The sequence below is a fragment of the Pseudooceanicola aestuarii genome, assembly GCF_010614805.1.
Taxonomy (GTDB): Bacteria; Pseudomonadota; Alphaproteobacteria; order Rhodobacterales; family Rhodobacteraceae; genus Pseudooceanicola; species Pseudooceanicola aestuarii.
Genome location: NZ_JAAFZC010000003.1, coordinates 55,787 through 113,457 on the forward strand (window position 1 = coordinate 55,787; position 57,671 = coordinate 113,457).

Annotated in this window: 50 protein-coding genes (2 of these 50 running past the window's edge); 16 read left to right on the plus strand and 34 right to left on the minus strand. The window is 67.0% G+C overall.

What is annotated here, in order from left to right; all coding sequences use genetic code 11:
• Positions 1-1,384, minus strand: partial view of a carotenoid oxygenase family protein gene (locus G5A46_RS16650; protein ID WP_163851330.1) — the 5' portion only. It extends 152 nt beyond the left edge of the window; the window shows 1,384 of its 1,536 coding nt (coding positions 1-1,384); the start codon lies at positions 1,382-1,384; the stop codon falls past the left edge of the window.
• 239 nt (positions 1,385-1,623) lie between these two features.
• On the opposite strand from G5A46_RS16650, the gene G5A46_RS16655 reads away from it, so the two are divergent.
• The 6 genes from G5A46_RS16655 to G5A46_RS16680 all read left to right on the plus strand — a co-directional run bounded on the left by G5A46_RS16655 (position 1,624) and on the right by G5A46_RS16680 (position 8,002).
• Positions 1,624-2,334: an alpha/beta fold hydrolase gene (locus G5A46_RS16655; RefSeq protein ID WP_163851332.1), complete on the plus strand. Its 711-nt coding sequence runs from the start codon at positions 1,624-1,626 to the stop codon at positions 2,332-2,334.
• Complete coding sequence (locus G5A46_RS16660) at positions 2,331-3,317, plus strand: NAD(P)H-dependent flavin oxidoreductase (RefSeq protein WP_239521056.1); 987 nt, start codon at positions 2,331-2,333, stop codon at positions 3,315-3,317. Before G5A46_RS16655 ends, G5A46_RS16660 begins: the two co-directional genes overlap by 4 nt.
• Entirely contained in the window at positions 3,314-5,014 is a 1,701-nt protein-coding gene (locus G5A46_RS16665) for a class I adenylate-forming enzyme family protein (protein WP_163851334.1), read from the plus strand. The genes G5A46_RS16660 and G5A46_RS16665 overlap by 4 nt, the downstream gene beginning before the upstream one ends.
• A 109-nt stretch (positions 5,015-5,123) precedes the next feature.
• Positions 5,124-6,122 (plus strand): TRAP transporter substrate-binding protein, encoded by a 999-nt coding sequence (locus G5A46_RS16670; protein ID WP_163851336.1) that lies wholly within the window; start codon positions 5,124-5,126, stop codon positions 6,120-6,122.
• Between the two features lie 62 nt (positions 6,123-6,184).
• A complete protein-coding gene (locus tag G5A46_RS16675) occupies positions 6,185-6,685 on the plus strand; it encodes a TRAP transporter small permease subunit (RefSeq protein WP_163851338.1) in 501 nt (166 codons plus the stop codon).
• Positions 6,686-6,688: 3 nt separating this feature from the next.
• The gene (locus G5A46_RS16680) at positions 6,689-8,002 is read left to right on the plus strand and encodes a TRAP transporter large permease (RefSeq protein WP_163851340.1); all 1,314 of its coding nucleotides are present in this window, start codon (positions 6,689-6,691) and stop codon (positions 8,000-8,002) included.
• Between the two features lie 177 nt (positions 8,003-8,179).
• On the opposite strand, the gene G5A46_RS16685 is transcribed toward G5A46_RS16680, so the two are convergent.
• Genes G5A46_RS16685 through G5A46_RS16705 form a run of 5 tightly spaced genes read right to left on the minus strand, consistent with a single transcriptional unit; the run spans position 8,180 to position 13,525 of the window.
• The gene (locus G5A46_RS16685; protein WP_163851342.1) at positions 8,180-10,003 is read right to left on the minus strand and encodes an AMP-dependent synthetase/ligase; all 1,824 of its coding nucleotides are present in this window, start codon (positions 10,001-10,003) and stop codon (positions 8,180-8,182) included.
• A complete protein-coding gene (locus tag G5A46_RS16690; RefSeq protein ID WP_163851344.1) occupies positions 9,994-10,767 on the minus strand; it encodes an ABC transporter ATP-binding protein in 774 nt (257 codons plus the stop codon). Before G5A46_RS16690 ends, G5A46_RS16685 begins: the two co-directional genes overlap by 10 nt.
• On the minus strand, positions 10,764-11,564 hold the full coding sequence (locus G5A46_RS16695) for an ABC transporter ATP-binding protein (RefSeq protein WP_163851346.1): 801 nt from the start codon (positions 11,562-11,564) through the stop codon (positions 10,764-10,766). Before G5A46_RS16695 ends, G5A46_RS16690 begins: the two co-directional genes overlap by 4 nt.
• A gap of 12 nt (positions 11,565-11,576) precedes the next feature.
• Complete coding sequence (locus G5A46_RS16700; protein WP_163851347.1) at positions 11,577-12,653, minus strand: branched-chain amino acid ABC transporter permease; 1,077 nt, start codon at positions 12,651-12,653, stop codon at positions 11,577-11,579.
• A complete protein-coding gene (locus tag G5A46_RS16705) occupies positions 12,650-13,525 on the minus strand; it encodes a branched-chain amino acid ABC transporter permease (protein WP_163851349.1) in 876 nt (291 codons plus the stop codon). Before G5A46_RS16705 ends, G5A46_RS16700 begins: the two co-directional genes overlap by 4 nt.
• Positions 13,526-13,845: 320 nt before the next feature.
• Between G5A46_RS16705 and G5A46_RS16710 the strand changes: the two genes are divergently transcribed.
• The 4 genes from G5A46_RS16710 (at position 13,846) to G5A46_RS16725 (ending at position 18,358) form a co-directional block, all read left to right on the plus strand.
• Complete coding sequence (locus tag G5A46_RS16710; RefSeq protein WP_163851351.1) at positions 13,846-14,622, plus strand: enoyl-CoA hydratase/isomerase family protein; 777 nt, start codon at positions 13,846-13,848, stop codon at positions 14,620-14,622.
• A 44-nt stretch (positions 14,623-14,666) separates the two neighbouring features.
• Complete coding sequence (locus G5A46_RS16715; protein WP_163851353.1) at positions 14,667-15,815, plus strand: acyl-CoA dehydrogenase family protein; 1,149 nt, start codon at positions 14,667-14,669, stop codon at positions 15,813-15,815.
• 72 nt (positions 15,816-15,887) lie between these two features.
• Positions 15,888-17,522: a class I adenylate-forming enzyme family protein gene (locus G5A46_RS16720; RefSeq protein WP_204318779.1), complete on the plus strand. Its 1,635-nt coding sequence runs from the start codon at positions 15,888-15,890 to the stop codon at positions 17,520-17,522.
• Positions 17,523-17,656: 134 nt separating this feature from the next.
• On the plus strand, positions 17,657-18,358 hold the full coding sequence (locus G5A46_RS16725; protein WP_204318780.1) for a GntR family transcriptional regulator: 702 nt from the start codon (positions 17,657-17,659) through the stop codon (positions 18,356-18,358).
• Positions 18,359-18,627: 269 nt separating this feature from the next.
• Here the strand turns inward: G5A46_RS16725 and G5A46_RS16730 are convergent, their stop codons facing one another.
• The 3 genes from G5A46_RS16730 to G5A46_RS16740 form a co-directional block, all read right to left on the minus strand.
• On the minus strand, positions 18,628-20,589 hold the full coding sequence (locus tag G5A46_RS16730; RefSeq protein ID WP_163851358.1) for an acetyl-CoA carboxylase biotin carboxylase subunit: 1,962 nt from the start codon (positions 20,587-20,589) through the stop codon (positions 18,628-18,630).
• An 18-nt stretch (positions 20,590-20,607) separates the two neighbouring features.
• Positions 20,608-22,224, minus strand: a complete 1,617-nt coding sequence (locus G5A46_RS16735; RefSeq protein ID WP_163851359.1) for an acyl-CoA carboxylase subunit beta — start codon at positions 22,222-22,224, stop codon at positions 20,608-20,610.
• Between the two features lie 156 nt (positions 22,225-22,380).
• Positions 22,381-23,199: a helix-turn-helix transcriptional regulator gene (locus G5A46_RS16740; protein WP_163851361.1), complete on the minus strand. Its 819-nt coding sequence runs from the start codon at positions 23,197-23,199 to the stop codon at positions 22,381-22,383.
• Between the two features lie 297 nt (positions 23,200-23,496).
• Here G5A46_RS16740 and G5A46_RS16745 point away from each other — a divergent pair, with 297 nt between their 5' ends.
• The gene (locus G5A46_RS16745; protein ID WP_163851363.1) at positions 23,497-24,150 is read left to right on the plus strand and encodes a glutathione S-transferase family protein; all 654 of its coding nucleotides are present in this window, start codon (positions 23,497-23,499) and stop codon (positions 24,148-24,150) included.
• A 32-nt stretch (positions 24,151-24,182) separates the two neighbouring features.
• Here the strand turns inward: G5A46_RS16745 and G5A46_RS16750 are convergent, their stop codons facing one another.
• Positions 24,183-25,520, minus strand: a complete 1,338-nt coding sequence (locus tag G5A46_RS16750; RefSeq protein ID WP_163851365.1) for a formimidoylglutamate deiminase — start codon at positions 25,518-25,520, stop codon at positions 24,183-24,185.
• A 137-nt stretch (positions 25,521-25,657) separates the two neighbouring features.
• On the opposite strand from G5A46_RS16750, the gene hutI reads away from it, so the two are divergent.
• The 4 genes from hutI to hutU are packed head-to-tail and all read left to right on the plus strand — an operon-like array spanning position 25,658 to position 30,903.
• Positions 25,658-26,848 (plus strand): imidazolonepropionase, encoded by a 1,191-nt coding sequence (gene hutI / locus G5A46_RS16755; protein ID WP_204318781.1) that lies wholly within the window; start codon positions 25,658-25,660, stop codon positions 26,846-26,848.
• Positions 26,841-28,394, plus strand: coding sequence for a histidine ammonia-lyase (gene hutH / locus G5A46_RS16760; RefSeq protein ID WP_163851369.1), 1,554 nt, complete (start codon positions 26,841-26,843; stop codon positions 28,392-28,394). The genes hutI and hutH overlap by 8 nt, the downstream gene beginning before the upstream one ends.
• Positions 28,394-29,212 (plus strand): N-formylglutamate deformylase, encoded by an 819-nt coding sequence (gene hutG / locus G5A46_RS16765; protein ID WP_163851371.1) that lies wholly within the window; start codon positions 28,394-28,396, stop codon positions 29,210-29,212. The genes hutH and hutG overlap by 1 nt, the downstream gene beginning before the upstream one ends.
• Positions 29,209-30,903, plus strand: coding sequence for a urocanate hydratase (hutU, locus tag G5A46_RS16770; RefSeq protein ID WP_163851373.1), 1,695 nt, complete (start codon positions 29,209-29,211; stop codon positions 30,901-30,903). Before hutG ends, hutU begins: the two co-directional genes overlap by 4 nt.
• Positions 30,904-30,941: 38 nt before the next feature.
• Here hutU and G5A46_RS16775 read toward each other — a convergent pair whose 3' ends face one another.
• From G5A46_RS16775 to G5A46_RS16860, 19 genes are all read right to left on the minus strand, one after another.
• Positions 30,942-31,706 carry a UTRA domain-containing protein gene (locus G5A46_RS16775; protein ID WP_163851375.1) on the minus strand — a complete coding sequence of 255 codons (765 nt, stop codon included), beginning with the start codon at positions 31,704-31,706 and terminating at the stop codon, positions 30,942-30,944.
• 163 nt (positions 31,707-31,869) lie between these two features.
• The gene (locus tag G5A46_RS16780) at positions 31,870-32,850 is read right to left on the minus strand and encodes a helix-turn-helix domain-containing protein (protein ID WP_163851377.1); all 981 of its coding nucleotides are present in this window, start codon (positions 32,848-32,850) and stop codon (positions 31,870-31,872) included.
• A 202-nt stretch (positions 32,851-33,052) separates the two neighbouring features.
• On the minus strand, positions 33,053-34,219 hold the full coding sequence (locus G5A46_RS16785) for an ABC transporter substrate-binding protein (protein WP_163851379.1): 1,167 nt from the start codon (positions 34,217-34,219) through the stop codon (positions 33,053-33,055).
• Positions 34,220-34,372: 153 nt separating this feature from the next.
• Positions 34,373-35,611 (minus strand): plasmid replication protein RepC, encoded by a 1,239-nt coding sequence (gene repC / locus G5A46_RS16790; RefSeq protein WP_163851647.1) that lies wholly within the window; start codon positions 35,609-35,611, stop codon positions 34,373-34,375.
• A gap of 181 nt (positions 35,612-35,792) precedes the next feature.
• Complete coding sequence (gene repB / locus G5A46_RS16795) at positions 35,793-36,776, minus strand: plasmid partitioning protein RepB (protein WP_163851381.1); 984 nt, start codon at positions 36,774-36,776, stop codon at positions 35,793-35,795.
• Positions 36,773-37,960 (minus strand): plasmid partitioning protein RepA, encoded by a 1,188-nt coding sequence (repA, locus tag G5A46_RS16800; RefSeq protein ID WP_163851383.1) that lies wholly within the window; start codon positions 37,958-37,960, stop codon positions 36,773-36,775. Before repA ends, repB begins: the two co-directional genes overlap by 4 nt.
• Positions 37,961-38,118: 158 nt before the next feature.
• A complete protein-coding gene (locus tag G5A46_RS16805; RefSeq protein ID WP_163851385.1) occupies positions 38,119-38,469 on the minus strand; it encodes a hypothetical protein in 351 nt (116 codons plus the stop codon).
• Positions 38,470-38,479: 10 nt separating this feature from the next.
• On the minus strand, positions 38,480-39,115 hold the full coding sequence (locus tag G5A46_RS16810; RefSeq protein WP_163851387.1) for a hypothetical protein: 636 nt from the start codon (positions 39,113-39,115) through the stop codon (positions 38,480-38,482).
• An 11-nt stretch (positions 39,116-39,126) separates the two neighbouring features.
• Positions 39,127-41,382, minus strand: a complete 2,256-nt coding sequence (locus G5A46_RS16815; protein ID WP_163851389.1) for a xanthine dehydrogenase family protein molybdopterin-binding subunit — start codon at positions 41,380-41,382, stop codon at positions 39,127-39,129.
• 2 nt (positions 41,383-41,384) lie between these two features.
• Complete coding sequence (locus G5A46_RS16820; RefSeq protein ID WP_163851391.1) at positions 41,385-41,849, minus strand: (2Fe-2S)-binding protein; 465 nt, start codon at positions 41,847-41,849, stop codon at positions 41,385-41,387.
• A 123-nt stretch (positions 41,850-41,972) separates the two neighbouring features.
• Positions 41,973-42,971, minus strand: a complete 999-nt coding sequence (locus G5A46_RS16825; RefSeq protein ID WP_204318782.1) for an ABC transporter ATP-binding protein — start codon at positions 42,969-42,971, stop codon at positions 41,973-41,975.
• The gene (locus G5A46_RS16830; protein WP_163851395.1) at positions 42,968-43,789 is read right to left on the minus strand and encodes a shikimate dehydrogenase family protein; all 822 of its coding nucleotides are present in this window, start codon (positions 43,787-43,789) and stop codon (positions 42,968-42,970) included. Before G5A46_RS16830 ends, G5A46_RS16825 begins: the two co-directional genes overlap by 4 nt.
• Complete coding sequence (locus G5A46_RS16835) at positions 43,789-44,805, minus strand: ABC transporter ATP-binding protein (RefSeq protein WP_163851397.1); 1,017 nt, start codon at positions 44,803-44,805, stop codon at positions 43,789-43,791. The genes G5A46_RS16830 and G5A46_RS16835 overlap by 1 nt, the downstream gene beginning before the upstream one ends.
• Positions 44,802-45,698, minus strand: a complete 897-nt coding sequence (locus tag G5A46_RS16840) for an ABC transporter permease (protein WP_163851399.1) — start codon at positions 45,696-45,698, stop codon at positions 44,802-44,804. The genes G5A46_RS16835 and G5A46_RS16840 overlap by 4 nt, the downstream gene beginning before the upstream one ends.
• Complete coding sequence (locus G5A46_RS19675; RefSeq protein WP_204318783.1) at positions 45,698-46,711, minus strand: ABC transporter permease; 1,014 nt, start codon at positions 46,709-46,711, stop codon at positions 45,698-45,700. Before G5A46_RS19675 ends, G5A46_RS16840 begins: the two co-directional genes overlap by 1 nt.
• A 6-nt stretch (positions 46,712-46,717) precedes the next feature.
• Positions 46,718-48,304, minus strand: coding sequence for an ABC transporter substrate-binding protein (locus G5A46_RS19680; RefSeq protein WP_204318784.1), 1,587 nt, complete (start codon positions 48,302-48,304; stop codon positions 46,718-46,720).
• Positions 48,305-48,338: 34 nt separating this feature from the next.
• The gene (locus G5A46_RS16850) at positions 48,339-49,607 is read right to left on the minus strand and encodes an aminotransferase class III-fold pyridoxal phosphate-dependent enzyme (protein ID WP_163851401.1); all 1,269 of its coding nucleotides are present in this window, start codon (positions 49,605-49,607) and stop codon (positions 48,339-48,341) included.
• 264 nt (positions 49,608-49,871) lie between these two features.
• Positions 49,872-50,903, minus strand: coding sequence for a transketolase family protein (locus G5A46_RS16855; protein ID WP_163851403.1), 1,032 nt, complete (start codon positions 50,901-50,903; stop codon positions 49,872-49,874).
• Positions 50,900-51,766, minus strand: a complete 867-nt coding sequence (locus G5A46_RS16860) for a transketolase (protein WP_163851405.1) — start codon at positions 51,764-51,766, stop codon at positions 50,900-50,902. Before G5A46_RS16860 ends, G5A46_RS16855 begins: the two co-directional genes overlap by 4 nt.
• Positions 51,767-52,027: 261 nt before the next feature.
• On the opposite strand from G5A46_RS16860, the gene G5A46_RS16865 reads away from it, so the two are divergent.
• Entirely contained in the window at positions 52,028-52,753 is a 726-nt protein-coding gene (locus tag G5A46_RS16865) for a GntR family transcriptional regulator (RefSeq protein ID WP_204318785.1), read from the plus strand.
• A gap of 8 nt (positions 52,754-52,761) precedes the next feature.
• Here G5A46_RS16865 and G5A46_RS16870 read toward each other — a convergent pair whose 3' ends face one another.
• The 5 genes in view from G5A46_RS16870 to G5A46_RS16890 are tightly spaced (at most 3 nt apart) and all read right to left on the minus strand, a layout consistent with a single transcriptional unit that may run on beyond the window.
• Positions 52,762-54,180 carry an amidase gene (locus G5A46_RS16870; protein WP_163851407.1) on the minus strand — a complete coding sequence of 473 codons (1,419 nt, stop codon included), beginning with the start codon at positions 54,178-54,180 and terminating at the stop codon, positions 52,762-52,764.
• A gap of 3 nt (positions 54,181-54,183) precedes the next feature.
• A complete protein-coding gene (locus tag G5A46_RS16875; RefSeq protein WP_163851410.1) occupies positions 54,184-55,188 on the minus strand; it encodes an ABC transporter ATP-binding protein in 1,005 nt (334 codons plus the stop codon).
• Positions 55,185-56,159 (minus strand): ABC transporter ATP-binding protein, encoded by a 975-nt coding sequence (locus G5A46_RS16880; protein ID WP_163851412.1) that lies wholly within the window; start codon positions 56,157-56,159, stop codon positions 55,185-55,187. Before G5A46_RS16880 ends, G5A46_RS16875 begins: the two co-directional genes overlap by 4 nt.
• A 2-nt stretch (positions 56,160-56,161) precedes the next feature.
• Positions 56,162-57,061, minus strand: coding sequence for an ABC transporter permease (locus G5A46_RS16885; RefSeq protein ID WP_204318786.1), 900 nt, complete (start codon positions 57,059-57,061; stop codon positions 56,162-56,164).
• Positions 57,054-57,671: the 3' portion of an ABC transporter permease gene (locus tag G5A46_RS16890; protein WP_163851414.1), read on the minus strand. It continues 327 nt past the right edge of the window; only the last 618 of its 945 coding nucleotides appear in the window; its start codon lies off the right edge, out of view — the gene reads right to left on this strand; the stop codon is at positions 57,054-57,056. The genes G5A46_RS16885 and G5A46_RS16890 overlap by 8 nt, the downstream gene beginning before the upstream one ends.

The window sequence follows — 57,671 nt, forward strand, 5'->3', positions numbered from 1 at the left end:
AGATCACCGGGTAGGCGCGGGTCTCGTCCGTGCCCTGGCCTGCGCCCTGGGCCGCCGCCACCGGCGCTTCGGACCCATAGACGCCGTCGCCGTAATCGTAGCGCTGCGTCTCTCCCGTCTCCAGATCATAGCGCAGCAGGCCGTTGAAGGTCTGGCACCGGCCTTCCAGCGTGCCGTCCTGCGGCACCGGGATGATCTGGTTGAAGCTGTAGCGCGTCTTGCGGCCCAGCATATGGGTGTTCACGGTGGGGAATTCGGTGTTCCGCTCGTCGATCATGCCTTCGCGCGTGACGCCGGTGCGGGTGTTGAACGACCAGCGATACAGCACATGGCTGCGCCGGCGATAGGCCATCATTGACGCCAGGTGATGATCCCGCCCGTCCTTCTGCGGCATCGGGTCTTCCTGACGGCAGCCGATCATGTGGACCCAATCGCCTTCCTCCCAGGAGTTGGAGATATGCAGGATGTAGCAGGCCTCGGCCTCGAACCACTGCACCTTGTCCGACCGGCCGAACCGGTCGATCAGGCCGAACCGCGCGGGCTGATCCCGATGGAAGCCCATGACCCGGCGACCGTGGGTCTTCAGGATGTCCACGTCGTGATAGAAGGGCAGATCGTGCAGGATGGCGTAATTCTCGGTCAGGCCCATGTCATGCGGCGACCGGGGACCGGACAGGTCGATGTCGATATCGAATTTCAGCTGCCCCTGCGCATCGGCCATGCCGTAGCTCATGTAGGGCGGCTCGTCCTGGTAATTGAAGAAGAACAGCTCTCCGGTGATCGGATCGGTTTTGGAATGCGCCGACAGGGAATGCGACAGCTGCCCGCCCAGAGTCTCCCGGCCCGTGGTTTCCAGCGTCTCGGGATCGACGCGATAGGGATCGCCGGACATGTGCCACAGCGACAGCAGGCTGCCCCGGTAGAAGATGACATCGGTGTTCGAGACATCCTTGATCGGCGATCCGGGCAGGCGAAAGTCATAGGGGCCCGCGATGCCGGGCCAGATCGCCTTTCCGGCCTTGTCCTCGACGATGAAAGCCCCGTTGCGGAGGTATCGCTGCCGAAAGGTTGCGCGCCCGTCGCGGAAATAGATCGCCCGCAGCTGCGCATCGCCATCGTAATAATGGTACTTGTGGTTTACCGGCTCGAACCGCTGCGAGGGGCCGTTCATCACGTAGGCCCCACACAGATCGGCGGGGATCTCGCCTTCGACTTCCAGATCTTCGGTCTCGTATTCCGCATCCGCCGGGGCAAAGGCGCCGTGCAGGTAGGGGTGATCGTAGTTCCAGATCCAGTCAGGCGCGTCGGGCGGCGGACTGCCGTCGGGGGCGAACATGCGCACATTGGCCTTGGTCACGGCCAGGGGGGTGTGATCGTCAGACATGGGGCCTCCTGCGGCGGGATGGTTATTTACCTAGACTACATCTTCCAACGGGATGGCGCAATCCTTCTGTGTCAGGCTTCTTCTCAGGCAGAATCCGACCGCAATCGGTTCATTTTTCAAGGGCTCGCCGTGCTAAATGAAACAGATCATTCCGTGGGTCAGAATTTCGTTCCGATATTTTATGTTTACCGAAGGCAATTTTCCCGTATGGTCTAGAAACGATACCACGAAAGCGAATCATGACTCGACTGACCTGCATCCCCGGCCTGATGAGCACCGGCACCGTGTTTGACCGGCTTGCCGCGCGGATGGGCCGGGCCGTTGCCGTCGCACAGCCGGCAGCGGATGACGACTTCGCCCGCCTTGCCGCTGGTCTGGCCGCTGGCATGCAGCCGCGCACGGTGCTGCTGGGCCATTCTATGGGCGCCTACCTGGCACTGGCCGTGGCGCTGCGGATGCCGGAACGCATCGCCGGGCTGGTCCTGGTCAGCGCCAGCGCCGCCGCCGACACGCCGCAGGCCGCCGCAATGCGCGCCAAGACGGTGGATTGGGCCCGCCGCAAGGGGCTGGACGCGCTGGCCCAGGGGCAGGTGCAGACGCTGCTGGCGCCCGACAACCGCGCGCGCGCCGATCTGGGCGCGGTGATGCAGGCGATGGCACATGATGTCGGGCTCGACACCTTTGCCGCGCACCAGACGGCGCTGGCCACCCGGCCCGATCAGACCGACGCCCTGCCCGGCATCGGCTGCCCCGCGCTGGTTCTGACAGGCGCGCTGGATTGCGTGACCCCGCCCGCCACCGGCCGCGCCCTGGCCAAGGCCCTGCCCAACGCGCAATTCCACGAGATCCCCGGCGCCGGGCACATGCCTCCGCTGGAGGCGCCCGAGGCGCTGGCCGGGCACCTGACCGCATTTATTGACACCCTGCCGCAGAAGGCGCCCGCGACATGAGCCCCGATACCCTGACTGCCCTGCCCCCCGTCGCCGACCGCCTGCGCCAGCTGCGCGTGCCGGCCTTTGTCGCGCCGATGTTCCTGGTCTCCACCCCGGAGCTGGTGATCGCCAGCAGCCGCGCCGGCATGGTCGGCACCTTTCCCGCGCCGAACCTGCGCAGCAGCGCCGAGCTGGGGCAATGGATGGCGCAAGTAAATGCCGGGCTGGCCGCGCCCACGACCGAAGATTGGCCCGTCGCGCCCTGGGCGCTGAACATGGTGACCCATTCCACCAGCCCGCGCCTGCCCACCGACCTGGAGCAGGTCGCCGAACATCAGCCGCCCATCGTCATCACCGCCCTGGGCAGCCCGCGCCCGGTGATCCCCACGGTGCAGGGCTATGGCGGGCTGGTCTTTGCCGATGTCATCACCGAAGACCTGGCGCGCAAGGCCGCCGATGCCGGGGTGGACGGGCTGGTGCTGGTCTGCGCCGGGGCCGGGGGCCATACCGGAGAGCTGAGCCCGCTGGTCTTCGTGGAACGGGTACGGCGGTTCTTTGACGGCTACATCTGTCTGGGCGGCGGCATCGCCACCGGCGACGCGATCCTGGCCGCGCAGACGCTGGGCGCCGATTTCGGCTATGTCGGCACGTCCTTCATTCCCGCCGCCGAAACCATGGCCGAGGACGCCTATCGCCAGATGCTGGTGGACAGCACGGCGGGCGACCTGATGATCACGCGGGCGTTTACCGGCGCGCGGGCCAGCATGTTGAAACCGTCGATGTTGCGGCAGGGGCTGGACCCGGCCGAGCTGGAATTCAAGGTGGCCAAGATGAACTTTACCGGCCGCAAGGACGAGGCGGTCAAGCCATGGTCCGGCATCTGGGGCGCCGGTCAGGGCGTCGGCCGCATCGACCGGGTGGAGCCCGCCGCCGACATCGTGGCCCGGTTCGCCCGCGAATACGACGCCGCCCGCGCCCGGATGAAACAGGTGATCGCATGAGCCCCTTTTCCGCCGCCGACCGTGCCCGCCACCGTGACAGCGGCCATTGGGGCGAAGTGACGATCCACGCAATGTTTGCCGCCACAGCCGCCCGTGTGCCCGACCGTCCCGGCCTGATCGACCCGCCCAACCGCACCGCGCTGGTGGGTGGCGCCCCGCGCCGGCTGACCTACGCCCGGATGCAGGAAGAAGTCGACCAGCTGGCCGAGGCCCTGCGCGCCCAGGGGCTGGGTGCCGGATCGCTGGTTGCGGTGCAATATCCCAACGTGGCGGAGCTGGTGCTGCTGTATCTGGCGCTGGCGCGGATCGGGGCAATCCTGTCGCCGATTTCGCTGGCGCATCGATCGGCCGAGCTGGCGGCCAGCGCGCGGATCGCGGATTTCGACGCCTACGTGGCCCCCGGCATGGTGTCCGGGCGGCCCTTCTATGCCGAACGGCTCGCGGCCCTCCCGTCCGCAGTGCGTCGGCTGGGTCTCGGGCCGGACCTGCCGGATGGCGTGGTCCGGCTCGACGACGGCGTGCAGCGGGCCGTGGCACCGGCGCATCAGGGGTCGGCCGATGATCTGTATGCGGTCTTCTGGACCTCCGGCACCGAGGGCGCGCCAAAGGCGGTGCCCAAGACCCACAACAACATGATGGCCAGCAGCCTGGGCGCCTGGCGTATCCTGGACCTGCCCGACGGCGGCAATATCCTGGCGCCGTTTCCCTTTGTGAACGCGGCGGCGATGGGCGGGCTGATGATGTGCTGGATGCGCACCGCCGGCGCGATGATCCTGCATCATCCGTTCCACCTGGACACCTTCCTGAAGCAGCTGGCGCAGGAGGACGTGACCTACACCATGGTGGCCCCTGCCCTTCTGGTCGATCTGCGCGACCGTGCCGATGATCCCGCCCTGCGCCCCGCGCTGTTGCGGCTGCGCGCCATCGGCACCGGATCGGCACCGCCGGACCCGGAGGTCTTCGGCTTCTTCCGGGATCGGTTCGACGTGCAGGTGCTGAACTTCTTCGGCTCCAACGAGGGGGCGCAGATGTGCGCCTCCGGTGATCGGGTGGTCGACCCGCGCAAACGGGCGCGGTTCTTTCCCCGCGACGGCGACGTGAACTGGCCCGAGGGTACCGGGCGGCGCACCGCAAATGGCGGGCGGTTCCGCCTGCGCGACAGCGACGGCGCCCCGGTCACCCGCCCCGGCGAGATCGGGGAAATGTGGATCGAAGGGCCCGCCCTGATGCCCGGCTATTACCGACGCGACGCCAGCGGCGTGCAGTTCGACCGCGGCAAGTTCGACGCGCAGGGCTATTTCGCCACCGCCGACCTGTTCGAGATTTCCGATTGCGGCACGCTGATCCGGTTCCATGCCCGCGCGCGGGAGCTGATCGTGCGCGGCGGGGTCAAGATTTCCCCGGTGGAGCTGGACAACGCCATCGCCGCCATGCCCGCCATCCGCGAAGCTGCCGTCGCCCCCTATGCCGATCCCCGGCTGGGGGAAAAGGTCTGCGTCTTCGTCGTGCCGGAGGGGCGCGGCGCGGTCACCCTGTCCGAGGTGATCGCCCATTGCGACGCGCAGGGGCTGGCCCGGTACAAGTGGCCCGAACGGCTGATCACGCTGGAGGCCCTGCCCCGCACGCCGCTGGCCAAGCTGGATCGCAAGGCGCTGATCCGCCGGCTGGCAGAAGAGACGACCGCCGCCGCCGGGTAACCGGCACGGACCGGACCAGGCCGCGCGACCCGTCGTCAGTCGCGCGGCACAGACCAAGGACGGCACCGGCGTGGAGGACGCCGCACCCCTAACGGAGGAGATGACAGGGATGTATTTCAAGAAACTCGGGGGCATCGCCCTCGGCACCGCTCTGGCCATTTCGGCCACCACCGCACAGGCCAAGGAGCTGGCTTTTGCCGTGTTCATTCCGGCCTCGTCGCCGACAATCCAGCAGGTCTACCAGCCCTGGGTCGACTGGTTCAACGAACAGGTGGCCGACGATGACGTTTCCATCAAGATGTTCGCCGGTGGAACGCTGGGCCGCAACCCCTTCACCCAGGCCGATCTGGTGGCCAACGGCGTGGCGGACATGACCCTGACGGTCCCGTCCTACACCCCCGGCGTCTACCCCGATTTCGACATCTTCGAACTGCCCGGACTGGCCCGCACCACCGCCGAAGGCTCCCAGGCCGTGCTGGAACTCTACGAGGAGGGCAAGCTGCGCGGCTACCAGGATTACCATGTCGTCGCGCTGTATACCTCCGGCGGCTACATGCTCCACACCAAGGAGCCGCTGGCGGATTTCGCCGCCATCAAGGACCGCAAGCTGCGCGTCGCGGGCCAGATCCAGACCGCCGTCGTGGATGCCCTGGGCGGCGTGCCGCAGAACATGTCGGCGCTGGAGATGGCCGAGAACATCGACCGGGGCCTGATTGACGGCGCCGTCGCCGACGCCTCCGTCGCCAAGACGTTCCGCGTCGCCGATGTCGCGCCGCATCATTACGATGCCGAGATGGGCGTGCTGGTCTTTGCCATCATCCTGAACAAGGATGTCTACGAGGAGCTGCCGGACAGCGCCAAGACCGCGCTGGCCGAAAGCCGGCAGTTCATCGTCGACCGTCAGGTCGCCAGCTATACCGCCGCGATCGAGGCCAACATGACCGCCTGGACGGAAGATCCCGACCACAATGTGGTGATCCCCGACGCGGCCGACCGCGCCCGCATCACCGAGGCCGTGCAACCGGTGGTCGACCAGGTCGGCGCCGCCGCCTCTGACGGGTTGCTGGATGCCTACCGCGCCAAGCTGGATGACATCCGCAGCCGCTGAGCCGCATGTTGGGGGCGGCGGGATCATCGCCGTCCCCGGATTCTGAGACCGGGAGGACCACCGTGGACCGGATCGAACTGGTGCTGAAACGCGCCCTTCGCATGATCGCCGCCCTGGGGGCATTGTTTCTTCTGCTGGTCGCCGGGCTGGCGGTGGTGGATATCCTGGTGCGGGAATTCACCGGCCGGCCGGTGCATGGCGCGCATGATATCTCAAAGCTGCTGACCATCGTGATCGTCGCGGCCTGCTTCCCCGCCGGTCTGATGGAACGCCGCCAGATCAAGGTAACGCTGATCCAGGCCGTCGCCGGGCCGCGCGCCAACCGGGTGATGGGGGTGATCGCCGAACTGGCCACCCTGTTCATGTTCGCCTGCATCGCCTGGTTCCTGACCCAACATGCGATCAAGGTATCCGGCCGGGCCGAGGTCTCGATGATCCTCAATACCCCCGTCGGTCCCTGGTGGTGGGCCGCCGCCGCGCTGTTCTGGGCCTGCCTGCCCGCGCAGCTGTTCGTCATCGCGGCCGAAGCCACCGGCCGGCCCCCCGAAACCGAAGAGGTATAAGCCATGGATCCGTTCATGATCGGGCTGCTGGGCATCGCCATGATGCTGGTGATGATTTTCGCGCAGGTGCCCATTGGCGTCGCCATGGGGATTTCGGGGGTCGTGACCTTTGCCCTGATCCGCGGCAGTTTCGAGGCCGCGCTGACCCTTTTCGGCACCGAAACGGTGGGCAAGATCGCCAGTTCCGAATTGTCCATCATTCCGCTGTTTCTGATGATGGGCGCCTTTGCCACCGTCGGCGGGCTGTCAGGCGATCTCTACCGTATCGCGCATACGCTGATCGGCCATGTGCGCGGCGGGCTGGCGATGGCCACCATCGGGGGCTGCGCCGGATTCGGCGCGGTCTGCGGGTCGTCCATCGCCACCGCCACCACCATGACCCGCGTCTCCCTGCCCGAAATGATGGGGCGCGATTATTCCGAGAAGCTGGCCACCGGCTCCGTCGCCGCCGGCGGCACGCTGGGGATGCTGATCCCGCCCTCGATCATCCTGGTTCTCTACGGCGTGCTGACCGAACAATTCGTCAAGACGCTGTTCGTGGCCGCCCTGATCCCCGCCGTCCTGGCCGTGGCCCTGCACATGCTGACGATCCTGATCATCGTGCGCCGCAATCCCGACCTTGGCCCCTCCGGCCCGCGAGAGACCTGGGGCGCCACCCTGCGCGCCCTGCGCGACGGCTGGGCGGCGCTGTTGCTGATGTTCGTGGTGACGGGCGGGATCTACGGGGGCATCTTCTCCGTCAACGAATCCGCCGCCGTGGGTGCTTTCCTGGCCTTTGTCATCGCGCTGTTCCGGCGCCGGCTGTCGCTGGCCGGGTTCTGGATGGCCCTGCGGGAAACGGCCAGCACCACGTCGATGATCTACCTGATGGTGATCGGAGCCTCGATCTTCACCTATGCGGTCACCGTCTCGGGGCTGCCGCAGGTCATCGTCGAGGGGATCCGCGACACCCAGCTTCCGGGCATCTGGGTCGTGCTGCTGCTGATGCTGATGTATCTGGTGCTGGGGGCCATCTTCGATACGATCTCCTCGATGGTGATCACCATGCCCTTCGTCTTTCCGTTGATCCTGGAATACGGCTACGATCCGATCTGGTGGGGCGTGCTGACCATCATGGTGATCGAGATCGGGATGATCACTCCGCCCATCGGGATGAATGTCTTCGTGATCAAGGCGATGCTGCCCGAAACCCGGATCGGCACGATCTATGCAGGTGTTGCGCCCTTTATCCTGGCGGACCTGCTGCGGCTGGGGATCATCATCGCCTTTCCGGTACTGTCGCTGTTCCTGGTGGACCTGCTGGCCCTGCCCCGCTAGGGCGCCGCAGGGCGCCGGTTCGGCAGGCGCGCGCCGGTTTTCGGTTCGCGCCTGTCGGGAGCCCTGTCAGAGCGCCTTCCCGCTCATCGTGCCAGCCCCCCACCGGCAGGAAAGGGGCGCGGCCCGGTACGGCCCCGCCCCCGCGACGAAGATCCTACGGACACCACCGGTCCGGGATCAGCCGCCCTTGTACATATCCTCCACCAGGGCGGCGTATTTCTTCTCCACCAGCTTGCGCTTCAGCTTCATGGTGGGGGTCAGTTCCTCGTCCTCGGCGGACAGCTGGACCTCGATCAGGCGGAACGCCTTGACCTGCTCCACCCGGGCGAAACCGGCATTGGCGCGGCTGACCTCCTGATCGATCAGCTCGATCACCTGCGGATGCCGGGTGAGAGAGCGGAAATCGCTGAACTCGATCCGCTGGTCCTGGGCCCAGTTCTCGACATTCTCCTGGTCGATCATCACCAGGCAGGTGGGGAACTTGCGGCGATCACCGATCATCACCGCATCGGTGACATAGGGGCTGAACTTCAGTTGGTTCTCCCATTCCGAGGGGGTGATGTTCTTGCCACCGGCGGTGATGATGATGTCCTTGATCCGGTCGACGATGTAGTAGTACCCGTCCTCGTCGCGGCGACCCACGTCGCCGGTCTTCAGCCATTCGCCGTCAAAGGTTTCGGCCGTTTTCTCCGCCAGACCGTGGTACCCGGCAAAGACCTGCGGGCCGCGCACCATGATCTCGTTCTGATCGGACAGGCGCAGTTCCGTGCCCGGCAGCGGCTTCCCGATGGAGCCGATGCGCGCCCCGCCCGGCGGGTTGATCGTGGCGGCGCCCGTCAGTTCCGACATGCCCCAAAGTTCCAGGATCTCGATGCCAAGCGCATCGAACCAACGCAGCAGATCGGGCGAGATCGGCGCCGCACCCGTGGCCGCGAACCGCACCCGGTCCAGGCCCATCTGGCGCCGCAGGTTGCCCAGGGCCACTCGCTGCACCCCCCGCGCCCACAGCCGCGACAGCGCACCGGGGCGCCGCCCCTCGGCCCGCGCGGCGGCCTGGCGGCGCCCGACGGCCATCGCCGCATCGGCGCAGGCACGTTGAAAGGCGGTGCCCTCCTTCAGGGCGATGGCGGCGGCGGAATAGATCTTCTCCCAGACGCGGGGCACGGCCATGAAGACATCGGGCTGCACCTCCCGCAGGTTCTCGAACACCGTGTCAGGATGTTCGACGAAATTCAGCACATGCCCCATGGCCAGCGCCGAATAGGCGCCGATTATCCGTTCCGAGACATGGCACATCGGCAGAAAGGACAGCCGCTCGCCGCGCGGCACGGGCGGAAAGAAATCGCGCAGGGTCACGGCGGCGAAAACGGCATTTCCATGGGTGATCACCGCCCCCTTGGGCGCGCCGGTGGTGCCGGATGTATAGACCAGCATCGCCGGATCCGCGGGCGACCGGGAGGCCAGCGCCGCGGGACGGCCAGCGGCACGCCCGGCGGCGATCAGGTCGTCCAGCGACAGGATCGCCGGATCATCCAGATCGCGCAGCCCCTTCATGTCAAAGACGATGACGCGGTGGATGTCCGGCAGGTCGGCGCGGCGTTCCAGGAATTTGTCCAACTGCTCCTCGTCCTCGACGAACAGGAACCGCGTGCCGCTGTCCAGGCACATGTAGCGCAGTTGGTCGGCGCTGTCGGTGGGGTAGACACCGCTGACGATGGCCCCGCCATATTGCGCGCCCAGGTCCACCCAAAGCCATTCACGGGAGGTATTGGCCAGGATCGACACCATGTCCCCCGGCACCATCCCCAGCGTGGCCAGGCCGGCGGCGATGGCATCGCATGTGGCGTCCAGTTCGGCCCAGGTCTGGCCGTGCCAGATGCCCAGATCCTTCTGCCGCAGGATGATCCGGTCGGACCACCGCGCCGCCTGCGCCTTGACCATGCCCGGCACGGTGCCGAAATCCTCTGCGGTCTGCATTCCGCCCCCCTTGCTCAGCGCCATGTCTTCGTCTTCTTCCAGCGGCGGGCGCCCCGGACACCCTCGTCCTTCAACCCAAGGTAGAATTCCTTGATGTCGTCCTTCTCGCGAAGCACGGCGCAGCTGTCCTCCATCACGATACGCCCGTTTTCCAGCACGTAGCCGAAATCGGCGGCATTCAGCGCCATGGCGGCATTCTGTTCGACCACCAGAATGGTGGTGCCGCGCTCCCGGTTGATGCGCACGATGATCTCGAAGATTTCCCGCGTCAGCCGCGGCGACAGGCCCAGCGACGGCTCGTCCATCAGGATCAGATCGGGCCGGGCCATCAGCGCACGCGAAATCGCCAGCATCTGTTGCTGGCCGCCCGACAACAGCCCGGCGGGCTGGCGGGCGCGGGCGCGCAGGATCGGGAAATAGGTGTGGATCATCTCCAGGTCACGGGCGACCTGATCGCGGTCGCGGCGGGTGTAGCTGCCCATCAACAGGTTGTCATGCACCGACAGCAGAGGGAAGATCTCCCGCCCCTCGGGGACATGCACCAGCCCGCGCCGCACGATATCGGCCGGATCGTGGTTGGTGATATCCTCGTCCTTCAGCATCACCTTGCCCGCCGCTGCCTCCAGCGTGCCGGATACCGCCCGCAGGATCGTGCTTTTGCCCGCGCCGTTGGAGCCGAGGATCGTCACGATCCGGCCCTCCGGCACCCGCAGGGAAATGCCGCGCACAGCTTTCACCGGCCCGTAGGACGCCTCGACGTTCGAGAGGGTCAGGACATCCATGCTCATGCCTCCCGCCTCAGGCTTTCGACGTCTTCGGCACCGCCCAGATAGGCCTCGATCACCTGGGGATCGGCCTTGACCTCGGCCGGGGTGCCCATGGCCAGCATCCGGCCCTGGTTCAGCGCCAGCACCCGGTCCGAGACCCGCGTGACCAGCCCCATGTCATGTTCCACCATCAGCACGGTGACCCCCAATTCCTGGTTGATGTCCTTGATCCACCAGACCATGTCGTCCGTCTCCTCCACCGTCAGGCCGGAGGATGGCTCATCCAGCAGGATCATCCGGGGCCGGGCGCACAGGGCGCGTGCGATCTCCACCACCTTGCGGACGCCATAGGGCAGACCGGCGACCAGCGCGTCGCGGTAATGGGCCAGGTTCAACAGGTCGATCACCCGTTCCACCTGTTCGCGCGCTGCGATCTCATGCCGCCGGGCAGAGGGCAGGAACAGCAGGTGTTCAAACATCGTGGTGCCCCGGTGCACATGCCCGCCGATCAGCAGGTTGCGCAGGACGGTGGCCTGTTCGAACAGCTCGATATTCTGGAAGGTGCGCGCCACGCCCATGGCCGCGACGTTGTGGGCGGGCTGATCGGTCAGGCGCTGGCCCTCGAAATCAATGTGCCCTCTGGACGGGGTGTAGAGACGGCTGATCAGGTTGAACACCGTCGTCTTGCCCGCGCCATTCGGTCCGATCAGGGTAAAGACCTCGCCCTTGCGGACATCAAAGGTCACCTCGTCCAGCGCGACCAGGCCGCCGAACTTCAGCTGGACCCCGGAAACGGATAGCTGTGTGTCGTTGCTCATCACCGGCTCCTTTCAGTGCAGACGTTCGGATTTCTGGAAGGCGCGCTGTCGCCGCATCAGGCCCTTGCGGTAGATCGGGAACAGCTCGAAATAGGTACGGATGCGAACCCATCGGCCATAAAGACCCTGCGGTTCGAACATCACCACCAGGATCACCACCAGCCCGAAGACCACGGATTGCAGCCCCGGCGCCTGTCCGATCACGCCCGGCAGGTAATCCCGCAACAGGGAGATCAACTGCGGCGCGGCGATCAGGAAGGCCGCCCCGATGAACGCCCCCTGCACCGCGCCCAACCCGCCGACCACGACCAGCATCAACAGGTCGATGGATTGCAGGATGCCGAATTGTTCCGGCGACAGGTAGCGCAGTTGATGCGCATAAAGCGCGCCGGCCACCCCCACGATCGCCGCCGACAGGGCAAAGCTGGCGGTTTTGTACAGCGCCAGGTTGATCCCCATGCTCTGCGCCGAAATCTCGCTGTCGCGGATGGCGACAAAGGCGCGGCCGGTGGGGGTGCGCAGCAGGTTCACCACCAGCAGCGTCACCAGGATGCAGGTGATCAGCGCCAGCCAGTAGAACCGGTTCGTGGCGCCCAGACTGACCCCGAACAGCTGTGGTGAGGGCACCAGCAGACCGCCATTGCCGCCGGTCACGGATTCCCAGCGGGCAAAGACCTCCTCCACGATCAGGCCAAAGGCAAGGGTGGCAATGGCCAGGTAGATCCCCTTGACCCGCAGGGCAGGCAGGCCGACCACCGCGCCGACCAGCGCCGACAGCACCGCCGCCGCCAGCATCGACAGCGGAAAGGGCACGCCCATGTCGACCAGCACCGCCTGCGTATAGGCGCCAACGCCCAGAAACGCGGCATGGCCCAGCGACAGCAGCCCGGTGAACCCCGCCAGCAGCATCAGCCCGACCCCCGCGATGGCGTAGATCAGCACGAAATTCAGCTGCGACAGCCAGTAATTGTCCAGCACGAAGGGCGCGGCCAGCAGCAGCAGCCCCAGGGCCACATACCACGGCGCCTGCCCCGGTTTGCCCAGCAGGCGGATATCCTGCAAGTAGTCGGTCTTCTGGCGATATCTCATACCTTCTTCCCCAGGCTTTCGCCGAACAGGCCCGTGGGACGGACCGCCAGCATGATCAGAACGACGACATAGGGGGCGATGTCCTTGAACCCCTCGGGCAGGTAGAATCCGGCCAGCGCCTCTACCAGGCCGATGACCAGGCCGCCGATCACGGCGCCCGGCAGGCTGCCGAAACCGCCGACGATGGCCGCCGGAAACGCCTTGAGGCCGATGAACCCCATGTTGGCATGCACAAAGGTGATCGGCGCGATCAGCAGGCCCGCCACGGTGGCGACCAGCGCCGACAGCGCCCAGACCAGCGTGTTCAGCCGTTTCACCGGGATGCCGACGTAATAGGCCGCGATCTGGTTCTGCGACGAGGCCTGCATCGCGATGCCCAGCAGAGTGTAGCGGAACAGCAGGAACAGCGCTCCGCACAGCAGCGCGGTGGCCAGGATGATGTAGCCCTGCTCGGCACCCAGAACGATGCCGCCGACCTCCCAGATCTCACCGCGCCAGGGGGCCTCGATGGCGGTGGTGTCGGTGCCGATGTCGGGGATCATGGTGACGGCGCCGCGCGCCAGATAGCCGAACCCGATGGTCAGCATGATGATGGCGAATTGCGGCTGGCCCAGCACCGGACGGATCATCACCCGTTCGGTCAGCGCCCCCACCCCGGCCATCGCCACGACAGAGGCCATCGCCGCCATCCAGAAGGGCAACCCCATGACCCGCATCAGGATCACGCAGAGCATGGCGCCCAGCATCATCAATTCGCCCTGGGCGAAATTCACCGTCTCCGTCGCCTTGTAGATCAGCACGAAGCCCAAGGCGATCAGCGCATAGACGCAGCCAAGCGCAATACCCGATACCAGCACCTGTATGATGGCCATTTCCGGCGTCCTCTCCCCGTGTGTCCTGCGGGCCGGACCGGCGCTGTGCCGGCTCGATCCCGGCCCCATCAACACCGGGCGCGGCCTCCCGGTCTTGTGCAGAGTCACTGGCGTGGGTCGAAACGGCCCCGGCGCGGGGTCTTCCCCCGCCTGCCTCCGCGGCCCGCGATCTGACCCTGCGTCGTCGGCGGCGGGCGGGCGGGTCTGTAGCGCCTCCGCGCAAGCCAGCGGGCGGAATGCGGCGAATGTTGAAGCCGCGCGCCGCGGCCAGTCCGCACCCTGCCCGCGCGTCCGCTGACCCCACGCCCGAAAGGATCCCCATGACGCCCCTCACGCTTGATATCGCGGATCGTCGCGCCACGCTGACCCTGTCCAACCCGGACCAGGGAAACCGGATGAACGCCGCCTTCATGGAGGCGCTGATCGACGCGGTGGACCAGTTGGAGGCGCGCAGCGATTACCGCCTGGTGGTGCTGCGCGCGCAGGGGCCGCATTTCTGCGTCGGCGGGGCGATCGACGAATTCATCAGTTCCGGCGACATGGTCGGCCATATCCGCGCGGCGCTGCCACCGTTTCAGGACGCGGTCGCCCGGCTGGCGGCGCTGCCGGTGCCGGTGCTTTGCGCCGTGCAGGGGCCGGCGGCGGGTGGCGGGCTGGGGCTGGCGCTGTGCGGGGATATCTGCATCGCGGCGGAGGCGGCGCAATTCCGGTCAGGCTATCCCGCCATCGGGCTGGCGCCCGACCTCGGATCGTCCTTTCAGGTGATCCGCCGCGCCGGACCGACCTTCGCCACCGGGTTCCTGATGACCAACCGCCGCCTGACCGCCGAACAGGCGCTCAGGGCCGGGCTGATCAACGAGGTCACCACCGACAACGCCCTGCCCGCCCGCACCGAGGAAATCGTGCAAACCCTTCTGGCCCTGCCCCGCGCCAGCCTGGCCGCGATCAAGGGTCTGGTGCGCGACCCCGGCGCCGACCTGCCCGGCCATATGGCCCGCGAACAGGCCGCGATGATCGCCTGTGCCGAAACCCCCGATGCCCATGAGGGCGTCACCGCCTTTGCCGAGGGGCGCCGCCCCGTCTTCGCCCGCGACTGACGCCAGCCCCCGGCCCCATCCGACTCAACCGAAAGACCAACGCGATGAAACTGACCCACGAACACGAAGAACTGCGCCGCAGCGTCCACGCCTGGATCGACGACAAGGTGAACCCGCATGTCGACGAATGGGAAGCCGCCGGCATCTATCCCGCGCATGAAGTCATGGGTTCCTTCGGCAAGCTGGGGATGCTGGGCGTCTCCAAGACGGAGGCCTATGGCGGCCTCGGGCTCGACTTCTCCTATGCCGCGGTGGTGGCCGAGGCCCTGGGCCAGCTGAAGTCTGGCGGGATCTCGATGTCCATCGGCGTGCAGACCGACATGTGCACCCCGGCGCTGGAGAAACACGGCAGCGACGCCCTGCGGGAGGAATTCCTGCGCCCGGCGATCAGCGGCGAATACGTCGGCTGCATCGGCGTTTCGGAGCCGGGCAGCGGGTCCGACGTGGCATCGGTGAAGACGACGGCCCGCAAGGATGGAGACGATTACGTCATCAACGGCACAAAGATGTGGATCACCAACGGGATGCAGGCCGATTTCTGCTGCCTTCTGGCCAATACCGGCGACGGCCCGGCGCATCGCAACAAATCCCTGATCGTCGTCCCGATGAAGACCCGGGGCGTCGAGGTCGCCCGCAAGATCGAGAAGATCGGCATGAATTCCTCGGACACCACGCAGCTGTTCTTTGACGATGTGCGGGTGCCCCGGTCCAACCGGATCGGAGAGGAAAACATGGGCTTCATCTACCAGATGGAGCAGTTCCAGATGGAACGGCTGTGGGCCGCGCTGAACAGTGCCGGGATCATGCAGCGCGCGATTGATTGCACCATCGACTACACGCGGCAGCGGCAGGCCTTTGGCAAGTCGATCCTTGACAATCAATGGGTCAATTTCCGCATCGCCGAAATGCAATCCGAACTGGAATCGCTGAACGCGCTGAACTGGCGCGGTGTGGAAATGGTGATGCGCGGGGAGGACGCGACCCGAATCGCCACCATGGCCAAGCTGAAGGCCGGCCGGCTGGTGCGGGAGATCGCGGACAGCTGCCTGCAATTCTGGGGCGGCATGGGCTATTCCGACGACAGCGAGATTTCCCGCATCTACCGCGATGCCCGGCTGACCTCCATCGGGGGTGGCGCGGACGAGGTGATGCTTCGCATCCTGACAAAATACATGGGCATCGGCGCCGATTGACAGGAACGGGCCGGACCGGACCGAACCGCCGGCCCCGGTCAGCCGGTCATCGCAAGTTTGGGCGCGACCGGCATGGCAGGCTGGACCGGCGACCAGGGAGAAGAGGAGGGGCAGGACACCATGACAGGCGACACCCGGACAACCACGCGGTTTGACGGCGGCGTGACCCCGCCACCCGCCAGCATCGCGCGCATCGCGCTTGGCGATATCCTGCGGCGCAGCGCCCGGCGGACGCCCGGCAACATCGCGCTGGTCGATGGCGACAGGCGCGTCACCTATGCCGCGCTGGACGCGATGGCCAACCGGATGGCACATGAACTGCTGGCGCGCGGGGCGCAAAAGGGCGAACGCTGCGCCACCATGATGGCCAATTCGGTCGAACTGGTGGCCTGTCTCTTCGCCATCAACCGCGCCGGGCTGGTCTGGGTGCCGATCAACCTGATGCTGGAAGCGGACGACGTGGACTACACGCTGACCCATGCCGGGGTGGCCCATGTGCTGACCGAACCTGCCTTTGCCGATCATCCCGCCCTGGGCGCGGTGGCGCGGCGGCTGACCTTGCCGGTGACGGTGCTGGAACCGGGGATGGCGTTCTGCGCCGATCAACCCGCCACCGAGCCCGACATGCCGGTGGACCGCGACGACATCGCCGCGATCATCTATACCTCCGGCACCACCTCCCGGCCCAAGGGGGCGATGCACAGCCACCAGTCGATCTACCTGGCGGTGATGTGCGACGCGCTGGAATGGTCCCTGACGCGCGACGACCGGATCCCGCTGCAATTGCCGCTGTTCCATTGCGGCGGGCATGTCCTGCTGCTGGCGTTTCTGATGGTGGGCGGCACCTGCGTGCTGCAACGCGGTTTCGATGCCGGGGAAATGTTGCGCGTGATCGAGGAGGAGGCCTGCACCGTCGTGATCGGCATCCCGATGATGTATGCCGCCATGCTGGATCACCCTGACATGGCGCATCGCTCGATGGCCTCGCTCCGCTTCGGTGTGCACACGATGGCCCCGATGTACGAAAGCCTGCTGCGCCGGATGGTCGAACGGATCTGCCCGAATTTCCTTCTGACGTCCGGCCAGACGGAGATGTACCCGATCACCACCCTGTCCCGCCCCGACATGTCGCTGAAGCGGTTCGGCAATGTCTGGGGCGAAAGCTCCCTGTTGTGCGACCTGGCGATCATGGGTCCGGACGGGCAGATCCTGCCCGATGGCGAAATCGGAGAGCTGGTGCATCGCGGCCCCAACGTGATGGCAGGCTATTACCGCGACCAGGCGGCGACGGACGAGACCCGCAGTCACGGCTGGCATCACACCGGCGATGTCGGGCGGATCACCGAAGACGGGGAGTTCGAGTTTCTCGACCGGATGAAGGACATGATCAAGAGCGGTGGGGAAAACGTCTCTTCGATGAAGGTGGAGGCCGCGTTGCTGCAATGCGACGGGGTGGAGGCCGCCGCCGCCGTCGGCCTGCCCCATCCCCGCTGGGGCGAGGCGGTGACCGCCTTTGTCGTGCCCCGCGCCGGGCACACGCCGGAGGCGGAGACGATCCTGGCCCGGCTGCGCGACACATTGGGCGGGTTCCAGTTGCCCAAACGGATCGAATTCGTGCAATCGCTGCCCGCCACCGCCACGGGCAAGATGCGCAAGGTCGAATTGCGGATGGCCCATGCCGATCTGTACGACCGCGACACGGCCTGAGGTTCGCCCGGTGGCCCCGCGCCCGGCTCCGCCGCACGGGGTCCGGCCCGCCAGTGCGCGAACACTTGCCAGGCCCGGCCGCTTGCGCCACAGGTACCGGGCCTGCCACGATATTCAATGCGCGAGGTGACAGGATGAATGGCCCAGGTCTCGGCCCGCCCGACAGAACTGCCCGGCCCGCCGGGGTCACGCCTCTGCGCGACCCGACCCGGCCGCAAAGCATATCGAGCCACATCGTGCGCGACGTGATCAAGGGCCTCTACGAGGGGCGCTATGTCGCCGGCCAACGCCTGGTGGAGCCGGACCTGATGGAGGATTACCAGGTCGGCCGCAGCACCGTGCGCGAGGCACTCAAGGAATTGTCCTCCCACGGGATCGTCATCCTGGCCGCCCATCGCGGCGCCCATATCCGCAAGCTGCGCCGCCACGAGGCGGAGAACCTGTTCCTGACCACCGAGGTCGTGCTCGGCCTCGCCGCGCGGCAGGCGGCGCTGCACAGCGACGCCCCCGGCGCGCGCGACACCCTGACCGAGGCGCTGGCCCGCATCCAGGACCATCGCGATGCCGACGGGCGGTTCGAATACCTGCGGCGGCGCAACCGCTACATCCGCAAACTGGTGGCGATCAGCGGCAACGACGAAGTGCAGCGCCTCCTGCCCCGCCTTCAGGTCCACCTGATCCGCAACAAGCTGAGCGTGCCGCTGAACCAGCGCGTCACCGGCTTCGAAGCGATCACCAGCGCCGTCCTGTCCCGCGATCCGGCCAAGGCCGAGGACGCCGCCCGCGCCTATGTCCGCCGCACCGCCAACTGGGTGCTGCCGCATTTTCCGGAATGACAGCGCACGCCCGGCAGATGTCTGACCGGGCAGCGCCGCGCGATCCGGGAGCCGGCCGGCAGGAACGCGGCGGCGGGATCCCCGTCACCGATGGACCGCGACGGATCTTGCCCTGTCCCGAGTGACGGAACAGGCGGCATGGCAGCGGGCCGGCGACACGGCGCCGGGTATCTACCGGGAGGCCAAGACCTGCCGCCTGCGCCCACGGACCTGTCCTCCGCTCCCGCGACCGTGGCGGGCCGGACCGGACCCGGCGCGCGGTTTGCAGCTCAGGCCGGGTCGATCTCCACCATCACCATATGGGCGCCCACCTGGGTACCGGGGGTGACATGCACCGCGCTGACATGGCCGGCGATGGTAGCGGCATGGGTATGTTCCATTTTCATCGCCTCGACCACCGCGACCTTCTGGCCCGGCTCCACCCGGTCGCCCGGCGCCACGTCGACAGAAACGACGCTGCCGTTCATCGTCGCCCGCACCTTGCCATCACCACCCGCCGCCCCGGCGGTAACCACGGGGGCAAAGGTGAGGTCGGCAAAATCATGGCACCGCCCGTCAATCTGAAGAGTGATGCGGCGGTCCGGGCCGGCGCCGCTCTCTGTCAGCAGCGCGGCGCGCAGGGCACCGTCCAGCTCCACCGTCAGGTGTGCGCCGTCGCGGCGCGTCACCCGCAGGTCCAGCGGCGGCATCTCCGCCATTTCCACACGGGTCGCGCCGTCGCGGCGCTGCTGCACCATCGGCTGGTACTCCGCCGAATCCCCGCCCAACCGCAGCGGCGCGGGGTAGCCATGGCCCAGCCGACTGCCCGGCCCGGCGCGCAGCAACGCCGCCGCGACCATTGCCGCGCGCGGTTCGGCGGCGCGGCCCAGGGCCAGCAGGTCATCGCCGTGATCGCCCACGAAGGCCGTTGTTGCCTGCCCCTCCGCAAAGACCGGATGCGCCAGGCAATCACCCAGGAAGTCGCGATTGGTGCGCAGCCCGGTGACCGCCGTATCCGCCAGCGCCGCCTGAAGCCGCTGCCTTGCGGCATCGCGGGTGGGGCCATGGGCGATCAGCTTGGCGATCATGCTGTCGTAATGGGGCGGCACCCCGGCACCGCTGCGCAGGGCGTGATCGACGCGGATCGCCCCGGACGGTTCCCAAAGGTCGATGCGCCCACTTTGCGGCATGAAACCGGCGGCGGGATCCTCGGCGCACAGCCGCACCTCCATCGCGTGGCCGTCAAAGGTGATGTCGTCCTGCTCCAGCGGCAGAACCTCCCCCGCCGCGACGCGCAATTGCAGCGCCACGAGGTCCAGACCGGTGATCGCCTCCGTCACCGGATGTTCGACCTGAAGGCGGGTGTTCATCTCCATGAAGTAGAAATTGCCCTGATCATCCAGCAGGTATTCGAACGTGCCCGCCCCGACATAGCCGATGGCCCGCACCGCCGCGACGGAGGCCGCGCCCATCCGCGCCCGCAGCTCCGGGCCGACAGCGGGAGAGGGGGCCTCCTCGATCACCTTCTGGTGGCGACGTTGCACGGAACAATCGCGTTCGCCGCAATGCACCACGTTGCCGTGTCGGTCGGCCATCACCTGGATCTCGACATGGCGCGGATTGACGATGGCCTTTTCCAGCAGCACGACATCGTTGCCGAAGGCACCCGCCGCCTCGGACCTGGCCGAGGTCAGGGCATCGGCGAACTCCGCCTCGGAAGACACCAGCCGCATCCCGCGTCCGCCGCCACCAGCGACGGCCTTGATCATCACCGGAAAGCCGATCTGCCGGGCCTCCGCCAACAGCCGGTCCTCGGATTGGTCATCGCCCTGGTAGCCGGGCACGCAGGGCACATCGGCGGCGATCATCAGCGCCTTGGCCCCGGCCTTGTCGCCCATGGCGCGGATCGCCTCCGCATCCGGGCCGACAAAGACGATGCCGGCGGCATCACAGGCGGCGGGCAGGTCCGCGTTCTCCGCCAGGAAACCATAGCCGGGATGGATCGCATCGGCGCCCGTCGTCCGCGCTGCGGCGATGATCGCGTCGATCCGCAGGTAGGATTGCGCCGGCGCTGCCGCACCGATGCACACGGCCTCATCCGCCTGGCGGACATGCTCGGCCTCCGCATCCGCTTCCGAAAAGACGGCCACGGTGCGCAGCCCCATGGCCCGGGCAGAGCGGATCACCCGCAGGGCGATTTCACCGCGATTGGCCACGAGAAGCTTGGAAAAAGGGGTCGGTTGAAGGGTCATTGGCATCTCTCGCGCGGATCAGGGACGGGCAACGGCGAACTGGACCGGCCGGGGCGTGCGGGTCTCGGCCTCACGCGACAGGGCCATCAGTTCGATCAGCAGATCGCGGGTATCGCGGGGGTCGATCACCCCGTCGTCCAACAGCCGCGCCGAGGTATGGAACGCGTCCATCTGGCTGTTGAAATTCTCGGTGATCCGGGCTTTCAACGCCTCCAGCTTGGCGTGGTCCACCGGCTGCCCCATGCGTTCGGCGCGGGCCTCCTGGACCACGGCCATGGTGCCGGCGGCCTGCTCCCCGCCCATCACGGCGGTCTTGGCATTGGGCCAGGAGAAGGCGAAACGCGGATCGAAGCCGCGCCCGCACATGCCGTAATTCCCGGCGCCAAAAGATGCCCCGCAGAAGATGGTGAATTGCGGCACGTCGGCATTGGTCACGGCCTGGATCATCTTGGACCCGTGCTTGATCGCGCCGGCTTCTTCGTAGCTGCGCCCGACAAGGAAACCGGTGGTATTGTTCAGGTACAGGATCGGGGTTCCGGCCTGGCAGCAGGACTGGATGAAATGCGTCGCCTTGGCCGCGCCCGCCGGGTCGATCGGGCCGTTGTTGGTGATGATCCCGATGGGCCAACCGGCGATCCTGGCATTGCCACAGACCGTGGCACTTCCGTAACGCTCCCCGAATTCCAGAAAATCCGATCCGTCGACCACGCGGGCGATGATCTCCCGCATGTCGACCGGCTGGCGGTGATCCATGGGCATCAGGCCCAGCAGTTCCTCGCGATCATAGGCGGGGGCGTCGAAGGCGCGGGCGGCGTCGTCGCAGCGCTGCCATTCGATATTGCCCAGGATCGACCGCGCCAGGCCCAGGGCCTCCCGGTCGTCTTCGGCCAGGTAATCGCCCAGCCCGGAAATGCCGGTATGCATCTCGGCGCCGCCCAGCTCCTCCTCGGTCGCGATCTCGCCGGTGGCGGCCTTCAGCAGGGGCGGGCCGGCCAGAAAGGCCCGCGTGCGGCCGCGCACCATGATGATGTAATCGGACAGGCCGGTCTGATAGGCCCCCCCGGCGGTGGAACTGCCATGCGTCACCGTCACCACCGGCAGTCCTGCGGCGGAGAACCGCGCCAGGTTGCGGAACAGCGCGCCGCCGCGCACGAAATCCTCCACCCGGTAGGCCATCAGGTTGGCGCCGGCGCTTTCGACCAGCTGAACATAGGGCAGCTTGTTGGCCAGGGCGATTTCCTGAACCCGCAGCTGCTTGTCCAGCCCCATGGGTTGCAGGGCGCCCGCACCGATGCCGCTGTCGGACGCGCTGATCATGCAGCGGTGCCCGGAGACATAGCCGATGCCCGCCACCACGCCGCCACCGGGAACCGAGGCCGCCAGGTCGGGCTGGTCCAGCCCGTAACCCGCCAGCTTCGACAACTCGATGAAGGGCCGACCAGGATCGAGCAGCAGCGCCACGCGGTCGCGGGGCAGCAGCTGGTGACGTTTCTCGAACCGCGCGCGGGAGGCTTCGGAGGCCCGGCGGGTGCGGTTCTCGATTTCCTCCAGCTTGTCCAGAAGGGCCAGCATACCCTGCCGGTTGGCCTGGAATCCCTCGGATGTCGGAGAGAGGGAACTGAGTATCTTTGCCATGTCGCACCGCGCCTTCTGTCGTCTGTCCAAACCAGTTAGACATTCGCCCGGCGCGCGACTTGCGTCAGTCCGCTACCTCCGGCCTGGCGCGGCGCTTTCTGCTGGGGCACCCGGCGTCACGAGCGGAATCCGGGGCCGGATCGCAGTCACGCGCGGTCAGTACATCGCGGCGGCCTCGGTGACCCCGGCATGCATCCGCAGATCGCGCGACCCGATACGGATCGAGCGGGGTTGCAATCCGAATGTCTTGCGGATCGAATTGCTGAAATGGCTGCTGTCGGGATAGCCCAGCGACAGCGCGACATCGGTCAGGCTGTTGGTCTGGTTGGCATGCAGCATGAAGCTTCGCGCCCGCCGCCACATCCGGTAATTGCGGAACGACACGCCGGTCTGATCCTTGAACAGATGCAGGAACCGTGACGAGGACAAGCCGATCCCTGCGGCGATCTCTGCCGCAAGGGCGGGGTTCTCCAGCCCGTCACGCTTCATCGTTTCCAGCGCGCGGGCGATGCGCGGATCCATCTGCCCCTCGCGCAGGGCACGGCCCAGCACGATGCGGTCGAACTCCTCGGCCAGCATCTCCCCCCCGTCGGGATGCGCGGCCAGTTCGGCCGCCGCATCGCGCATCCGGTGGACAAAGCCGGCACGGCGCGCCGGGTCGTTGAAATCTGCCAACAGGCGGGGCAGCTCGCCCTGATACAGGCGCTCTGTCTCGATCAGGACACTGATGATCTGGTTGCCCTCGGAATGGACCTGGTGGGCCTGGTAGGGCGGCAGGATGGCCAATTCCCTGCGCTGCCATTCCTCGGTGCCGATACGCAGGCGGAAATGGCCGCGCGGCGCAAGGTAGATCGCCACGCCGCCCATCCGCCGGTTCTGCATCTTGCGCCCGGCCAGTCCGACGTAGAACAGGCGGTCGTCCAGGACCATCATGTATTTTCCGCTTTGCACCTGTGCGGGTGTTCCGGTGGTCATCGCTGCGCTCCTCCCGCTGCTGAACCGTCGTTTACCGTGTCCTCCAGGGGCCTCCCCTGCCCCTGGCGGACACGGCTTTCAATGCGCAGCATTGTCAGACGGTCTTGTCCGATATCGGAAAGATTAGGGTGATCCGAAACTGAAATTCAACCGCCTTGCGCCGCCTGCGACGGATTTTCGCCACGGCTGCCGGCACCGCAGAACACAGGTCGTGGCGTCGCGCCACGGCATAGCGACTGGGCACAATCGCGCGCCGCCTGCGGCCCCTAATCTGCGCGCGAACAATCGGAGATCCCCATGCTTCAGCTTTGGCATTGCAACGACGCGCGGTCCTTTCGTGCGCTGTGGTCGTTGGAGGAACTGCGCCTGCCCTACGCGCTGAAGATGCTGCCGTTCCCGCCGCGCATGTTCGAGAAATCCTACCTGGCGGAGAACCCGCTGGGCACGATTCCCCTGCTGATCGACGGCGCCACGCGGATGACCGAAAGCGCGGCGATCCCGCATTACCTGTCCTGCGTGCATGGCGACGGGTCGCTGGCCCGTATGCCGGGAGATGCGGAATACGGCGATTACCTGAACTGGCTGCACCACGGTGAGGCGACACTGACCTTTCCGCAGACGATCTTCCTGCGCTACGCCATGCTGGAACCCGAAGAGCGGCGACAGCCCGAGGTGGCCGCGGATTACCGCAAGTGGTTCCTGGCCCGGCTACGCCTGGCCGAAAGCATCCTGTCCGATGGACGTGAGACGCTGTTGCCCGGCGGATTTTCCAACGCCGACATCTCTGTCGGCTATGCGCTGCAACTGGCCATCGGACTGGGGATGCGCGATGATCTGCCGCCAGCCTGTCTGGCCTATTTCAACGGGCTTAAAACCCGCGACGGCTACCAGCGCGCGAGGGCGGCGCAACGCACCGCGCAGGACGAGGCCGGGCTGACCCCGATCCTCTGACGCCGATTATCTGACACGGTCTTGCGCCGCGCCTACAGCGGCGCCCGGCGCAAGACACGGGCGAACTGCTCCGCGATGCGGGCACGGGCGACATGCGCACCGTCGCGCACCAGGTGCCGGCCTGCCGCCCAGACGTCGCTGACTGCCACATCGCGGCCAAAGATCCAGCGGTCCAGCATCTGATCGCCGCCCGTCGCCGCGCCGTGGGGGTCGTGCAGGGCCACCATGTCCGCCGGTGCGCCCTCCGCAAGCTCGGGACTGGGGGCGTCCAGCGCCTGGGCCCCGCCCTTCGCCGCCTCGACAAACAGGCGATGCCCGGTCGATCCTCCGGGCCGGGCCAATACGTTGCGCTGCTGGTGGTGCAGGCGCTGGCCATATTCCAGCAGGCGCAATTCCTCGGCCACGTCGATGCGCAGGTTGGAATCCGTGCCGATGGCGATCCGTCCCCCACGGGACAGGAAATCCGGAGCGGGAAAGAGGCCGTCGCCCAGGTTCGCCTCCGTTACCGGGCACAGCCCTGCCACCGCGCCGCTGTCGGCCAGTCGCGCCGTTTCTGCCCCCGTCAGGTGGGTGGCGTGGACCAGACACCAGCGCGGCCCCACCGGCGCATTGTCCAGAAGCCACTCGACCGGGCGCGCGCCCAGGGCGGTCCGGCATTCCGTCACCTCCCGCTGCTGTTCGGCGATGTGCAGATGCACGATCCGTCCTGGCAGCGCGGCGCAAAGTTCGGCGAGCTCGCCCCCGGTGACCGCGCGCAGCGAATGCGGTGCCCAGCCGACCCGGTCCTGCGGCCGGTCCAGCAGCGCCACGCAGCCCGCCACCAGCGTGGCGAAGGCCGTCGGGTCATGCAGGAACCGGCGCTGCCCCGCATCCGCCGCCACCGGCCCGAACCCGCCATGGGCGTAGAACACCGGCAGATGGGTCAGGGCAATCCCGGTCTCCTGCGCGGCGGCAAAGATCCGCAGGGACAATTCTGCGGGATCCGCATAGCGCCCGCCGTCGGTGTCGTGATGCAGGTAGTGGAACTCGCCCACGCGGGTGAACCCGGCTTCCAGCATCTCGACATAGGCCATTTCGGCCAGGGCCTGCACATCCTCCGGGGTGACCGACAGGGCCAGCCGGTACATTGTCTCCCGCCAGGTCCAGAAGCTGTCTGGCCCGGTGCCCCGCGTCTCGGTCAGGCCGGAGAACCCGCGCTGAAACGCATGGCTGTGCACGTTGGGCATCCCCGGCACCAGCGCGTCGACACGGACATCGCCGGGCGCGACGCGGCTGCCGGGGGCCACTGCGGTCAGCTGCCCGGCAGCCTGGGTCAGGCGCACATTCTCCGCCCATCCCGACGGCAGCAGCGCATGTTTGGCAAAGATCATCCAGGGCTCCCTCTGTTTCAACCTCGCGCAGGACGGGGGAAGACAGCTTGTTCCAATCCGCCCTTTATGTATAGACTTTTTTATGTATATACTTAATGACGCGAAAGCGCAATTTCTCTGACCGGAGGGGCAAGCGGATGTCGGACAGAACCATATGGGCGAATGCCAGGCTGCCCTGGCCCGTGGGCACGCAGACCGTCACCGACATCGCTACCGAAGCAGGCCGGATCCTTGCCTCCGGTCCCGATCTGCCGCGCGCCGGGGCGCGGGTCCACGATTGTGGCGGGCGGCTGGTGACTGCGGCACCGATAGATTGTCACAGCCATATCGTGCATGGCGGCGACCGCACCGGCGAGTTCGAGATGCGGCTGAACGGCGCCAGCTACGCTGAGATCGCGCAGGCGGGCGGCGGCATCGTGTCCTCCATGCGGGCGACGCGGGCCATGGATGTGGCGGATCTGGTGCGCACCGCCCTGCCCCGTGTCGACACCCTGCTGGCGGAGGGCTGTTCCACCATCGAGATCAAGTCAGGGTACGGCCTGTCCATCGACTCAGAGTTGAACATGCTGCGCGCCGCCCGCCGTATCGCCGAGATCCGCCCGGTGCGGGTGCGCACCACCTGGCTGGCCGCCCATGCCATGCCGCCCGATTTCGACGGCAGCCGGGCGGATTACATCGCGGACGTCGCCATCCGCGGGCTTCAGATCGCCCATGACGAAGGGCTGGTCGATGCGGTCGATGCCTTCTGCGAGGGCATCGCCTTTGCCCCGACCGAGATCGTTCCCCTGTTCGACCGCGCCCGCCAGCTGGGCCTGCCGGTCAAGCTGCATACCGAACAGCTGACCCGGTCGGGCGGGTCTGTGATGGCGGCGCGTTTTGGCGCGCTCTCCGTCGATCACATGGAATATGCCGAGGCCGAGGATATCGCGGCCATCGCCCGATCCGGCAGCGTCGCGGTGATCCTGCCCGGCGCCTTCTACATGCTGGGCGAAACCCGCAAACCGCCCGTCGCCGGGTTCCGCGCCGCAGGCGTACCGATGGCGCTTGCCACCGATTGCAATCCCGGCACCTCGCCCGTGACCTCCCTTTTGCTGTGCATGAACATGGCGGCGGTGCTGTTCGGGATGACGGTGCGCGAATGCCTGGACGGGGTCACCCTGAACGCCGCGCGCGCCCTGGGTCTGGAGGCCCGGATCGGCGGGATCGCCCCCGGCCTGGCGGCGGACCTGGCCATCTGGGACGTGGAGCGCCCGGCACAGCTGGTTGGCCGGGCCGGTCACAATCCCCTGCACCAACGCGTCTTTGGCGGAGAAATCACCCATGGCTGACACCCCCCCTGCCCCCGATCCGCATATCCTGATCCCCGGCCGGGTCCCCCTGCGCAAGCTGGCGCAAATCTACGGCGACCGGGCCGATGTGGTGCTGGGCGACAGCGCCCGCCCCGGCATGGACCGCGCCGCCGCCCGCATCGCCGAGGTCGCGGCCGGGGAGACGGCCGTCTACGGGGTGAACACCGGCTTTGGCAAACTCGCCTCTGTCCGCATTGCGGCGGAGGATGTGGCGACGTTGCAACGCAACCTGATCCTGTCCCATTGCTGCGGCGTGGGCGATCCGCTGGCCCCCGAGATCGTGCGCCTGATCATGGTGCTCAAGCTGATGTCGCTGGGGCGCGGGGCGTCGGGGGTGCGGATGGCGGTGATCACGCTGATGACCGACATGCTGCGCGCCGGCGTGCTGCCGGTGATCCCGGAAAAGGGCTCGGTCGGGGCGTCCGGCGATCTGGCGCCGCTGGCCCATATGACCGCCGCGATGATCGGCGAGGGGCAGGCCACGCATCACGGCACCACGATGCCCGCGGCCCAGGCTCTGGCCCGCGCCGGGCTGTCCCCGATCCGATTGTCGGCCAAGGAGGGGCTGGCCCTGATCAATGGCACCCAGGTCTCCACCGCGCTGGCACTGGCAGGGCTGTTTCGCGCCGAACAGGCAGTGCAGGCGGCGCTGGTCACCGGGGCGCTGTCCACCGATGCGGCGATGGGGTCCACCGCGCCATTCGCGGCGGAAATCCACGCCCTGCGCGGCCATCGCGGCCAGATCGAGGTCGCCGCCACCCTGCGCGGATTGCTGGACGGGTCGGGGATTCGCGCCAGCCATGTCGACAATGACGAACGGGTGCAGGATCCCTATTGTCTGCGCTGCAATCCGCAGGTCACCGGCGCCTGTCTGGACGTGCTGCGCCAGGCCGCTGCCACCTTGGCGATCGAGGCAAACGCCGCCACGGACAACCCGTTGGTCCTGTCCGATGGCGATGTCGTCTCGGGCGGGAATTTCCACGCCGAACCCGTGGCGCTGGCCGCCGATCAGATTGCCCTGGCCGTGGCGGAGATCGGGGCCATCGCGCAGCGGCGCATCGCGATGCTGGTCGATCCGGCGCTGAGTTTCGGCCTGCCCGCGTTCCTGTCACCCCGGCCCGGCCTGAACAGCGGCCTGATGATCGCCGAAGTCACCTCTGCCGCATTGATGAGCGAGAACAAGCAGCTGGCGCATCCTGCCTCCGTCGACAGCACGCCCACCTCCGCCAATCAGGAGGATCATGTGTCGATGGCCTGTCACGGCGCGCGGCGGCTGTTGCAGATGACGCAGAACCTGTTCCACATCGTCGGGATCGAGGCCCTGACCGGTGCGCAGGGGGTGGAGCTGCGCGCGCCGCTGGCGACCTCTGCCCCGCTGGCGGCGGTGATCGACCGGCTACGCCGCGACGTGCCCGCCATCGGGGACGATCGCTACCTGGCCGACGATCTGGACCGCGCCGCCGCGCTGGTGGCCGGCGGCGCGCTGTCCGCTTCGGTGCGCCCGCATCTGCCGGAGGTCTTCTGATGCCCGCCGTGGACGTCACCGAAGGCGACAGCCCGCTGGTGTTGGGGATGCCGCATACCGGCACTCATATCCCCGACGAGATCGCCAACACCCTGAACGACGAGGGGCAGGTGCTGCGCGATACCGATTGGCACATCGACACGCTATATGCCGGGCTGGCACCGGGGGCGAGCGTGGTGCGCGCGACCTTCCACCGCTATGTCATCGACGCGAACCGCGACCCGTCGGGGCAAACGCTTTACCCCGGTCAGACGACCACGGGGCTGGTGCCGCTGACCACCTTTGACAACGTGCCGATCTGGCGCGAGGGCGCCGCCCCCGACGCCGCCGAAATCGCCCGGCGGGTCGCCCGGTACCACGCCCCCTACCACGTCGCCCTGCGCGCGCAGCTGGATCGGGTGCGGGCGCGCCACGGCTTTGCGATCCTGTTCGATTGCCATTCCATCCGCTCGGTGATCCCGTGGCTGTTCGACGGCATTCTGCCGGACCTGAACATCGGGACCGACATGGGCCGCACCTGCGCCCCGGCGATCGAGGCCGCCGCGCGGGCAGCCGCCAAAGCGACCGGCCGCCGCCACGTCGTCAATGGCCGGTTTCGCGGGGGTTGGACCACCCGCCATTACGGCCGCCCGAACAAGGGGCTGCACGCCCTGCAACTGGAACTGGCACAGGCCACCCACCTGAGGACAGAGCAGCCGCCCTTTGCCCTCGACCCTGCGAAAACCGCCACGCTGCGCCCGCAGCTTGCGCATCTCCTCAGCCAGATCCAGCGCGCCGCCCCGGCTGCGGGATCGCCATCGAAAGGCCTTTGGACATGACCGACCCCCGCCACAACCAGCGCGACATCTTCCCGCCCACCGGCGCCACGCTGACCGCGAAATCCTGGCAGACGGAGGCCCCGCTGCGGATGCTGATGAACAACCTGCATCCCGACGTGGCCGAGAACCCGCATGAGCTGGTGGTCTACGGCGGGATTGGCCGCGCGGCCCGCAGCTGGCAGGATTACGACACCATCGTTGCCACCCTGCGCGATCTGGAGGCGGACGAAACCCTGATTGTGCAATCCGGCAAACCCATCGCGGTGATCCGCACCCATGCCGATGCCCCGCGCGTGCTGATCGCAAATTCCAACCTGGTACCGAACTGGGCCAATTGGGACCATTTCAACACGCTCGATAAAAAGGGGCTGATGATGTACGGGCAGATGACCGCCGGGTCGTGGATCTACATCGGCGCGCAGGGCATCGTTCAGGGCACCTACGAGACCTTCGCCGAAGCCGGGCGCCAGCATTACCGCGGCGACCTGAGCGGCAAGTGGATCCTGACCGGGGGGCTGGGCGGCATGGGCGGGGCGCAACCGCTGGCCGCCGTGATGGCCGGGGCCTGCTGCCTGGCGGTGGAATGCGACGAGACCCGCGCCGATTTCCGCATCCGCACCCGCTATTGCGACGAGAAGACCCATGACCTGGACAGCGCGCTGGCGATGGTCGACCGCTGGACCCGCGCGGGTGATGCGAAATCCGTCGCGCTGATCGGCAATGCCGCCGAGATCTTTCCCGAGATCCTGCGCCGGTTGCAGGCGGGCGAGGCCCTGCCCAATGGCCGCCCGGATATCGTGACCGACCAGACCTCGGCCCATGATCCCTATCGCGGGTATCTGCCGCGGGGCTGGACGGTGGCACAGTGGCGCGCCCGGCAGGAGAGTGATCCCGCCGCCGTGGCCGCCGCCGCCCGCCAGTCGATGAAGGACCAGGTGGCGGCCATGGTCGGGTTCTGGAACGCCGGGGTGCCGACGCTGGATTACGGCAACAACATCCGACAGATGGCCCTGGAGGAAGGGCTGGCGGATGCCTTTGCCTTCCCCGGTTTTGTCCCCGCCTATATCCGCCCGCTGTTCTGCCGCGGGATCGGGCCCTTCCGCTGGGCGGCGCTGTCCGGTGACCCGGAGGATATCCGCAAGACCGACGCCGCGATGAAGGCATTGTTTCCCGACAATGCCGGGCTGCACCGCTGGCTGGACATGGCGGCAGAGCGGATCGCCTTTCAGGGAATGCCGGCGCGGATCTGCTGGATCGGGCTGGGAGATCGGCACCGCGCCGGTCTGATGTTCAACGAGATGGTCGCCAAGGGGGAGCTGAGCGCCCCCGTCGTCATCGGCCGCGACCACCTGGACAGCGGCTCTGTCGCCAGTCCCAACCGCGAGACGGAGGCGATGCGCGACGGCTCCGACGCCGTGTCAGACTGGCCGCTGCTGAACGCGCTGGTCAACACCGCCTCCGGCGCGACCTGGGTGTCGTTGCATCATGGCGGCGGCGTCGGAATGGGGTTCAGCCAGCACGCCGGGGTGGTGATCTGCGCCGACGGCACGCCGGAGGCCGCCAGACGGCTGGAACGGGTGCTGTGGAACGACCCCGCATCGGGTGTCTGGCGCCATGCCGACGCCGGCTATCCCGAAGCGCTGAACTGCGCGCGGGACCACGGGCTGCGCCTGCCCCGGATCCTGGGCTGAGGCCCACGGGCCGGGGGTGCCACGCGGGAGAGCGACCGTCAGCTTCCTGCGCCTGCCCCAGGGCCCGCAGCCGGACCGGCGCCGCCGTCGAATTCGGCGACCAGCTGATGTGCCGCGCCGGGATAGAGCAGCCGCACACAGGTCACCCAATCCGCATCTATGCGGGTCTTGCGCAGGATCTCCAGGCAGGGTGTGCCGGGCTTCAGGTCCAGCCGCGCGGCGTCATGGTCCGGTGCGCCGACGGCGCGGACCTGGTGGCGGGCATTGGTCCAGGGCATGGTGTTCAACAACCAGGTGCCCGGCGCCTCCTGCCCGAAATCGGTCTGCGCGGCATCGGGAACGGTGTCAGGGTTGATCGCCCGCGTCTCCAGGCAGAAGGGGGCCGCGTCGGCAAGGTGCAGCCCGGACAGGAACAGGGCTGGGCGCGGGCTCTCCGCCTCCTCCAGCCCCAGGATGCGGCGATCGTCGGCCCGGCTTGCGCGCAGCGCGCTGGACAGGAGGATCCAGCGGTAGGCGCGGCCCAGCCCGGCGACCTCCTCCGCGATATGGTTGATCGCCAGTACGGCGGATTGCGCACGCGGCTGCGCGACATGGGTGCCCGTCCGCTTGCGACGCACGATGTAGCCGTCCTGCGCCAGGCGTGTCAGCACCTTGTTCATGGTCATGCGCGACACGCCGTAATGCTCCGCCAGCGCGATTTCGCGGTCCAGCCGATGGCCGGGCTTCCAGGTGCCGTCGACGATCTTGCGGGTGATGTCGTCCAGTATGCGGGCGTGAAGGGTTTCGGTGGATCTGGGCGGCATGGTCATCCCTGCTGTCGGTCCCGGCCTCCGGGCCTGATCGTCCGGTCCGGCCCGGAGGCCGGGACATGTACATACATGTGAGGCGCCGCCCCGGCAAGGGCACCCCGGTCACCTGGGGCCATGGTCCCGGCGCCCCCTTCCCCCGCGCCCCCTTCTCTCGCGCCTAGCCACGGCCCAGCATCCGGGCAAAGGGCGGGATCGCCCAGGCGCGATAGGTGCGGCGCGGCGTGATCTTGGTGAGCAGCGCGCGCTCTGTCGCCTGGTCGATCAGCTTCTGCGCGCCGCGCGGGGTGATCTGCAACCGCTCCGCCACCACGGCGCCGGTGACGATGGGGCGGGTTGTCAACAAGGCAGCAAGATCCGGCAGGCGCGATGCCCCATGCGCCCCCTGCCCCACCGCCCGCGCCCGGTCCAGCCAGCGGCGCAACATCGGCAGCGCGCCCAGCCCCCGGTCCAATGTCCCGGCCAGACCGCGTATCAGCTCTGCCACCGTGTCGGGACGCGTGACGGACCATAGCCTGAACCCGTTGTCGACCAGCGCCAACGCCGGCTGCATCACCCACATCCCGCGCGGCGCGGCGATCAGGTCCGGCGGATCGGCCGCGCCTTGCATGAACCGGCCCGACCCCCGAAGCGCGTGATCCGCCGCGACGAAACCCAACCGTTCCACCGATGGCGCGCGCCCGTCCGTCGCGCGGTTGAGGATATGCGCCACCCGCAGCGCGCCCTGCACCGGGCTGTCGGCCTGTTGCAGCGCCACACGGATCGCGGCGTGATCCGTGGCGTCGAACGGGGCGGCGCCTTCCCCCACCGACAGCCGCCAGAGCCGGGAGAGGACAATGTCAGTATTGCCCTCCAGCGCTCCGGGTGAATGCAGGCCGCGTAGCAGCGCCGCCGCCGCCAGTGCCGCGCGGTCACGATCCGGGTCTCCCATCGTGTCGCGGAACGGACGGCCCAGCAAATCGGCGGGGGTGACCGGCAGATCCTCCAACCAGGCCGAGGCACAGGCCTCCTGAACCGCCGCCTGCCCGCGCCACAGCGCCGCCAGCGCCGCATCGGCCCGCAGCGCCCCTTCGAGACGGGCAGCCACGATCTCGATCCGGAAGAGCTCGGACAGGGGAAAGGACGGGGCAGGCGGGTGCATGAGCGATTTCCGGGATGGCACGGATACGCCAGAGGATAACAAGTTTGACGGAACGAAAACAGACAGTTTGTTCCGTTGCCCCAGCAGGTCGCTTTCGACGGGCCGAAGGTTGGGTCCAACGCGGTGATACCGCTCGGGTACGAAAGATCCCCGCCGATCCAAGGACCGGCGGGGACGGGAGAGGTCGTCTTGTCAAAAAGGATCAGAAGTCGCGGGCAGGAAGCAGATCCGTCACGTTTTCCCATTTACCATTCGCAACCCGGGTGATCCGAACCTGGCGATTGCTGAGACGGTCATCCTCGGAAATGTTGAAGGCGGGATTGCCCAGGGCATCAACCGGCAATTCGGTTTCATTGGCACTGGCGGCGAAACTCTCGGGTGTCAGATCCGCGCCGGCGTTTTCAGCAACGGCAGCAAAAACCTGCATCGCGTAATAGGCGAACATGGAGTAAAGGCCGGGCGCTTCGCCAAAGCTGTCGGTATACTTGGCGACCCATTCGGCCACGGCAGGGTTGGGATCATCGGCATAGGGGATCGGGATGAAGGCGGCAGCATAGACACCTTCCATCGCCTCCCCGCCCAGAGCCGGGACCTGAATGGCGTAGTTTGATAAGGTGCCCAAGAAGATCGGGTCATACCCGATCTTGCGGGCCTCCGTCACGGAACCGACGAATTCCCGTAGGGTGGATGCGTTGTAGACAAAGTCGCAATCCGCTGCGGACAAACGTTGAATCTGGGACGAGAAATCTGTGGCACCGCGTTTGTAGGATGTTGCCTCTACGATCTCCACGCCCTTGGCTTCGGAGAAGGCCTCGACCCCGGCGAGGGAAGAGCGGCCGAAATCATCATCCTGATACAGGGCGCAAAGGTGATTGGGCTTCAGCTCCTCGAATGCCCAGACCAAGCTGGCAGCCGCGGCATCCGCATAGGACGGCGCCATTGCCATTTTGTAGGGGCTTGCCGGTTCATACAATCCTGGCGAGGCGCCCTGCGGCATGATGTTGAAAACCTTGTTCTCAAGCAGCAACGGCATGACGGCCATGTTCGTAGCAGTGCCAAGGTGGCCGACGATGGCAAAGACCTCGTCACGGGTGATCATCTTGTTCGCGGCAAGAACGGCCTTTTTCGGGTCGTAGCTGTGATCTTCGACCACCAGGTTTACCTTGCGCCCATGGATGCCGCCGGCGCCGTTGATCTCGTCAATCGCCATTCGCAGGCCGTTCAGAGATTCCGAACCATAGATCGCCACCGGACCTGACAGGTCCGTCAGGATGCCAAGATTGATCGTATCATCGGTTACGGATTGTGCCAGCGCCGGGCTGGCTGCCAAAGCAGCAAGTGCGGCGGTAACCTTTGCGAAATGTGTCATCGTTTCCTCCCGTTTGGGGCTGTTGCCCTATGGAAGCATATGGTCCAGCGGGACGCGGAGGCTTGTGCGCAGTCGCTGCTGGACCTGATGTCAGATCGGTGTTCACAGCTGTGAAACCTTGGCGGGGGGGCAGGGCGATCACAGCTGTGAACTCTACGCCGCCTCCCGCCGGACCAGAGCCATGATCATCGGACCGCAGGAGAAGCGCCCCGCCGCCGCGCGGGCTGAAAGACTGCGCAGATACCCGCCAGGGGATCGGATTTCGCCGAGCCTTTGCAACATCGCAGCCACAACCGCAGAGGCCTGTTCCGGGCCCATCCTGACCTTGGCTTCCTGCCAGGCCGAAGGTGAAATCCCCATCATCGGCGATACTTGATCCGCAGCACGGACTAGGTGATGCCAATGCCGCAAGGGAGCATCCGCATAAGACAGGATCTCGGGGCAGGCCGCCTTAACCAGGCTCAGGGGGATATTCGGGAGGGCTTCGACGGGCGGTGGATCCGAAACCGTTTTCGGCAGGTTCTCGTGGCCTGTCAGCGGGAAAGAAGAGACTACGGAAGGGGAGCGAACATCTGGGTCTGATGCCTCCTCCGTCGCTGGTTCAAGATCATATAGATCTTTATCTGAACTCTGATGGTGCTGCTCGATTTCGGCATCATTGGTGCTCATTTCAGTTAACTGCGGCGTTTCCAGGAGATCGCGGGCTTCCTCCAATGCGGTGGACAGTTCCGCGTGGATGGCGTTCAGATCGGCCATCGTCAGCTTGCGGCGCAAGCCGCGGGCGGTAAGCGCGGCCAGATCGGTGAAGCGTGCCCAACGTTCCTGGTGGGGCTGTTGGCTGATGCCGTACTCGGCCAAGCCGGCCAGATCTCGGCGCATCAGGCTGACGGCCTCGCGCAGGTCGCGGAACGCCTCTTGCTCGGCGCGGACTTCTTCGGCCAGTTGGCAGAAGGCGACGTGACGGACGGCCAGCGGCGTCAGGTCAAAGCCATAGGCGACTTTCTCCGCGCCTCGGCTGCGGGCATAGCGTTTGCCGTTGGGCGAATCGCGGCGCAGCAGCAATCCGGCTGCAACCAGGTGGGACAGGTGGCGGCGCATGGTCGAACAAGGCATTCCGTTCAGCCGCTCGCAGATCGCACGGTTCGACGGATAGACGATCAGGCTCTCGGTCGTGGCGCCCAGGATCGTGTCGGGATGAAAGCTCAGCAGCGCCTGAAGGACGGTCAGATCCCGGTCCGACACGCCCAGTCGCCGCCGCGCCCTGGACAGGACACGCAGCGATTCCCACTTGTTCACGCCCTGCGGCGGAACGGCCTTTTGCCGTAGCTGCTGGCCCGTCAAATGCGCAGCATCTACCGGTCGCCGGAACGGCGTTACAGGATCATACCCCATTTTTCTTTCACGAAGGCAAAGTTCACCCGTTCCGCGAATCGATTTCGACTTGCGGTTCGTGCTCCGGGACACTACTTTGAGGGTGCTAAGATCAAAGTCAGGGTCTCGTGGAGCGACAGCTTTGCGGGACCTTTTCTTTAGCCTCTGTCGTGCCTCCTTTTGCTTGGTCTGCTCTGTTGCCTCATCGCCGCTGCTTCCAGCGGTCGTGAAGTTCGGTGATCCACCCCTGGGCCTCTTCTTCCAGCCAATCGGCGAAATCGGGCTCGATGGCGGTCAACTCCAATTGCAGCCCGCGTGCCGTCCTGCGCAACTTGCCGACACGCGCGCCGGACAGCTGCAACGGGACGGAGGACACAGGCGCCGGGGCCGTGGGGGTGGCGCGTTTCTTCAGGTGGCGGGCGAGGGCCTCGAACGCAAGGGTCGACGGGTCAGGCCCGGTGTCGCTGTCCGCGGCCTCCGCGCTCGCCCTTTGGCGGGCCTCTGCGGCGACGGGGATCAGGCCGGCCGGATCCAGGTTCAACTCGGTGATCTGGCGGGCCAGCGCGTCCCATTTCGGGCGACCGATGCCGTGGGCCGGGCCGATGGCCGCCGCCAGATCGGGGCCGACGGTGCGCGCCACGCCAACCGCCATGGAGACGGCGGATTTCGTGACATTCAGAACCTCGGCGACCTGCGTCTGGTTGCCATAGCCGCTGTCCAGAAGTTCAACGGCAAACAGCGCGCGTTCGATAAAGGACAGGTCGCGCCGCCCGGTATTCTCCGAGATCTGGGCGCGCAGGGCGGCCGTTTCGTCCAGATTGGCGATCAGCGCCCGGACCTTCGTAACTTCGGAGGAGCCGCGAATGGCCTCCAGCCGCCGACGGCCATAGACAAGAAGATAGCGATCCGCCGTTTCGGGGTGGCGGCGCACCAGGATCGGAACGGTCTGGCCGTTCGCCTCGATCGAGTTGCGCAGATCGGCCACGTCCTGCGGATCCAGCCGGTCGGCAAAGCGGGTGTCGGCGATCTGCTCCGGCTCCAGTTCCCAGACACGGTGCGAATCCACAGCGTCGCGGGCCGAGCGCAGCGCCCGGTTGCTGGACATCATCGTCGATCCCGGCGCCGGAGTGCCCGAGGCGGCCAGCGTGTCCAACATCGACATCCGTTTCTTTTTGCGATCCGTCATTTGCGCCCCCATGTCGTCTGGATCAGCTGCGCGATCTCGTCGTTGACGGCATTCAGGCTTTCGATCGCGCGGTCATAGGTGGACCGGGTAAAGGCGCTGCGCTCCACCTCGTAGAGGGTCTGCTTGGTCAGGCCAGCATCGGAAATCGCGGTTGATTTCAACATGGTGGCGTTCAGCACCTTGTCGCCGTACATCGTCCGCAGGAAGGCGACGATCCGGTTCTGTGGCGCGTCCGTCGGTTCATACCGGGTCAGCAGGTAGCGCATCCAGTCGTGGGACATGTCGGCCCCGCTGTCGGCGATCACGTCCATCAGATCGGCAGTCATCCGCAGGAACTGGCTCATCGACATGACGTCCAGCATCTCGGGATGGATCGTCACCAGAACACCGGTCGCGGCGGACAGCGCGGACATCGTCAGGAACCCCAGCTGCGGCGGACAATCGATGACCACCACGTCATAGGCGTCATCGACCTGCGACAGCGCCTCCTTGACCCGGAAGAAGAACAGGCCGGCGTTGCCCTGCGCCAGCACGCGCGGGGTCTCGTGTTCGAACTCCATCAACTCGAGGTTGCCGGGAATCAGGTCGAGATTGGGAATATAGGTCGGCCGGATGACGTCTCGGATCGGCACCGGATCCTCATAGCGGATGGCGTCATACAAGGTGCCGCCGTCCAACAGGTCGAATTCCGGTTGCACGCCATGCAGCGCCGAAAGGGAGGCCTGCGGATCCAGGTCGATGGCCAGCACGCGGTAGCCCTTCAGCGCCAGCCTCTGCGCCAGGTGGGCGCTGGTTGTCGTCTTGCCGGAGCCGCCCTTGAAATTCATCACTCCGATGATCTGAAGGTGGTCACCCTCGCGCCGGCCGGGCACGTAATCCCCTGGTTTGCGTGCGGTTTTCTCCAGCAATACCCGCAAATCGTTGATGTCCTCGGTGGAATAGAGACGCCGGTTTCCGGGCGTCAACTCGGGCGCGGGGCCTTTGCCATCAAGGTGCAGTTTCCGCAGGTAGCTGTCATTCACGCCCAGCAGCGTCGCCGCCTCGCCAGAGGTGAACTTGCGCATTTCCTTGGTCGCGTCCGGGGGAAACAGACTTTCGCGTTGCGCATGCAATTGCGCGGCCAGCCATTCCGAATGTTGACGGATGACCGCATTGAGGTCCTCATGCGTGTCGGGCGTGCTCATCTGTCCCTCTCATCGCCGTGTCGTGTTCACGGTTTTTGGCGTTTAATCGCGCTTTTCCGTGACTATTTACCGAAGCGATGGATTCGCGCAAGCGAATTCTAGATCTGGGGGCAGGGGCGGGCGCCGGCACAACGGCGTCCGGGGGGCGTTTCGACTGTTCAGGCGGCGTTGCTTCGTGGACCGGGCGCGCGCCAAAGCAGGGTGAACAGCACTGCCGCCCCGGCCAGGTCCGTCAGCGCCATGGCCAGGAACAGCGTCGCGAGAAGGCCGAAAGTGCCCATTGCTCCGGCGATGGCCACCGAGAGACCAAAGGCCAGACCAAGGAAACCCAGCCAGGCGCACCAGCGCCACCCGCGCCAGACACCCAGCCCGAGCACCGACCAGAGCGCGGCCCCGACGATCATCGACACCCCGTAACTGGCAAAGTCCAGCGCGGCGACCGGCAGGTGGATCACCGCGGACAGGCCCATCAGCCCGGCGGCGAGGCGATATCGGATATCATGGTGCATGGCGGTCTCCTTATTCCTCTGGGCAGGGCTGTCCTGCGACACCCCAGATCAGGACGTCGTCCACATGGGATTGCAGGTCATAGGGCGCCGGTTCGCGCCCGCCGCCGGGGTTCCACCCCCATAGGACAAAGCCGCGATGCCCGGCATCCTCCACCAGGTGTTCAGCCAGACCCATCCAGTCCCGGCCTCCGTTCCGGTCGGGATCGGCCAGCTGGGCGCAGATCTCGGCGGCGGATTTCTCGAACCATTCGAATTCGACCGGCGCCAATTGCCAGTCCAGCCCGGCATGGGGCGGGGCGTTCAGCCCGCTCCGCAAATGATCGGAGGTGCGGTGACAGGTGGTGCAGGGCAGGGTCTCCACGCCCATGCGGCTGTCGCCGGCGGTGATGTTCATGCCATGCGGCCGCGCGGGGCCGGCGGCGCCGCCGTACCACATCGGGATGTTCTCGGGCCCGGTATGGCAATTTGCGCAGCGCGGATGGGTTGTCACCTCGTGGATGCGGGCCATGGCGGCCAGCCCCTCCGCCCGGGTGACCGATCCTTCGGGCGGCGGGGCGATCGTGGCGGGGGCCTCCCCCTCCGCCAGCAGCGGCGCGGGAAGGGTCAAGGCGGCCAGGGCCAGCACCAGCAGGGGGGAACGGGGCATGTGCGGCCTCCTCAGACGAAATTGATGTGGCGCGACAGCGGCAATTCGCGGATGCGCTGGCCGGTGGCGGCAAAGATCGCATTGGCCAGCGCCGGGGCCGCAGGCGGCACGCCCGGTTCTCCTACGCCGCGAATGCGCGGGCCGTTGGCCAGGGCGCGCACCGTGACCGGCGGCGCCTGGTAAAGACGCATGGCTTCGTAGGCGTGGTAATTGGTCTGCTGCGCGGCGCCGTCCTCGTAGGTAAGCTCGCAATTCATCGCATGGCCCAGGCCGAAGATCGTGCCGCCGAACACCTGCGCCTCCAGGTTGACGGGGTCCAGAACCTCCCCGACGTCGACGGCGACCCAGGCCTGGTCCAGCCGGATGCCCGCATCGGTCTGCGTGACCTCCACCACGGTCGCGGTGGGCACGCCGAAAGACAGGCAGAATCCGATCCCGCGGCCGCGTCCAGGCGCCGGTGACGGACCTTGCCAATCACATATTTCTCCTACTGTTTCCAACGTCTTGCGCGATGTTGGGTCAAGGCAGAGGCGAATCCGTTCGGCCAGCGGATCGGCGCCCGCGGCATGGATCAGCTCGTCCAGGAACGCATCGTGCAGGAACCCGTTCCCCGAGGCCCCGACCGACCGCCAGGAGGACACCGGCACCATGTCCGGCGCGCGGTAGCCGGTGACGCGGTAATGCGGAATGGCAAAGGGCTGGTCCCAGGAGCCGGTGGTGATCGTGGCGTCGGGGCCGGGGATCGACATTCCCGTAAGCCGCCCGAACCACGCCGGCGTCATCGCCGATTGCCCGACCGACAGGTCCAGCGCATGGACCTGCCCGTCCTTCACCACGCCGCGTGCGCGCGATACGGCGGCGGGGCGGGGGTAGTCGTGGGTCATGTCTTCTTCCCGGCTCCACGTCAGTTTGACGGGGGTGCCGGGCAGGGCCATCGCGATTTCGACGGCCTGTTCGACATGGGTCATTTCCAGCCGGTGGCCGAAACTGCCCCCCATCGGCAGGACATTGACCCGCACCTGCGCCGCGTCCAGCCCGGTCATCGCCGCCGCGCGGTCGCGGATGAACAGGGGGATCTGCGTGCCGGTCCAGATCTCGCACAGCGTATCAGTCACGCGCACGACGGCGTTCATCGGCTCCATCGGGGCATGGGCGAGGTAGGGGATGCGGTAGGCGGCGGTGATCACGGCGTCGCCGGTTTCCTGCAACACCGTGTCGATATCGCCGTCGTCGCGTTGGCGGTGGTCCTGCGCGTCTGGGTTGTCCACTGCGGCGTCCAGCTTGGCGAAGATCTCTGCGCTGGTGGCGGGGTAGGGGGCGGGGCCCCAGTCGATGGTGATCGCTTCCGCCGCCTTGAACGCGGTCCAGGTGTTGCGCGCAACGACGGCAACGCCATGGGCCACGGGGAGAACCTGCTGCACGCCGGGCATCGCTTGGGCCTCAGAGGCGTCGTAGCCGCGGACCTCGCCACCGATGCCGGGATTGGCGCGGACGGTGGCGTGGACCATCCCGGCGATCACGGTGTCGATACCGTAGACTTCCGTCCCGGTGCATTTCGCGACCATGTCGGTACGCTGCATCGGTTTGCCCAGCCGGGTCCAGTCGCGGGCCGGGCGCAGCGTGACATCGCGCACGGGATCCAGCATCGCGGCTTCTGCGGCGAGGGCGGTAAAGGGGATGCGGCTGCCGTCGGGCAGGATCACCTGGCCGTCGTCGGTGCCCAGGTCGGCGCGCGACAGGCCCGTGCGACGTGCGGCGGCCGCCTTCAGGGTTTCGCGGGCGACGGCCCCGGCCATGCGCAGGCGGACATAGCTGTCGGGCACGGTGGAGGACCCGCCGGTCATCTGCATTTCAAAGATCCGCGCCGGCACCGCCATGAAATCGCGCATCGCATTGGCCACGGCCCCCTGGTCATAGGCGGGGAAGGGCACGGCCTCTCCCAATACCGCGCCGTTGTAATAGGCGGGGCCGGGGGCGCCGGGGGTGATGGTGGCCGTGGCGGGATCGATGTCCAGCTCCTCTGCGATCAGGTTGGCCTGAACGGAATAGGCGCCCTGCCCCTTGTCCGCGCGGGGGGTGATCAGGGTGATCCCCGCCGCATCGATCAGGACATAGGGCGTGATCGCGGCGGTGCCGTCTGCCAGCCCGTCCAGCAGCGGATTGTCCAGCGGGCGGGTCACGGCGTAGGTGCCGAAGGCCACGCCGCCCGCCACGGCAGCAGAGCCGATGAGAAAGGCGCGGCGACCGACGTTGCGCAAGGTCCCCATGATCAGCCCTCCTGCCGGGTGATGGCCAGCCGGATGGCGGCGCGGGTTCGCGGATAGGTGCCGCAGCGACAGAGGTTGGCGGACATCACCGCGTCGATCTCCGTATCCGAGGGGTTCGGGTTCCCCTCAAGCAGCGAAACCGCCTGCATGATCTGCCCGGACTGGCAATAGCCGCATTGCGCGACCTGGGTTTCGATCCAGGCCTGCTGGACGGGATGGGGGGCCTGGGGTGTGCCCAGCCCCTCGATCGTGGTGACATCCGCGCCGTCGAGTTCGCGCGCCTCGACCTGGCAGGCGCGCACGGCCTGCCCGTCCAGGTGCACGGTGCAGGCGCCGCATTGCGCGATGCCGCAACCATATTTGGTGCCGGTCAGCCCCAGTTCGTCCCGCAGGATCCACAGCAGCGGCGTGTCTGCCGAAACGTCGACCGTGCGGTCGGCGCCGTTCACGCGAAAGCTTGTTGTCATGCCTGGCTCCTGTCGCTGGGATCTGACCCTTGCAGCACGAAACAGGACGAAAGGAAATGACCCTCCGTGCCAATGTCCAATCAATTTGTGCCATCTCGCGCGTGATGGCGCGGGGGTTGCGGATCAGCGGGGCGCAGGGCCGGGGTGGTGGCAGGCGGCCAGTTGGCCCGGTGCGCCCACCCGGTCCAGCGCCGGTTCCTGCCGGGAACACAGCGCCGTCGCGCGGGGGCAGCGGGTGTGGAACCGGCAGCCCGAGGGCGGATCGACGGGGGAGGGCAGATCCCCCTTGAGCACGATGCGCTGCCGGTTGCGTTCGACGCGCGGATCGGGGCGCGGAATGGCCGAGATCAGAGATTGCGTATAGGGATGTTGCGGCGTCGAATAGAGCGCCTCCACCGGGGCCTGTTCGACGATCCGGCCCAGGTACATCACCGCCACCCGGTGCGATATATGGCGCACCACGCCCAGGTCATGGGCGATGAACAGGTAGGCGCAACCGATCTCGCGCTGCAATTCCTCCAGCAGGTTCAGCACCCCGGCCTGGATCGATACGTCCAGTGCCGAAACCGGTTCGTCCAGCACCACCAGACCGGGCCGCAGGGACAGGGCGCGGGCGATGCCGATGCGCTGGCGCTGGCCGCCCGACAGTTCGTGCGGGTAGCGGGTGGCGGTATCGGCGGGCAGGCGCACCATGTCGATCAGCGCGGCGATGCGTGGGGCCAGCTGGTCGCGGGGCAACGCGGCCAGGCGCAGCCCCTCTGCCAGGATCTGCGCGACGGTCATGCGCGGGTGCAGCGAGGCCATCGGATCCTGGAACACGATCTGCATGTCGCGGCGCAGTCGGCGCAGGGTTTCCACATCCGCGCCGGTGACATCGCGCCCGGCCAGCCGCACCTGCCCGGAGGACGGCTCCAGGAGCCGCAGCACGCTGCGCCCCAGTGTGGATTTCCCGCAGCCCGATTCTCCGACCAGGCCAAAGGTCTCTCCGGCCGCGATGTCGAAGGAGATGCCGGACACGGCCTGAACCGCCCCGCGCCGCTGCCCCAGCAGGCCGCCGCGCAGGGGGAATTCCTTGGTCAGGTTCTGGACGGAGAGGGCCGGCAGATCGGCGGGGGCGCTCATGCCGGGGTTCCATCCAGGAAGGCACCGACCAGCCCGGCCTGCGGATCCATCATGGCCCGCCCCGGCACGATCCGGCAGTTCCGCGCCTGTGCCGCGGTCAGCAGCGGGGTGATCGCGGGGGTCATGACGACCTCGGCCACGATCGCGCCGAGGGGGATCTGGTCGGCGGGCAGGGGCAGGGGGTCGTCGGGGTCCATGCCCAGAGCCGTGGCATTGATGATCAGGCCCGGGGTCGGGCCGTCGCCCACATGCAGCGCGCATCCGGGGGCCACGCCGCTGTCGCGGATGGCGTCGGCCAGGGCCCGCGCCCTGGCGACGTCGCGGTTGCGGATGGTCAGGGACCGTGCCCCGCCCCCCGCCATGGCAAAGGCGATGGCCCGTCCGACCCCGCCGGCGCCCAGCATCAGCACATCGCGCCCGGTGGCCGCGACGCCCTGCGCCGCCAGCCCGGCGACAAAACCCGCGCCATCGACATTATGTCCCGTCAGTGTGCCATCGGCGTTGCGGCGGATGAAGTTCACCGCGCCCGCTTGCAGCGCCGCGTCGGTCAGGTGATCGACCAGCGCGACGGCGGCGATCTTGTGCGGAATGGTGATGCCGGTGCCGGCCACGTTCGGCGCCCGGCGCAGCATGTCCAGCATGTACGGCAGGTCCGCCGCGCGCACCTGAAGCGGCACCGTGACCAGCGCGCGGCCGGTCTCGACCCAGGTGCGGTTCAGCACGTCGGTGCCGATCACGTGGTCGATCGGATCGCCCATGATGAACAGGACGGCGGTGCGCCCGGTGATGTGCAGGCGGGGGGCGTCGGGGTCTTGCATCAGGTCTCCGCAGGCAGGGGGGTGGATCGGGGGGCGGGATCGGCGTGCGGCGGGGACAGCGGGAAATGGCAGGCACGGGCGGTGGCGCCTTCGGCGCGCAGCGCCGGATCCTGCCGCGCGCAGCGCGGCTGCGCCCGATCGCAGCGCGGGTGAAAGGAACAGCCCTCCGGCCGGTCGAAGATGGAGGGCGGCGTGCCCTCGATCTGGCGCAGGGTGCTGGTGCCGTCCAGCGTGGGCACCGCGCCGATCAGCCCGGCGGTATAGGGATGTGCGGTGTCGTAGAAGACGGCATCGGTGCCGCCACGCTCGACCACCCGGCCGCCATACATCACCGCGATCTCATCGGCGATCCCGGCGACCACGCCCAGGTCATGGGTGATCAGCACCATGCCGATGCCCAGATCCCGGCGCAGGTCGGCCAGCAGATCCAGGATCTGCGCCTGCACGGTAACGTCCAGCGCGGTTGTCGGCTCATCCGCGATCAGCAGATCGGGCCGGTTCGCCAACGCCATGGCGATCATCGCCCGCTGGCGCATCCCGCCTGAGAATTCATGCGGATATTGCCGCACCCGGCGGGCGGGCTGGGGGATGGCGACCATCTCGAACAGGCGTTCTGCCTCCTTCAGCGCGGCACGGCGGGAGACGGAGCGGTCGTGCAGGCGGATCGCCTCGGCGATCTGGGTGCCGATCGGGATGACGGGGTTGAAGGCCGACAGCGGATCCTGGAACACGCAGCCGATGGATTTGCCCCGGATGCGGCGGATGCGGGCGGGGGTCATGCCGATCAGATCCTCCCCCCGGAATCGGGCCGAGCCGGTAACGCGGGTGCCCCCCGGCAACAGCTGGAGAAACGCCATCATGGCGATGGACTTGCCCGATCCGCTTTCGCCGACAACGCCCAGAACCTTGCCCGGCTCCACCGACAGATCGACGCCGCGCAGGGCCTCGGCCCATTGCCCGCCATGCGCGCGAAAGGAAATGCGCAGGTCGCGGATGTCGAGAAGCGGCTCGGTCATGCGGTCCTCCGGTCGAAGACATCGCGCAGCCCGTCGCCCAGAAAGGACGTCGCCAGCACCACCGACAGGATCGCCATGCCTGGGCCGAAGGCGATCCACCAGCTGTAGAACCTGGCCGCGCCCTCGGAAATCATGCTGCCCCATTCGGGGGATGGCGGCGTTGCGCCCAGCCCGATGAACGACAGCGACGCGGCCAGCAGAACGACCTGACCGAAATCCATCGTCGCGTTGATCAGCGTCGGGGCCCAGCACAGCGGCAGGATATGCACGCCCAACACGCGCAGGGGGCGCGCGCCGCCGGCGATCGCGGCCTCCACATGTTCGTTCTCGCGCTTTTCCAGCACCTGCGCGCGCATCAGCCGGGCGTAGATCGGCCACCAGACGATGACCATAGCGATGGAGGCATTGGCCAGCCCCGGCCCCAGCATCGCTGCCACGGCCATGGCCAGCAGGATCGGCGGAAAGGACACGGTGACATCGACCAGCCGCATGATGATCCCGTCCCACCAGCCGCCGAAGAACCCGGCCAGCGCGCCCAGGGCCGAACCGATGGCCACCGCGCAGGCGACCACGACAAAGGCGATGGGAATGGACCAGACCGCGCCATGCATCGTCCGCGACAGCACGTCCCGGCCAAGCGCATCCGTCCCCAGCCAGAACGCCGCCGAGGGCGGTTGCAGCCGCCGCCCGGCCATGGCCAGCGGATCGGCCAGCGGCCAGAACTGCACGCTGATCACGGTGATCACCCAGCACAACAGGATCAGCGCGCCGACCTTCCCGGTCAGCGGCAGGCGCCGGTAGATATCGCGCAGCGCGTCCAGACGGCGGCGCAGGGCGGCAGAGGCCCGGCGGACCAGCGGCGCGGCGGGCTGGGGGGACGAAGAAAGGGACATCAATGCACCTTGATCCGGGGGTTGGCCCAGGCATAGGCGATATCGGTCAGCAGGTTCGCCAGCAGAAACGCGACGGACCCGACGATGGTCACCCCTCCGATGGCCGGATAGTCCAGCGAGGCGGCGGCGCGTACCGCATAGGATCCGATGCCGGGCCAGGAGAAGATCGCCTCGGTCAGGACGGCGCCGGTGATCAGATAGGCGAAGGTAAAGCCCAGGATCGTCAACAGGGGGATCAGCGCATTGGGCAGCGCGTGGCCGACCAGAACCACCCGTTCCGGCGCCCCCTTGGCCCGCGCGGTGCGGGCGTAATCCTGGCCCAGCCCCTCGATCAATGTGGCGCGGGAGATGCGGGTGATGATCCCGGTGACGGCCCAGCCCAGCACAAAGGCCGGCAGCGCCAGATGGGCCAGCGCCTGGGTGAACAGGTTCAGGTCTCCGGCGATCAGCGCGTCGATGGTGTAGAACCCGGTATGGGTGGGCGGCGGCGTCACGCGCGGTGGCAGCCGCCCGGTGCCGGGCACGATGGGCAGCCGCACCGACAGCAGATACAGCAGGATCAGCCCGGACCAGAAGATCGGCAGCGACGACCCGATCAACGCGAAGACCCGCGCCAGATTGTCGAAGACAGAGCCGCGGAACCGCGCGGACAGCAGGCCCAGAGACAGACCCAGCACAGTGCCGATGATCATCGCCGCGATCACCAGTTCCAGCGTTGCGGGCAGGCGTTCGGCAATGTCCGTCGCCACCGGCCTGCGCGTCGCAAAGGACGTGCCCAGATCCCCCTGCACCAGCTTGCCCAGGTAGACGACGTAGCGCACCGGCAATGGCTGATCGAGACCCCATTCCGCCTTGACCGCCGCGACGACCTCCGGGTTGGACATCATGCGTTCGGGAACAAGGGCGGCCAGCGGGTCGCCCTTGGTCATTTGCGAGAGAAGAAACGACACGCTCGCCACGCCCAGCAGCAGGAACGGAATGGTGATCAACCGACGGACGATATAGGCGAGCATGAGGCGTTACTTCCGCGAAATTTCTGCCAGCGGCAGGTTGCAACAGGCGGAGTAGCGCACACCTTCGATGTCATTGCGATAGGCGAGCACCAGATTGGGCGAGACGAGGGGCAGGATGATCGCATCCTTCATCATCTGTTCGCCAAGCTGGCCGTAGATCGCCTCTGCCTCCTCTCCCGAGGACGCCAGCGCCCTGGCGTAAAGCTCGGCCTCCTCCGGGTTCACGACCAGATCGTCCTGACCGACACCCGCGCGCCCGACCCAGGGAAAGCCTTCGATCATGCCGAAATAGGCGATGTACTGGCCCGAGCCGTAGTAATCCGGCGCGTAATAGACGGCGGTGATCGGCCATTCGCCGGCGCCCAGCTCATCCCGCCAGACCGCCCAGGTCAGCGGTTTCAGCTCCAGCTCCACGCCGATGGCGGCAAAGTCCTGCTGGACCTTCTGCATCATGATGTTGAAATCGACGCCGTAGATGTTGTCGTTGGGATAGCCGGCGACCAGCTTCAGATCGGATTGCCCGGCGGCCGCCAGCATCTCCTTTGCCTTCTCCACGTCCTGTGCGCGCGGCGTCAGGCCCGATGTACCGGGGAATCCGTTGGGGATCGGCGCCGCCTGCTTGGTGCCGTTGCCACCGACGGTGAAGTCGAGCATCCCGTCATAATCGATCGCCAGCGCCAGGGCCTGCCGCACGTCCGGGGTCAGAACATCGGCCATGCCCTGCGCCCCGGGGATGAAGCCGATATAGACGAAGTTGTAGGAGGGGATGACCTCGGTCGTGACCTCGCCCGACCGGATGGATTGCGCCGTGTCAGGGTCGATCTGCATGGCGATGTCGACCTGACCGGTTTCCAGCGCCTGCGCCTGGCTGACGGCATCCTGCACCTGCGTCACCACCACCTCCGCAAAGGCGGGAGCTTCACCCCAGTAATCGGCATTGCGCGTCAGGCGCAGTTCCGCATCGGGGGAATAGGTGGTCAGGGTAAAGGGGCCGGAGCCGGCGGAATTCTCCAGGAACCATTGTTCGGCCTTGTCGGCCTCGGCCGCGTCATCGGCGGCGCTGGCGCCATTGGCCTGCGCGACCTCGGCGTTGATGATCCCGGTATAGGGCGCCGACACCTTGTTCAGGAATTCGGAATTGGGCGCGCTGACGGTGAATTTCACGGTCTTGGCATCCACCGCTTCGGCGCTGACCAGCCCGTCCATCAGGAAGGAGGGGGAGGCCTTGACGTTCTTCAGCCGGTTGAAGGTCCAGATCACGTCGGAGGCCTCCACCGGGGAGCCATCGGCAAAGGTCGCATCGGTCAGGGCAAAGGTGAATTCGGTGAAATCGTCGTTCACCTCCCAGCTTTCGGCGAGGTTGGGCACCAGCGACTGATTGTCAGGGCCCAGCGTGACCAGCGTCTCGTAGACGGCGGTCAGGTAGAACTGGCAGGTGTCGCAGAAGGCCCGCGACGGATCCAGCGAATTGACGTCCATGGACCGCGCGATGACCAGCGTGTCGCTGTCCTGCGCGGCCACCGGTGGCGCGATCAAGGCGCTGCCGGCGATCATCAGGGCGGCCAGGCCCCTCCGGGGGTAGTGATATGTCATGACATTTTTCCCTGTTGGCGCATGGTTCGACCGCTTAGGTGCCCATCAGCGCCGCCACTGTCGGCGACGGACGAAGGGTGGCGCGGTTTCGCTTGATGTCCTCGAAGGCGGCGCCTGTCGCCTCCAGGGTCTGCGCGATGTCCGCTTCGGTCATCGCGGCATTGATGAACATGTTATGATAGGGCGACATGTAGACGCCCCGCCGCATCGCGGCCCCGCAAAAGGCATAGCCCAGGCGGAAATCGGGATCGTCCTCGAACAGGATCATGGGCAGGGCCGCAGGCCCGGTCTGGCGCAGGGCAAAACCGGTGTCGCGCGCCTGGGCCGCCAACCCCTCCCGAAACAGCAGCCCGATGCGGCCGATCTGTTCCAGGTAGGGCGTGTCGCGCACCAGCCGCAGGGTCTCCAGCGCGGCCGCCATCGGCACGGCGGAAAACCAGAAGGAGCCGGTGACGAAAATCTGCGTCGCCGCCTCCCGCGCGCGGTCATTGCCCATCAGCGCGGAAATCGGCTGGCCATTGCCCAGAACCTTGCCCCAGGCGGACAGATCCGGCTGCACGCCCACGGTCTGCCAGGTGCAATCGCGCGCCATGCGGAAACCGGCGCGCACGTCATCCACCACCAGCAACGCGTCATGCGCATCCGCCAGCCGCCGCGCGGTGCGGGCGTAATCGGCATCGGGCAGCGTCTGATCTGCAAAGGTATCGTGCCGGAACGGCGTCGCGAAGATCCCGGCCAGATCGTCACCGGCCTGGGCCACCGCATCGGTCAGGGCCTGCGGATCGTTGTAATCGAAATAGATCAGGTGGGCGCGATCCTCGGCCACGACACCGCCGGGGCGCGGCGTGCTCCAGGGCAGGGCGCCGTGATAGGCGCCGGTGGCCACAAGCACCTTGCGCCGGCCCCGATGGGCGCGGGCGATCATCAGGGCCATGGTGGTGGCATCGGAGCCATTCTTGCAGAACATCGCCCAATCCGCATGGCTGATCATGCCCACCAACGTCTCTGCCAGATCCACGATCAGCGGAGAGGGACCGGTGCCGGTGTCGATCTGCGCCTGCTGCCGGGTGATCGCGGCGCGGATATCGGGTTGGTCGTAGCCCAGCAGGTTCGGCCCATAGGCGCACATGAAGTCGATGTAGACGTTGCCATCGGCATCGGTGATCCGGGTGCCCTTCGCATCGGTGAAGAACTGGGGAAAGCCTTCGGGCATCAACACGGTGGACTGGTGCCCGTACATGCCGCCGGGGATCACCTGGGCCGCGCGGTCCCGCAGGGCCTTGTCCTTCGCGTTGCTCCACATGCTTGCGCTCCAACTTGAAAAAACTATCGCTATTGGAGAGCGTAGAGAGCGATTTCCCATGCGGCAAGAGATTCTGCGTCAAACGAGGGGGAAATTTGCCTCTGTTGGCGGGGTGTCTATTTTATGTTTTATATCATAAGTATAGGTCTGAATTATGCGGGAGATCATCCCCGCACGACCCGAAGCAGGGCGCTGGATGCGCCCTGCTGAAAAGATTGAAAAAATTACCGTTAATTCCACAGCCCTGACCGGGGAAGGAACGGCCTAGCGCGCGGAGGCCAGAAACTCCCGCGCCACGGAGGTCACGCCCGGCGCGTCCAGCCGGTAGTGGGAGTAAAGCGCCGCAGGCGGCCCGACCTCGACATAGCGATCCGGCACGCCGTGGCGGCGGAACGGCAGGCGGGGCAGGTCGATCAGCACTTCGGCCACGGCGCTGCCCAGCCCGCCGGTGATGTTGTGCTCCTCCACCGTCAGGATGGCGCCGGTCTCGGCGGCGGCGGCGCGGATTTCATCTGCGTCCAGCGGGCTGATCGTGTGCATGTCGACCACGCGCACGCTCAGGCCGTCGGCGGCCAGCGTCTCGGCCGCGTCCAGACAGGCGCGGACCTGGCTGCCGGTGGTGATCATGGTCAGGTCCGTCCCCTCCCGCAGACGGATGGCGCGACCGATCTTCAGATCCGGCACGTCGTCATAAACCACCGGATCGCGTCCCCGGCCCAGGCGGATATACATCGCCCCGGGATGATCGACGGAGGCCCGCAGAATCGCGCGCAGCTGGTTGGCATCGGCGGCGCAGATCACCGTCAGATCCGCCATCACCCGCAGCATCCCCAGATCTTCCAGCGCATGATGCGAAGATCCGTAGAACCCCATCGACATGCCCGAATGGGTGCCCACCACCCGGACGGGCATCCGGGGATAGGCGCAATCGGTGCGGATCTGTTCCGCCCCCAGGATGGCGGCGAAACTGGCAAAGGTCGCGACATAGGGCACCATCCCGCAGGCAGCCATGCCGGCGGCGGCGGTGATCATGTTCTTCTCGGCGATCCCGAAATCGAAAAAGCGGTCGGGATGCACGGCCTTGAAATCATTGGTGCGGTTGGCCGAGGCCAGATCGGCCGTCGCGACCACGATCCGGGGATCGTCCTGCGCCATCCGGGCGAGTTCCTCGCCCAGCACAAAGGCGGGCATCCCCTGCGCGGGGGTGCCGCTCACCGATTTGCGGTTCTTGAACGTCGTCTCGCCATCGGTGGTGCCGCGAAAGATCTCGGCTTCGTTCTGCATGTCGGTGGTCATTGCGCGGGCTCCGGTTCATAGGGCTGTAGCCCGGCTTCGAGTTCGGCCATCACGTCGTCGTAATCCTCGCCCACGAGGTTGCCGACATGCCAGTCCAGCGACATTTCCATCCGCTTCACCCCGCGCCCCTTGACAGTGTCAAAGATGATGGCCTGCGGTTTGCCGGTGGTGCCTTGCGGCAGCGCCGTCAGCGCGCCGATGACAGAGGGCAGATCGTGCCCGTCCACCCGCTGCACGTCCCAGCCGAAGCTGGCAAATCGCTCGTGCACCGGCTCGATCCCCATGATGTCCTCGGTATGGCCGTCGATGGACAACCCGTTGCGGTCCAGCAGGATGACCAGGTGACCCAACTGGTAGTGCCCGGCGGAGATCACCGCCTCCCAGATCTGGCCTTCGGAAATCTCGCCGTCGCCCAGCATGACGTAGCTGCGGTAGTCGCGCCCCTGAACCCGGCCGGCCAGCGCCATGCCGACGCCCACGGACAGCCCGTGCCCGAGAGAGCCGGAGGAAAAATCCAGCCCCCGCACCTTTTTCATGTCCGGGTGGTCGCCGTAATTCGACCCCAGCCGGGTATAGCTGTCCAGTTCGGACGGGTCGAAATAGCCCAGATCGGCCAGTACCGGGTACAGCCCGATCGCCGCGTGACCCTTGGACATGACAAAGCGGTCGCGGTCGGGCCAGTCGGGTTGCGTCGGTTCGATGCGCATCTGGCTGTAGTAGAGCGCCGACAGGATCTCCGCGCAGGAAAAAGTCGAGGAATAATGCCCCGCCCCCGCGATTCGCGACAGGCGCACGGTTTCGGTGCGGATGAACCGGGCCCGATCTTCAAGCACGGCGAAGTTGACGTTTGAACGGTCGGACATCGGGCCTCTCTCTGTGATGGTCGGGCGGATTCCATATTTGATATATCAAGAAATGCTTAGAATCAAGGATCATCCCATGCATAGCGTGAAAACCGGCAGGTGCGGGCGAAATTGGCTGCAATGTCGGGCGCTTTGATATATCAATAATGCCGGATCCCTGCCGTTTGGCAGAGTTGCGAAAACGCTGCGGCAGGACAGATTGACGGCGGCGCGGATGCGCCCGATCCTGCGCGGGCGCGTGGGTTGATGGTGGAAGACGGCATGACGGAGTTGAATGGTGACGAACAGGCCCGCGAGGCAGAGGCGCTGCCCCTGTCCGAAGTGGTCTATGCCCGGTTGCGGCAATCCCTCATGCGGGCGGAGTTGCGCCCCCACCAACGGCTGAAGGTCCGCGATCTGGCCCAGCAGATGGGCACGTCGGAAACCCCGGTGCGCGAGGCGCTGTTCCAACTGGCCCACGAAGGCGCGATCGAGATCCGGCCGCGGTATTACATCCGGGTACGCCGGCTGAGCATGGCCGAATATACCGAGATCCGCGATATCCGCATGACGCTGGAACCGCTGGCCGCCGAACGCGCCTTGCCACATCTGGACGAGGCCGCGATCGAGGAACTGGCCGCGACCCACGCCACGCTCGTGGCGGCAGAGGCCAGCGGCGATTGGCCGACCGCCTTGCAGGCCAATTTCAACTTTCACTTCGGTCTCTACAGCCGCTCCGCCATGCCCACGCTGACGGAGGTTCTGGAAGGGCTGTGGATTCGCATCGGTCCGCTTCTCAGCGATCTGTACCCCCATGCGCATCCGACCTATGCGGAACGGCATCAGCATCTGAACGTGCTGGAGGCCTTGCAGGCGCGCGACGCTTTTGCCCTGCGTGAAGCGATCCGCATGGATCTGATCGAAGGCGGCCGCAACCTGCGCCAGCATCTGATGGACATCGAGGCCGCAGAAGCGGCGCACAGCAAGAAACCCCGCCGTCGCCGCTGAGCGCGGCTTCAGCCTTCGGGCGGGGTGCGGTCAGCCCAGGGGCGTGCCTCCTCCACATGGGCGGCAAGACCCAGCAGATCCAGGTCCGCATACCATGGCCCCACGAATTGCACCGAGGTCGGCAAGCCGTCAGTGGCAAATCCCGATGGCACGGCCAGCGCCGGGTTGCCCGTCAGATTGAACGGATAGCAATAGGGCGACATCCCCTCCCGTGTCAGGCCGTTTTCCTTGCCATCCACCACCACCTGCCCATTCAGCGCCTCGAACCCGGCGGGCAGGGCGGTACGGGTCACGGTCGGGGTGACGATGACGTCATAGCGGTCAAACAGGCTCTGAACCGCACGATAGAGACGGGTTCGGGCCATCTGTGCCTTGCGGTAGTCGGTGACGTCAAAGGCTCGACCCCGCTCCATGAAGCCCAGGTAGACGGGGTCCATCCGGTCGCCGAAGGCCGCCAGATGCGGGGCGCCGGCGATGGCGATATTGGCCTGATAGATCACCCGGCCCTCGTATTCGATCCAGTCGATATCATCGGGCACCGCCTCCACATGGGCACCGCGTTCGGCCAGCAGGTCCAGCACGGCGCGGGTGTTGGCGGCGACCTCCTGCGACAGGTGGCGATTGTGGAACGTCTGGATATAGCCGATGCGCAGCCCGTGCAGCGTGGCGCCGGTGCGGGTGGCCCTGGGGCGCGGCGCGGCCAATGACCACGGGTCCATCGGGTCAGGCCCGGCCAGCGCGGTCAGCATCAGGGCGCTGTCCTCGACGCTCCGCGACAGCGGCCCGGCGGCGGCATAGTTGAAGAAGGCATCGACCGCCTCTTCATAGGGCAGCAATCCGGGAGAGGGCTTCAGCCCCACGGTACCACAGGCGGCGGCGGGAATGCGGATGGAGCCGGCCCCATCAGTGCCCAGCCCCAGCGGCCCGATCCCGGCGGCCACGGCACAGGCCGCCCCGCCCGACGATCCGCCGGCATAGCGGTCGGTGTTCCACGGATTGCGTGTGGTGCCGAAATGCGGCCCGTCGGTCTGGCCCTTGTGACCGAATTCGGGGGTGTGCGACTTGGCAAAGACGACAGCCCCGGCGGCGCGCAGCCGCGTCACCAGCACATCATCCGCCACGGGCACGTGGCCCGCATGCACGGCGGATCCGTATTCGGTGGCGATGCCCTCGGTGCGGAACAGATCCTTCACATGCACCGGCAGCCCATGCAGCGGCCCCAGCGGCGCGCCGTCCATCACCGCCTGTTCGGCGGCGCGCGCCTCGGCCCGGGCACGGTCGGCGGCGACGCAGGCAAAGGGGTTCAGGCGTTCGGCCTGTGCCTCGGCCCGGGCCAGGATCGCGTCCAGGTATTCGACCGGCGACAATGTCTTACGCCGGATCATCGCCACGGCTTGGGCTGCGGTCAGCCATGGAAGTTCGCTCATGTGTCAGGGTCCTTCGTAAAGATGACAGGCGACTTTGCGGCCCGGCGCGACCTCGCGCAGTTCCGGCGCCTCCACGTGGCAGCGATCAAAGGCGCGGGGGCAGCGCGGGCAGAGGGTGCATCCGGCGGGGCGGTTCAGCAGGCTGGGCACCTCCCCCCGGATTGGCGGCTTGCGCAGGCCCGCCTCCGGCCTGGGGATCGCGGCAAGAAGGGCCTGCGTATAGGGATGCCGGGGGTCTTCGTAGAGTCCGCGCTTGTCCGACAGCTCGACGATTTCCCCGGCATAGAGCACCGCGATGCGATGCGAGACGGCGCGCACCACGGCCAGATCATGGGCGATGAACAGATAGGACAGGCCCAGCCGATCCTGAAGGTCCATCAGCAGGTTGATCACCTGCGCCTGCATGGACACGTCCAGCGCGGCGACGGCCTCGTCACAGACGATGAAGTCGGGATCCAGCGCCAGCGCCCGCGCGATCACGATCCGCTGCCGCTGTCCGCCGGAGAATTCATGTGGAAACCGGTCTGCGAATTGCGCCGACAGGCCGACCAGATCCAGCAGTTCGGCCACCCGGTCGGCCCGGTCCTGCCGCGACCAGCCGCCCTGAACGTCGATGGGTTCGGCGATCACGTCGGACACCCGCATCCGGGGGTTCATCGCGGCATGGGGATCCTGAAACACGAATTGCAACCGGTGCCGCACCCGGGCCAGCGCCCGGCCGCCGCCCGGCCCGGTAATCGTCTCACCGAACAGCGAAATCTCTCCGGCGGTGGCGGGCAGCAGGCCGACCAGCATGCGTCCGATGGTGGATTTGCCGGACCCGGATTCGCCGACCACGCCCAGTGTTTCGCCGGGCATCACATCGAAACTGGCATCGTTCACCGCGCGCAGTACCTGGCGTCCGCGCCCGCGCCGCCCGACGTGGAAATCGCGGCGCAGGTCGCGCACCCGGATGATCGGATCGCCGGGCGCGAGGGCCGGGGCGGTGGGGGCGGGCATGTCCTTCATCGCGGGGTCTCCGTTTCGGCAAGGCGGACGGGGCAGCGCACCAGATGTCCCGGCGCGGCGGGCAGCAGCGCGGGTTCCGACGCGGTGCATTGCGGCTGCGCCAGCGTGCAGCGCGGCGCGAAATTGCAGCCCGGCGGACGGCGTCCGGGGTCCGGGATACGTCCGGGAATGGCATAAAGCCGCTCCACATCCGCATCGGGGGAGGGGATCGCCCGCAACAGCCCCTCCGAATAAGGGTGGGTGGGGTTGGCAAAGATGGTTGCGGCGGGCGCGTTCTCCACCAATTCGCCGGCGTACATGACAATCACCTGTTCGGCGAATTCCGCGACCAGCCCCAGATCGTGGGAGATCAGGATCACCGACATGCCGATTTCCTCTCGCAGGTCGCGCAACAATTCGAGGATCTGCGCCTGCACGGTCACGTCCAGCGCGGTCGTCGGTTCATCGGCGATCAACAGGCGGGGACGGCAGGCGATGGCCATGGCGATCATCACCCGCTGGCGCATCCCGCCGGACATCTGGTGCGGGAAATCATGCACCCGGCGGGCGGCATCCGGGATGCGCACCATGTCCAGCAGGCCGATCGCGGCCTTTTCCGCCGCCGCGCCGTCCAGGCCCTGATGGATGCGCAAGGTCTCTCCGATCTGGTCGCCAACGGTCAGCACCGGGTTCAGCGAATGCATCGGATCCTGAAAGATCATCGCGATATCGCGGCCCCGCATCCGGCGCAGGCGGCGTTCGGGCAGGGTCAGGATGTCTTCGCCGTCAAAGCGGACCTCGCCGGTGATCCGGGTGTTGCGCGCCGCGTGCAGCCGCAGCAGCGACAGGGCGGTGACGGATTTGCCCGATCCGCTTTCGCCGACGATGCCCAGGCTGGATTTCTCCGCAAGGGAGAAGCTGACATCGCTGACCGACCGGATCCAGCCGCGATCGACGCGGAAATCCACGGAAAGGTTGTTTACGTCCAGCATGGTCAGGCCTCGATCTTCAGGCGGGGGTCCAGCACGTCTCGCAGCCCGTCGCCCAGCAGGTTCATGCCCAGGGCGGCCAGGCTGATGGCGAGGCCGGGGAACAGCATGATCCACCAGGCCTCGACAGAGTAGTCGCGCCCCTCGGCGATGATGTTCCCCCAGGAGGGTTGCGGCGGCGGCGGCCCGATGCCCAGGAAGGACAGTGCCGCCTCTGCCAGAATGGCGTAGGCAAAGACGAAGGTGACAGAGACCAGCAGCGGCGCGAGGCAATTGGGCAGGATATGGCGAAAGATGATCCGCCCGGCCCCCGCGCCACTGACTCGCGCGGCATCGACGTAGTCCAGCTCCCGGACCACCAGGGCGGCGGCCCGCACGATCCGCGCCATGCGCGGCACATAGGCCGAGGCCAGCGCGATGATCACGCTGGACACCTGCGGCCCAAGCGCGGCGTTGATGCCGATGGCCAGCAGGATCGCGGGAAAGGCCAGCAGCGCATCCATGATCCGCATGATCAGCCCGTCCAACCTGCGGAACCAGGCGGAGGCCATGCCAACCAGCGCCCCGCCCGCCGCCGCCAGCACGGCAGAGGCAAAGCCGATCCACAGCGAAATCCGTGCGCCGTAGAGAACACGGGTAAAGATGTCGCGCCCGAAATTATCCGCGCCGAACACGAATTCGGCCGAGGGCGGGGCAAACCGGCTGCGCAGGTTCATTCCCGTCGGGTTGCCATCGGTCAGCAGCGGCGCGGCCAGGGCCAGCAACACGATGATTGCCACGATGCCGCCGCCCAGACGAAAGGACCGGTGCCGCCACAACCGCCGCATCAGGATGCGTCGTCGGTCCGATTGCCCGGAGATGCTCGCGCCATCCGGTGCGCCGGTCTGCATTGCGGTATCAGTCATAGCGCACCCTGGGGTCGACATAGGCATAGACCAGGTCGATCACGATATTGATGAAGACGAAGGCAAAGCCGAGAAGCAGCATGGTGCCCTGAACGACCGGGTAGTCACGGGCCATGATCGCCTGCACCAGCAGACGCCCGATCCCCGGCATGGCGAAGATCTGTTCGATCACCACCGACCCGCCGATCAGCAGGCTGAGGATATAGCCCGACACCGTCACCACCTGCATCAGCGTGTTGCGGAACGCGTGCTTGATGATGGTGAGGCGGGGGGAGACCCCCTTGGCGCGTGCGGTGCGGATGTAATCCTGATCCAGCGCATCCAGCATGGCGGATCGCGTCATTCGGGCCAGATAGCCGATCTGGAACAGTGCCAGCACCACGGCGGGCTGCACGAGAGAGGCGAGCCAACGGCCGAAACCCTCCGAGAGGGGGACATAGCCCGAAGAGGGGAGCCAGCCCAGCGTGACGGAAAACAGGATCACCGACAGGATGGCGATCCAGAAATTCGGCACCGACACCCCGACCAGTGCCAGGATCATCACCCCGCTGTCGATCCAGGTGTCGCGCCAGACGGCGGCGACAACGCCCAGCAGAATGCCGATCGGGAT

Coding starts and splice junctions, on each gene's coding strand:
- G5A46_RS16750 (WP_163851365.1), bottom strand. CDS start 25,520: ATGATCTTTGCCAAACATGCGCTGCTGCCGTCGGGATGGGCGGAGAAT.
- G5A46_RS16850 (WP_163851401.1), bottom strand. CDS start 49,607: ATGTGGAGCAACGCGAAGGACAAGGCCCTGCGGGACCGCGCGGCCCAG.
- G5A46_RS16855 (WP_163851403.1), bottom strand. CDS start 50,903: ATGACCACCGACATGCAGAACGAAGCCGAGATCTTTCGCGGCACCACC.
- G5A46_RS16875 (WP_163851410.1), bottom strand. CDS start 55,188: ATGAAGGACATGCCCGCCCCCACCGCCCCGGCCCTCGCGCCCGGCGAT.
- G5A46_RS16810 (WP_163851387.1), bottom strand. CDS start 39,115: ATGCCCCGTTCCCCCCTGCTGGTGCTGGCCCTGGCCGCCTTGACCCTT.
- G5A46_RS16725 (WP_204318780.1), top strand. CDS start 17,657: ATGAATGGCCCAGGTCTCGGCCCGCCCGACAGAACTGCCCGGCCCGCC.
- G5A46_RS16710 (WP_163851351.1), top strand. CDS start 13,846: ATGACGCCCCTCACGCTTGATATCGCGGATCGTCGCGCCACGCTGACC.
- repB (WP_163851381.1), bottom strand. CDS start 36,776: ATGACGGATCGCAAAAAGAAACGGATGTCGATGTTGGACACGCTGGCC.
- G5A46_RS16685 (WP_163851342.1), bottom strand. CDS start 10,003: ATGGCGCTGAGCAAGGGGGGCGGAATGCAGACCGCAGAGGATTTCGGC.
- G5A46_RS16885 (WP_204318786.1), bottom strand. CDS start 57,061: ATGACTGATACCGCAATGCAGACCGGCGCACCGGATGGCGCGAGCATC.
- G5A46_RS19680 (WP_204318784.1), bottom strand. CDS start 48,304: ATGACATATCACTACCCCCGGAGGGGCCTGGCCGCCCTGATGATCGCC.
- G5A46_RS16780 (WP_163851377.1), bottom strand. CDS start 32,850: ATGCACCCGCCTGCCCCGTCCTTTCCCCTGTCCGAGCTCTTCCGGATC.
- G5A46_RS16870 (WP_163851407.1), bottom strand. CDS start 54,180: ATGAGCGAACTTCCATGGCTGACCGCAGCCCAAGCCGTGGCGATGATC.
- G5A46_RS16820 (WP_163851391.1), bottom strand. CDS start 41,849: ATGACAACAAGCTTTCGCGTGAACGGCGCCGACCGCACGGTCGACGTT.
- G5A46_RS16840 (WP_163851399.1), bottom strand. CDS start 45,698: ATGTCCCTTTCTTCGTCCCCCCAGCCCGCCGCGCCGCTGGTCCGCCGG.
- G5A46_RS16835 (WP_163851397.1), bottom strand. CDS start 44,805: ATGACCGAGCCGCTTCTCGACATCCGCGACCTGCGCATTTCCTTTCGC.
- G5A46_RS16815 (WP_163851389.1), bottom strand. CDS start 41,382: ATGGGGACCTTGCGCAACGTCGGTCGCCGCGCCTTTCTCATCGGCTCT.
- G5A46_RS16670 (WP_163851336.1), top strand. CDS start 5,124: ATGTATTTCAAGAAACTCGGGGGCATCGCCCTCGGCACCGCTCTGGCC.
- G5A46_RS16690 (WP_163851344.1), bottom strand. CDS start 10,767: ATGAGCATGGATGTCCTGACCCTCTCGAACGTCGAGGCGTCCTACGGG.
- G5A46_RS16700 (WP_163851347.1), bottom strand. CDS start 12,653: ATGAGATATCGCCAGAAGACCGACTACTTGCAGGATATCCGCCTGCTG.
- G5A46_RS16715 (WP_163851353.1), top strand. CDS start 14,667: ATGAAACTGACCCACGAACACGAAGAACTGCGCCGCAGCGTCCACGCC.
- G5A46_RS16865 (WP_204318785.1), top strand. CDS start 52,028: ATGACGGAGTTGAATGGTGACGAACAGGCCCGCGAGGCAGAGGCGCTG.
- G5A46_RS16655 (WP_163851332.1), top strand. CDS start 1,624: ATGACTCGACTGACCTGCATCCCCGGCCTGATGAGCACCGGCACCGTG.
- G5A46_RS16735 (WP_163851359.1), bottom strand. CDS start 22,224: ATGGCAAAGATACTCAGTTCCCTCTCTCCGACATCCGAGGGATTCCAG.
- G5A46_RS16665 (WP_163851334.1), top strand. CDS start 3,314: ATGAGCCCCTTTTCCGCCGCCGACCGTGCCCGCCACCGTGACAGCGGC.
- hutU (WP_163851373.1), top strand. CDS start 29,209: ATGACCGACCCCCGCCACAACCAGCGCGACATCTTCCCGCCCACCGGC.
- G5A46_RS16775 (WP_163851375.1), bottom strand. CDS start 31,706: ATGCCGCCCAGATCCACCGAAACCCTTCACGCCCGCATACTGGACGAC.
- G5A46_RS16805 (WP_163851385.1), bottom strand. CDS start 38,469: ATGCACCATGATATCCGATATCGCCTCGCCGCCGGGCTGATGGGCCTG.
- G5A46_RS16745 (WP_163851363.1), top strand. CDS start 23,497: ATGCTTCAGCTTTGGCATTGCAACGACGCGCGGTCCTTTCGTGCGCTG.
- G5A46_RS16705 (WP_163851349.1), bottom strand. CDS start 13,525: ATGGCCATCATACAGGTGCTGGTATCGGGTATTGCGCTTGGCTGCGTC.
- G5A46_RS16880 (WP_163851412.1), bottom strand. CDS start 56,159: ATGCTGGACGTAAACAACCTTTCCGTGGATTTCCGCGTCGATCGCGGC.
- G5A46_RS16830 (WP_163851395.1), bottom strand. CDS start 43,789: ATGCAAGACCCCGACGCCCCCCGCCTGCACATCACCGGGCGCACCGCC.
- G5A46_RS16740 (WP_163851361.1), bottom strand. CDS start 23,199: ATGACCACCGGAACACCCGCACAGGTGCAAAGCGGAAAATACATGATG.
- G5A46_RS16785 (WP_163851379.1), bottom strand. CDS start 34,219: ATGACACATTTCGCAAAGGTTACCGCCGCACTTGCTGCTTTGGCAGCC.
- G5A46_RS16730 (WP_163851358.1), bottom strand. CDS start 20,589: ATGACCCTTCAACCGACCCCTTTTTCCAAGCTTCTCGTGGCCAATCGC.
- repA (WP_163851383.1), bottom strand. CDS start 37,960: ATGAGCACGCCCGACACGCATGAGGACCTCAATGCGGTCATCCGTCAA.
- G5A46_RS16860 (WP_163851405.1), bottom strand. CDS start 51,766: ATGTCCGACCGTTCAAACGTCAACTTCGCCGTGCTTGAAGATCGGGCC.
- hutG (WP_163851371.1), top strand. CDS start 28,394: ATGCCCGCCGTGGACGTCACCGAAGGCGACAGCCCGCTGGTGTTGGGG.
- repC (WP_163851647.1), bottom strand. CDS start 35,611: ATGGGGTATGATCCTGTAACGCCGTTCCGGCGACCGGTAGATGCTGCG.
- G5A46_RS19675 (WP_204318783.1), bottom strand. CDS start 46,711: ATGCTCGCCTATATCGTCCGTCGGTTGATCACCATTCCGTTCCTGCTG.
- hutH (WP_163851369.1), top strand. CDS start 26,841: ATGGCTGACACCCCCCCTGCCCCCGATCCGCATATCCTGATCCCCGGC.
- G5A46_RS16695 (WP_163851346.1), bottom strand. CDS start 11,564: ATGAGCAACGACACACAGCTATCCGTTTCCGGGGTCCAGCTGAAGTTC.
- G5A46_RS16680 (WP_163851340.1), top strand. CDS start 6,689: ATGGATCCGTTCATGATCGGGCTGCTGGGCATCGCCATGATGCTGGTG.
- hutI (WP_204318781.1), top strand. CDS start 25,658: ATGTCGGACAGAACCATATGGGCGAATGCCAGGCTGCCCTGGCCCGTG.
- G5A46_RS16660 (WP_239521056.1), top strand. CDS start 2,331: ATGAGCCCCGATACCCTGACTGCCCTGCCCCCCGTCGCCGACCGCCTG.
- G5A46_RS16720 (WP_204318779.1), top strand. CDS start 15,888: ATGGCAGGCTGGACCGGCGACCAGGGAGAAGAGGAGGGGCAGGACACC.
- G5A46_RS16825 (WP_204318782.1), bottom strand. CDS start 42,971: ATGAGCGCCCCCGCCGATCTGCCGGCCCTCTCCGTCCAGAACCTGACC.